Annotated in this window: 57 protein-coding genes, 1 tRNA gene and 2 pseudogenes (2 of these 60 cut by a window edge); 33 read left to right on the top strand and 27 right to left on the bottom strand. The window is 69.6% G+C overall.

Translation table 11 applies throughout. The annotated features are described in order from the left end of the window. The 5 genes from ACZ6CL_RS25785 to ACZ6CL_RS25765 all read right to left on the bottom strand — a co-directional run. Positions 1-585, bottom strand: partial view of a beta-ketoacyl synthase N-terminal-like domain-containing protein gene (locus tag ACZ6CL_RS25785; protein ID WP_468939275.1) — the 5' portion only. The gene continues 480 nt to the left of window position 1, outside the view; 585 of the gene's 1,065 nt are visible here — the first part of the coding sequence; it begins with the start codon at positions 583-585; its stop codon lies off the left edge, out of view. Beyond that, positions 582-1,742, bottom strand: coding sequence for a beta-ketoacyl synthase N-terminal-like domain-containing protein (locus ACZ6CL_RS25780; RefSeq protein ID WP_468939272.1), 1,161 nt, complete (start codon positions 1,740-1,742; stop codon positions 582-584). The genes ACZ6CL_RS25785 and ACZ6CL_RS25780 overlap by 4 nt, the downstream gene beginning before the upstream one ends. 4 nt (positions 1,743-1,746) lie before the next feature. Further along, a complete protein-coding gene (locus ACZ6CL_RS25775) occupies positions 1,747-2,982 on the bottom strand; it encodes a beta-ketoacyl-[acyl-carrier-protein] synthase family protein (protein ID WP_468939270.1) in 1,236 nt (411 codons plus the stop codon). A gap of 37 nt (positions 2,983-3,019) precedes the next feature. Then, positions 3,020-3,271 carry an acyl carrier protein gene (locus ACZ6CL_RS25770; protein WP_009717613.1) on the bottom strand — a complete coding sequence of 84 codons (252 nt, stop codon included), beginning with the start codon at positions 3,269-3,271 and terminating at the stop codon, positions 3,020-3,022. 271 nt (positions 3,272-3,542) lie between these two features. After that, complete coding sequence (locus ACZ6CL_RS25765) at positions 3,543-4,304, bottom strand: helix-turn-helix transcriptional regulator (RefSeq protein ID WP_468939267.1); 762 nt, start codon at positions 4,302-4,304, stop codon at positions 3,543-3,545. 361 nt (positions 4,305-4,665) lie between these two features. Between ACZ6CL_RS25765 and ACZ6CL_RS25760 the strand changes: the two genes are divergently transcribed. From ACZ6CL_RS25760 to ACZ6CL_RS25745, 4 genes are all read left to right on the top strand, one after another. Next, a complete protein-coding gene (locus ACZ6CL_RS25760; protein ID WP_468939265.1) occupies positions 4,666-6,228 on the top strand; it encodes an MFS transporter in 1,563 nt (520 codons plus the stop codon). A gap of 86 nt (positions 6,229-6,314) precedes the next feature. Further along, positions 6,315-7,334, top strand: coding sequence for a zinc-dependent alcohol dehydrogenase (locus ACZ6CL_RS25755; protein ID WP_468939262.1), 1,020 nt, complete (start codon positions 6,315-6,317; stop codon positions 7,332-7,334). Between the two features lie 639 nt (positions 7,335-7,973). Continuing rightward, positions 7,974-8,750 (top strand): LLM class F420-dependent oxidoreductase, encoded by a 777-nt coding sequence (locus ACZ6CL_RS25750; protein WP_468939259.1) that lies wholly within the window; start codon positions 7,974-7,976, stop codon positions 8,748-8,750. Continuing rightward, positions 8,747-10,012 (top strand): MFS transporter, encoded by a 1,266-nt coding sequence (locus ACZ6CL_RS25745; protein WP_468939257.1) that lies wholly within the window; start codon positions 8,747-8,749, stop codon positions 10,010-10,012. Before ACZ6CL_RS25750 ends, ACZ6CL_RS25745 begins: the two co-directional genes overlap by 4 nt. Here ACZ6CL_RS25745 and ACZ6CL_RS25740 read toward each other — a convergent pair. The 6 genes from ACZ6CL_RS25740 to ACZ6CL_RS25715 form a co-directional block, all read right to left on the bottom strand. Next, positions 10,009-11,061 (bottom strand): ABC transporter substrate-binding protein, encoded by a 1,053-nt coding sequence (locus tag ACZ6CL_RS25740; RefSeq protein WP_468939255.1) that lies wholly within the window; start codon positions 11,059-11,061, stop codon positions 10,009-10,011. The two genes, ACZ6CL_RS25745 and ACZ6CL_RS25740, sit on opposite strands and share 4 nt — an antisense overlap. Positions 11,062-11,104: 43 nt before the next feature. Continuing rightward, complete coding sequence (locus ACZ6CL_RS25735; protein WP_468939330.1) at positions 11,105-11,668, bottom strand: ABC transporter permease; 564 nt, start codon at positions 11,666-11,668, stop codon at positions 11,105-11,107. Positions 11,669-12,130: 462 nt separating this feature from the next. Next, positions 12,131-13,006, bottom strand: a complete 876-nt coding sequence (locus ACZ6CL_RS25730; RefSeq protein WP_468939252.1) for a helix-turn-helix transcriptional regulator — start codon at positions 13,004-13,006, stop codon at positions 12,131-12,133. A 106-nt stretch (positions 13,007-13,112) separates the two neighbouring features. Then, on the bottom strand, positions 13,113-13,919 hold the full coding sequence (locus ACZ6CL_RS25725) for a helix-turn-helix transcriptional regulator (protein ID WP_468939251.1): 807 nt from the start codon (positions 13,917-13,919) through the stop codon (positions 13,113-13,115). Between the two features lie 373 nt (positions 13,920-14,292). Next, complete coding sequence (locus tag ACZ6CL_RS25720; RefSeq protein WP_468939248.1) at positions 14,293-14,706, bottom strand: hypothetical protein; 414 nt, start codon at positions 14,704-14,706, stop codon at positions 14,293-14,295. Between the two features lie 59 nt (positions 14,707-14,765). Continuing rightward, positions 14,766-15,167: an ATP-binding protein gene (locus ACZ6CL_RS25715; protein ID WP_468939245.1), complete on the bottom strand. Its 402-nt coding sequence runs from the start codon at positions 15,165-15,167 to the stop codon at positions 14,766-14,768. Between the two features lie 156 nt (positions 15,168-15,323). Here ACZ6CL_RS25715 and ACZ6CL_RS25710 point away from each other — a divergent pair, with 156 nt between their 5' ends. Both ACZ6CL_RS25710 and ACZ6CL_RS25705 read left to right on the top strand, forming a co-directional pair. Beyond that, positions 15,324-16,208 carry a helix-turn-helix domain-containing protein gene (locus ACZ6CL_RS25710; RefSeq protein WP_468939244.1) on the top strand — a complete coding sequence of 295 codons (885 nt, stop codon included), beginning with the start codon at positions 15,324-15,326 and terminating at the stop codon, positions 16,206-16,208. Positions 16,209-16,225: 17 nt separating this feature from the next. Then, positions 16,226-16,450, top strand: a complete 225-nt coding sequence (locus tag ACZ6CL_RS25705; RefSeq protein ID WP_468939242.1) for a DUF397 domain-containing protein — start codon at positions 16,226-16,228, stop codon at positions 16,448-16,450. A gap of 76 nt (positions 16,451-16,526) precedes the next feature. Here ACZ6CL_RS25705 and ACZ6CL_RS25700 read toward each other — a convergent pair whose 3' ends face one another. Further along, on the bottom strand, positions 16,527-17,114 hold the full coding sequence (locus tag ACZ6CL_RS25700; RefSeq protein ID WP_468939239.1) for a lytic polysaccharide monooxygenase auxiliary activity family 9 protein: 588 nt from the start codon (positions 17,112-17,114) through the stop codon (positions 16,527-16,529). A gap of 164 nt (positions 17,115-17,278) precedes the next feature. On the opposite strand from ACZ6CL_RS25700, the gene ACZ6CL_RS25695 reads away from it, so the two are divergent. Together ACZ6CL_RS25695 and ACZ6CL_RS25690 are read left to right on the top strand one after the other, a co-directional pair. Beyond that, positions 17,279-17,352 (top strand) — tRNA-Lys (locus ACZ6CL_RS25695). 84 nt (positions 17,353-17,436) lie between these two features. Further along, the gene (locus tag ACZ6CL_RS25690; protein ID WP_468939236.1) at positions 17,437-17,697 is read left to right on the top strand and encodes a DUF6191 domain-containing protein; all 261 of its coding nucleotides are present in this window, start codon (positions 17,437-17,439) and stop codon (positions 17,695-17,697) included. Positions 17,698-17,766: 69 nt separating this feature from the next. Here ACZ6CL_RS25690 and ACZ6CL_RS25685 read toward each other — a convergent pair whose 3' ends face one another. Next, the gene (locus ACZ6CL_RS25685) at positions 17,767-18,360 is read right to left on the bottom strand and encodes a choice-of-anchor C family protein (RefSeq protein WP_468939234.1); all 594 of its coding nucleotides are present in this window, start codon (positions 18,358-18,360) and stop codon (positions 17,767-17,769) included. A gap of 344 nt (positions 18,361-18,704) precedes the next feature. Between ACZ6CL_RS25685 and ACZ6CL_RS25680 the strand changes: the two genes are divergently transcribed. The 7 genes from ACZ6CL_RS25680 (at position 18,705) to ACZ6CL_RS25650 (ending at position 25,435) form a co-directional block, all read left to right on the top strand. Further along, positions 18,705-19,349, top strand: coding sequence for a hypothetical protein (locus ACZ6CL_RS25680; RefSeq protein WP_468939233.1), 645 nt, complete (start codon positions 18,705-18,707; stop codon positions 19,347-19,349). 61 nt (positions 19,350-19,410) lie between these two features. Then, positions 19,411-20,139 carry a hypothetical protein gene (locus ACZ6CL_RS25675; protein ID WP_468939231.1) on the top strand — a complete coding sequence of 243 codons (729 nt, stop codon included), beginning with the start codon at positions 19,411-19,413 and terminating at the stop codon, positions 20,137-20,139. 142 nt (positions 20,140-20,281) lie between these two features. Continuing rightward, positions 20,282-20,878, top strand: a complete 597-nt coding sequence (locus ACZ6CL_RS25670) for a DUF1326 domain-containing protein (protein WP_468939228.1) — start codon at positions 20,282-20,284, stop codon at positions 20,876-20,878. Next, positions 20,875-21,732 (top strand): DUF2182 domain-containing protein, encoded by an 858-nt coding sequence (locus ACZ6CL_RS25665; protein WP_468939225.1) that lies wholly within the window; start codon positions 20,875-20,877, stop codon positions 21,730-21,732. The genes ACZ6CL_RS25670 and ACZ6CL_RS25665 overlap by 4 nt, the downstream gene beginning before the upstream one ends. Before the next feature lie 162 nt (positions 21,733-21,894). Further along, entirely contained in the window at positions 21,895-23,361 is a 1,467-nt protein-coding gene (gene yczR, locus ACZ6CL_RS25660; RefSeq protein WP_468939223.1) for a MocR-like transcription factor YczR, read from the top strand. A gap of 25 nt (positions 23,362-23,386) precedes the next feature. Then, the gene (locus ACZ6CL_RS25655; RefSeq protein WP_468939327.1) at positions 23,387-24,667 is read left to right on the top strand and encodes an aminotransferase class V-fold PLP-dependent enzyme; all 1,281 of its coding nucleotides are present in this window, start codon (positions 23,387-23,389) and stop codon (positions 24,665-24,667) included. A 204-nt stretch (positions 24,668-24,871) separates the two neighbouring features. After that, positions 24,872-25,435, top strand: coding sequence for a nitroreductase family protein (locus ACZ6CL_RS25650; RefSeq protein WP_468939221.1), 564 nt, complete (start codon positions 24,872-24,874; stop codon positions 25,433-25,435). Positions 25,436-25,513: 78 nt separating this feature from the next. Here the strand turns inward: ACZ6CL_RS25650 and ACZ6CL_RS25645 are convergent, their stop codons facing one another. The 5 genes from ACZ6CL_RS25645 to ACZ6CL_RS25625 form a co-directional block, all read right to left on the bottom strand. Continuing rightward, a complete protein-coding gene (locus ACZ6CL_RS25645) occupies positions 25,514-26,809 on the bottom strand; it encodes an amidohydrolase (RefSeq protein ID WP_468939219.1) in 1,296 nt (431 codons plus the stop codon). Between the two features lie 63 nt (positions 26,810-26,872). Then, positions 26,873-28,168: an aminotransferase class I/II-fold pyridoxal phosphate-dependent enzyme gene (locus ACZ6CL_RS25640; RefSeq protein WP_468939216.1), complete on the bottom strand. Its 1,296-nt coding sequence runs from the start codon at positions 28,166-28,168 to the stop codon at positions 26,873-26,875. Beyond that, on the bottom strand, positions 28,165-29,076 hold the full coding sequence (locus tag ACZ6CL_RS25635) for a DMT family transporter (RefSeq protein WP_468939213.1): 912 nt from the start codon (positions 29,074-29,076) through the stop codon (positions 28,165-28,167). The genes ACZ6CL_RS25640 and ACZ6CL_RS25635 overlap by 4 nt, the downstream gene beginning before the upstream one ends. A gap of 194 nt (positions 29,077-29,270) precedes the next feature. Then, complete coding sequence (locus ACZ6CL_RS25630; RefSeq protein ID WP_468939211.1) at positions 29,271-30,593, bottom strand: pyridoxal phosphate-dependent aminotransferase; 1,323 nt, start codon at positions 30,591-30,593, stop codon at positions 29,271-29,273. Positions 30,594-30,687: 94 nt separating this feature from the next. After that, positions 30,688-32,109: an FAD-dependent oxidoreductase gene (locus ACZ6CL_RS25625; RefSeq protein ID WP_468939209.1), complete on the bottom strand. Its 1,422-nt coding sequence runs from the start codon at positions 32,107-32,109 to the stop codon at positions 30,688-30,690. 429 nt (positions 32,110-32,538) lie between these two features. Between ACZ6CL_RS25625 and ACZ6CL_RS25620 the strand changes: the two genes are divergently transcribed. Next, positions 32,539-33,666: a helix-turn-helix domain-containing protein gene (locus tag ACZ6CL_RS25620; RefSeq protein WP_468939206.1), complete on the top strand. Its 1,128-nt coding sequence runs from the start codon at positions 32,539-32,541 to the stop codon at positions 33,664-33,666. A gap of 43 nt (positions 33,667-33,709) precedes the next feature. On the opposite strand, the gene ACZ6CL_RS25615 is transcribed toward ACZ6CL_RS25620, so the two are convergent. Next, a complete protein-coding gene (locus tag ACZ6CL_RS25615) occupies positions 33,710-34,198 on the bottom strand; it encodes a universal stress protein (RefSeq protein WP_468939203.1) in 489 nt (162 codons plus the stop codon). Between the two features lie 219 nt (positions 34,199-34,417). After that, positions 34,418-35,836, bottom strand: coding sequence for an amino acid permease (locus ACZ6CL_RS25610; RefSeq protein WP_468939200.1), 1,419 nt, complete (start codon positions 35,834-35,836; stop codon positions 34,418-34,420). 218 nt (positions 35,837-36,054) lie between these two features. Between ACZ6CL_RS25610 and ACZ6CL_RS25605 the strand changes: the two genes are divergently transcribed. From ACZ6CL_RS25605 to ACZ6CL_RS25585, 5 genes and pseudogenes are all read left to right on the top strand, one after another. Then, positions 36,055-36,834, top strand: a complete 780-nt coding sequence (locus ACZ6CL_RS25605; RefSeq protein WP_468939198.1) for a DUF4145 domain-containing protein — start codon at positions 36,055-36,057, stop codon at positions 36,832-36,834. Positions 36,835-36,902: 68 nt separating this feature from the next. Then, entirely contained in the window at positions 36,903-37,172 is a 270-nt protein-coding gene (locus ACZ6CL_RS25600) for a hypothetical protein (RefSeq protein ID WP_468939195.1), read from the top strand. Positions 37,173-37,394: 222 nt separating this feature from the next. Further along, complete coding sequence (locus tag ACZ6CL_RS25595; protein ID WP_468939193.1) at positions 37,395-37,529, top strand: hypothetical protein; 135 nt, start codon at positions 37,395-37,397, stop codon at positions 37,527-37,529. A 62-nt stretch (positions 37,530-37,591) separates the two neighbouring features. Continuing rightward, a complete protein-coding gene (locus ACZ6CL_RS25590; RefSeq protein ID WP_468939191.1) occupies positions 37,592-37,975 on the top strand; it encodes an effector-associated constant component EACC1 in 384 nt (127 codons plus the stop codon). A gap of 115 nt (positions 37,976-38,090) precedes the next feature. Further along, positions 38,091-38,582 (top strand): annotated as a pseudogene (locus ACZ6CL_RS25585) (caspase, EACC1-associated type); the annotation flags it as partial. Between the two features lie 397 nt (positions 38,583-38,979). On the opposite strand, the gene ACZ6CL_RS25580 reads toward ACZ6CL_RS25585, so the two are convergent. Beyond that, the gene (locus ACZ6CL_RS25580; protein WP_468939188.1) at positions 38,980-39,195 is read right to left on the bottom strand and encodes a tautomerase family protein; all 216 of its coding nucleotides are present in this window, start codon (positions 39,193-39,195) and stop codon (positions 38,980-38,982) included. Between the two features lie 127 nt (positions 39,196-39,322). Here ACZ6CL_RS25580 and ACZ6CL_RS25575 point away from each other — a divergent pair, with 127 nt between their 5' ends. Further along, on the top strand, positions 39,323-40,186 hold the full coding sequence (locus ACZ6CL_RS25575; protein ID WP_468939186.1) for an MmyB family transcriptional regulator: 864 nt from the start codon (positions 39,323-39,325) through the stop codon (positions 40,184-40,186). A gap of 32 nt (positions 40,187-40,218) precedes the next feature. On the opposite strand, the gene ACZ6CL_RS25570 is transcribed toward ACZ6CL_RS25575, so the two are convergent. Further along, positions 40,219-40,968 carry an SDR family NAD(P)-dependent oxidoreductase gene (locus ACZ6CL_RS25570; RefSeq protein WP_468939184.1) on the bottom strand — a complete coding sequence of 250 codons (750 nt, stop codon included), beginning with the start codon at positions 40,966-40,968 and terminating at the stop codon, positions 40,219-40,221. A gap of 94 nt (positions 40,969-41,062) precedes the next feature. On the opposite strand from ACZ6CL_RS25570, the gene ACZ6CL_RS25565 reads away from it, so the two are divergent. Beyond that, positions 41,063-41,680, top strand: a complete 618-nt coding sequence (locus ACZ6CL_RS25565; protein ID WP_468939181.1) for a TetR/AcrR family transcriptional regulator — start codon at positions 41,063-41,065, stop codon at positions 41,678-41,680. Positions 41,681-41,704: 24 nt separating this feature from the next. On the opposite strand, the gene ACZ6CL_RS25560 is transcribed toward ACZ6CL_RS25565, so the two are convergent. After that, a complete protein-coding gene (locus tag ACZ6CL_RS25560; protein ID WP_468939178.1) occupies positions 41,705-43,192 on the bottom strand; it encodes an alpha/beta hydrolase in 1,488 nt (495 codons plus the stop codon). Positions 43,193-43,523: 331 nt separating this feature from the next. Next, positions 43,524-44,723, bottom strand: a complete 1,200-nt coding sequence (locus ACZ6CL_RS25555; protein WP_468939175.1) for a serine hydrolase domain-containing protein — start codon at positions 44,721-44,723, stop codon at positions 43,524-43,526. Positions 44,724-45,142: 419 nt separating this feature from the next. On the opposite strand from ACZ6CL_RS25555, the pseudogene ACZ6CL_RS25550 reads away from it, so the two are divergent. From ACZ6CL_RS25550 to ACZ6CL_RS25520, 7 genes and pseudogenes are all read left to right on the top strand, one after another. Continuing rightward, positions 45,143-45,852, top strand: a pseudogene (locus tag ACZ6CL_RS25550) (IS5 family transposase). A 233-nt stretch (positions 45,853-46,085) separates the two neighbouring features. After that, positions 46,086-46,829: an ATP-binding cassette domain-containing protein gene (locus ACZ6CL_RS25545; RefSeq protein WP_468939172.1), complete on the top strand. Its 744-nt coding sequence runs from the start codon at positions 46,086-46,088 to the stop codon at positions 46,827-46,829. A 2-nt stretch (positions 46,830-46,831) separates the two neighbouring features. Next, positions 46,832-48,100, top strand: a complete 1,269-nt coding sequence (locus ACZ6CL_RS25540) for a DUF7224 domain-containing protein (protein WP_468939169.1) — start codon at positions 46,832-46,834, stop codon at positions 48,098-48,100. Next, entirely contained in the window at positions 48,097-48,687 is a 591-nt protein-coding gene (locus tag ACZ6CL_RS25535) for a hypothetical protein (RefSeq protein WP_468939166.1), read from the top strand. The genes ACZ6CL_RS25540 and ACZ6CL_RS25535 overlap by 4 nt, the downstream gene beginning before the upstream one ends. Before the next feature lie 24 nt (positions 48,688-48,711). After that, entirely contained in the window at positions 48,712-49,416 is a 705-nt protein-coding gene (locus tag ACZ6CL_RS25530; protein ID WP_468939163.1) for a DNA alkylation repair protein, read from the top strand. A 593-nt stretch (positions 49,417-50,009) separates the two neighbouring features. After that, positions 50,010-50,447, top strand: coding sequence for a zinc metalloprotease (locus ACZ6CL_RS25525; protein ID WP_468939160.1), 438 nt, complete (start codon positions 50,010-50,012; stop codon positions 50,445-50,447). Further along, a complete protein-coding gene (locus ACZ6CL_RS25520) occupies positions 50,444-51,121 on the top strand; it encodes a hypothetical protein (RefSeq protein WP_468939158.1) in 678 nt (225 codons plus the stop codon). The genes ACZ6CL_RS25525 and ACZ6CL_RS25520 overlap by 4 nt, the downstream gene beginning before the upstream one ends. A 61-nt stretch (positions 51,122-51,182) precedes the next feature. On the opposite strand, the gene ACZ6CL_RS25515 is transcribed toward ACZ6CL_RS25520, so the two are convergent. The 3 genes from ACZ6CL_RS25515 to ACZ6CL_RS25505 are packed head-to-tail and all read right to left on the bottom strand — an operon-like array spanning position 51,183 to position 52,850. Continuing rightward, positions 51,183-51,875 carry a hypothetical protein gene (locus ACZ6CL_RS25515; RefSeq protein WP_468939155.1) on the bottom strand — a complete coding sequence of 231 codons (693 nt, stop codon included), beginning with the start codon at positions 51,873-51,875 and terminating at the stop codon, positions 51,183-51,185. Next, positions 51,875-52,387, bottom strand: coding sequence for an RNA polymerase sigma factor (locus tag ACZ6CL_RS25510; RefSeq protein ID WP_468939153.1), 513 nt, complete (start codon positions 52,385-52,387; stop codon positions 51,875-51,877). Before ACZ6CL_RS25510 ends, ACZ6CL_RS25515 begins: the two co-directional genes overlap by 1 nt. A 31-nt stretch (positions 52,388-52,418) precedes the next feature. Further along, positions 52,419-52,850 (bottom strand): ATP-binding protein, encoded by a 432-nt coding sequence (locus ACZ6CL_RS25505; protein WP_468939151.1) that lies wholly within the window; start codon positions 52,848-52,850, stop codon positions 52,419-52,421. Positions 52,851-52,965: 115 nt separating this feature from the next. Between ACZ6CL_RS25505 and ACZ6CL_RS25500 the strand changes: the two genes are divergently transcribed. The 3 genes from ACZ6CL_RS25500 to ACZ6CL_RS25490 form a co-directional block, all read left to right on the top strand. Then, positions 52,966-53,796, top strand: coding sequence for a helix-turn-helix domain-containing protein (locus tag ACZ6CL_RS25500; RefSeq protein WP_468939149.1), 831 nt, complete (start codon positions 52,966-52,968; stop codon positions 53,794-53,796). Next, positions 53,793-53,972: a DUF397 domain-containing protein gene (locus ACZ6CL_RS25495; RefSeq protein ID WP_468939146.1), complete on the top strand. Its 180-nt coding sequence runs from the start codon at positions 53,793-53,795 to the stop codon at positions 53,970-53,972. The genes ACZ6CL_RS25500 and ACZ6CL_RS25495 overlap by 4 nt, the downstream gene beginning before the upstream one ends. Before the next feature lie 76 nt (positions 53,973-54,048). Then, positions 54,049-54,485, top strand: the 5' portion of a protein-coding gene (locus ACZ6CL_RS25490; protein WP_468939143.1) for a FadR/GntR family transcriptional regulator. It continues 244 nt past the right edge of the window; the window shows 437 of its 681 coding nt (coding positions 1-437); the start codon lies at positions 54,049-54,051; its stop codon lies off the right edge, out of view.

Here is a 54,485-nt window from a genome sequence, read left to right as displayed (position 1 = left end):
GAGCAGGTCCGCCACGACGGCGTTATGGGTCTCGACGCCGACCACCAGGGCGCGGCGGACGCGGCCCGCGGCGACGAGCGTCGCGGCCCAGTGGACGGCGTCGAGCCCGGACGTCGGCCCGTTGCACAGCATCAGGTTGGGGCCGCGCAGCCCGTGCCTGATCGCGACCCAGGAGGCGATCACATTGCTGGAGGCGTTGGGCAGACTCATGGGGCTCAGGGAGCGGGCCGAGTCCTCGGCGATCGCGGCGGCGGTGAGGCACGCGGTGTCGAGGTTGCCCAGGTTGGAGCTGGCCACCACGCCGACGGTGTCGCCCGGCACGGTCAGCCCCTCCCCATCGGCGCCGCCGGTGCCCTCGGCGGGGACGAGAGCGGCGTCGCGTAACGCGTCGAGCGCGGCGCACAGCGCGAGTTGGGTCGCCCGGTCCTTGTAGCGGTGGCCGCGGCGGCCGATGCGGGCGCCGGTGTCGAACGGTTCGGGGGCGCCCCCGGGGGCGCGCGTGCCACGCAGCAGCGCGCCCGGGGAGTCCGCGCCGGACAGGGCCAGACCGACTCCGGAAACGACGGCGGTGCCGGGGGCCCTCACGGCTCGGCCCTCTCCACTATGGCGACGGCGTTGACCCCGCCGAAGCCGAACGCGTCGATCTGGGCGAACCGCAGTGCCTCGTCGTACGTGTCCGCGCCGGACGGCTCCCGGACGAAGCGGAAGGCCGCCGCCTCCGGCAGCGGGTCGGTGAGGCCGAGGGTCGGCGGTATCCGGCCCGAGGTCAGCGACTTCAGCGCGACGATCAGGCTGACCAGGCCCGAGCTGCCCGAGGTGTGGCCGGTCATGGACTTGATCGCGGTCATCAGCGGCGTCGTCACCTCGGCGCCGAAGACCTCGGCGATGGCGGTCGCCTCCGCGCTGTCGTTGAGCTGCGTCCCGGTGCCGTGCAGCAGCACCAGATCGATGTCGCCGGGGGTGACGCCCGCCCGCTGCTGAGCCTCGTGCACCGCCCGTACGATGCCCTGCGCGTCGGGCGCGGTGACATGGCGCGCGTCGCAGTTCATGCTGACGGCGCGGAGTCTGCCGAGCGCGCCGGAGCGCGCGCCGGACTCCTCCCGGCGCAGCACCACCGCGGCGGCGCCGTCGCCCATCAGCACCCCTCGGCGCTCCCGGTCGAACGGCCGGACCCGGTCGGGCGGTTCGGCGTTCACCCGGTCCAGCAGCCCGTACATGGACTCGGTGAGGCTGTCGACACCGGCCACGATGACCGTGTCCTCTTCGCCGGTGGCCAGCAGGTCGCTGCCGAGGGCGAGGGCGTACAGCGAGGCCGAGCACGCCCCCGCGAAGGTGTGGGTGCGCACCGCGCCGAAACGTTCGCGCAGAGCGGTGCCGAAGTGCAGCCGCGCCGCGGTGTCGAACGCGGTGCCGTCGCGCCAGGCCAGTTCCGCCGAGCGCAGCTCGCGCAGCCCGGTGCCGACGAGGACGGGCACCTGGCTCAGGTCGTCGCCGAGCCCGGCCTGCGCCGCCGCCTCCCCGACGGCGCGCAGCAGCCAGTCGGTGGCCCGGCCGGGCACATCGGCGCCGGGGCCGCCGGGCCGGTCGTCGATCTCGTACGCGTGCCGCGCCCGGTAGCGGCCGGTGTCGAAACCGCGCAGTTCGCCGATTCCGCTGGTGCCCGCGCACAGGGCCGCGAAGACCTCGTCGACGCCTTCGCCCACGCTCACCACGGCGCCCGCGCCGGTCACCAGCTGACTCATGTCCTTATTTCCAGTCCGTGCCGCGCTTGCCGAAGATCACGACGGCGTTGTTGCCGCCGAAGGCGAGCCCGTTGTTCTGTACGACCCTCAGCTCGGCGTCCACGGCGTGGTTCGGTACGACGTCGAGTCCGCACTCCGGGTCGGTCGTGACGTGGTTGATGGTCGGCGGGATGAACCCCTCGGTGAGGGCGAGCGCGCAGGCGATGGAGGCGAGCGCCCCGGCGGCGCCCATGGAGTGGCCGATCATCGACTTGATGGACACGGTGCGCGGCGGGGCGGCGTCGCCGAAGACCTGGCGGATGGCGCGGGCCTCGGTGATGTCGTTGGCCCGGGTGCCGGTGCCGTGCGCGGAGATGAAGTCGACCTCCTCCGGCTTGATCCGGGCGTCGTCGAGGGCGAGCCGCATGCAGCGGGCCACGCTGTCCTGGTTGGGGGCGACGGGGTGGTCCGCGTCGCAGTTGAGGCCGTAGCCGAGGACTTCGGCGTAGATCCGGGCGCCGCGGGCCAGCGCCGACTCCAGGCTCTCCAGGACGAGGACGCCCGCGCCCTCGCCGGTGAGGATGCCCTTGCGGTCCTTGTCGAAGGGCTGGCAGCGCTCGGGCGCTATGGTGCCCAGCCGGTAGAAGCCGGTGAAGGTCTTGCGGCACAGCGCGTCGGCGCCGCCGCACAGGGCGATCTCCACGTCGCCGCCGCGGATGGCGTCGTAGCCGTAGCCGATGGCGTAGTTTCCGGCCGCGCACGCCGTGGGGAGGGTGACCGCCTCCGTACGGCTCAGCGCGAACTCCTCGGCGATGACGGCCGAGAGCCGCCCGGCGGGCACCCGGCGGGCGACGGTGGGGTCCATCCGCTCGGGCCCGAGGTCGACCTCCGTCTCGACGAGCTGGTCCAGGTCTCCCGACTCGCCGTCGGTGGTGCCGATGGAGATCAGCGACGGGACGGCGCGCAGCGCGTCCTCCGCGATCCCGGCGTCGGCCACCGCCATGCGGGCAGCCGCGACCGAGAACTGGCTCGCCCGGCCGAGGTTGCTCACGTCCAGATTGCGGATCCACCGCCCGGGGTCGAAGTCCGGGACCTCGCATGCCATCGCATGCTCGAAACCCTCCGTGTCGAACGCGGTGACCGGCCGTGCCGCGCTCTTCCCCGCGCGCAGTCCGGCGAGGAATTCCGCGGTGCCGACGCCGATACCGGACACCGCCCCGAGGCCGGTGACGACGACCCTGCGACCCGACTCACCACGCATATCGCCCTGCCTTCCGAGGAGTTGGCCGAGGGGCCTGTCACCAGCCGGCCGCGTCGGAAACAACCTCGTAGACGCCCTTGAGGTTCACCATCCGGCCCAGCTCGGACTGGTCGATGACGACGTTGAACGTTTTTTCGAGCGCCGCGAGTATTTCAATGGCGCGCAGTGAATCCGCATCATGCTCTTCTTTGAAGAGGCTGGTCTCGGTGACCTCGTCCGGGTCGATCTCAAGGATATCCGTGACGATTTCCTTGATGGTTTCCCGACGCTCTTCGACGATGGCGGCCATTACCGCGCACCTCCATTTTCGGCATGGGCAAAGCGACGACTGCCGTTGACGCTATGCGCCGCTCGGGGGGCCGACAAGCCCCGAGTCCACTACCTGTCACACCGCCCGTGAACCCAACCGGACGACAACCACGGCTGTCATAAAGCTGCACCACGCAGCCGGTTACCGGAACGTCAGGATGCCCAATCTGCAGCAAGCTGCCACGGCGATCCCCACAGACCGCTCAAATCAGCCGGAACCCGACTACCCGACTACCCGTCACAGGAGTCGACTAGTCGCGCTCCGCCTCCATGAGCCCCGCGCGCACGGCCCGCACCCCGGCCTGGAAGCGCGACTCCACCTTCAGGTCCCGCATGATGTCGGCCACGTAGCGCCGGTACGTACGCACCGAGAGCCCCAGCTTCCGGGCGGCCGCGTCGTCCTTGTAGCCCTCGGCCATCAGCGTCAGCACCTCGCGCAGCACCCGGCCGCGCGCGCCGCCCTCGAACGACAGCGGCCGCATCGGGCGCTGCGCGGTGTCCCACATCCCGCACAGCAGCCGGTGCAGCATCGCGGCCACCGTCGAGTTCTGGATCATCGACGCGCGGGAGCCGCCCGGGTCACCCGGGGAGCGCTCGGGCGCGATCACCGCCGCGCCGTCCACCGCCACCAGCTCCTGCCCCACGGAGCCGCACACCCGCACCTCCAGCCGCGGCACCGTGCCGACCGTGCGCTGCCACACCGTCGTGCGGAGCACCCGCGGCGGGCACAGCATCCGGACGCGCACGCCCTTGCCCGACAGCTGTGCGAGCGTCTGCGCCACCAGCCGCGCGTGATCTTCGCAGGTCACCTCCGGCAGGCTCCAGATCACGTCACGCTCGGCGCGCAGCACCAGCCGTGCCACCCATCCGGCCACGACCTCGCCGTCCACCGGCAACTCCGCCGCCGCCGAGGCGAGCGCGCCGCGGCGGTGGTGGTGCACGGCGGACTCGATCAGCCGTAACGCCTGGCCGAGGGCTTCTTCCAGGTTGTCCGACCTGGCTTCCGGCTCCATACGAACCGCTCTCCTTGTGCCCGTCTCGCCGTCAATACCGTCGATACCCTCAATAGGCGTACGGTCATTTGGTTGAATTCCAAAATGGCTCAAAGGACACCCCCCGTTCCCCAGTCGAGGCACAGTAACGAGCCATCTGCCGAAACGGCAAGGAACATCATGACTCAACGGGTCGTCAGCCGGGTAAATACCTTCGCTCTCCCGTGTGGGAAGAGCCGTGGGCGGGGTGAAGGGGCTGCGCCCCGGCTCAGCAGATTGGTAACTTCCTCTTGAGCCAGCAAGCCTTGAGCCAGCAAGCCGTCCCTTGCCGTACGAGCGCGGACCCCCCACCCTCACGTGGTCCCCGAAAGGCGCCGCCCCCATGGCCGCACAGAACACCGCGATCACCGACCCGGCACCGGCAGGCGCTTCGCAGTCGCCCACCGGCCGCCAATGGCTCGCTCTCGCGGTGCTGGTCTTCTCCCAACTCGCGGTGTGGCTCGACAACACCGTCCTCAACGTCGCGCTCAAGACACTGGCCGACCCGGACGAGGGGCTCGGCGCCAGCCCCAACCAGCTCCAGTGGAGCATCAGCTCCTACACGCTGGTCTTCGCGGTGCTGCTGTTCACCGGCGGAGTGCTCGCCGACCGCTACGGCCACCGCAACCTGCTGCTCACCGGCATGCTCGTGTTCGGTGGCGCCTCGGCGTGGGCCGGGTACGCGGGCTCGGCGACCGAACTCATCGTCGCCCGCGGGGTGATGGGCGTCGGCAGCGCCCTGATCATGCCCGCGACGCTCGCGCTGATCGCCCAGGTCTTCGACGAACGGCACCGCGCGACGGCCATCGCCATCTGGTCCGGCTCCAGCGGCATCGCGATCGCCACCGGGCCGATGCTCAGCGGGGCGCTGCTCGACCACTTCTGGTGGGGGTCGGTCTTCCTCGTCAACGTGCCGATCGTGGTGCTGTGCGTGGCCGGTTCGCTGCTGTTCCTGCCCGGGGCGGCCGCCAAGGTGCGGCAGAAGTTCGACCCGCTGGGCGTGGTGCTCTCCACCGTCGGCCTCTTCGCCATCGTCTGGGCCGTCATCGAGGGCGGCCACCGCAACGACTGGAACGATCCGGCCATTCTGGGCGCGTTCGCCGTCGGCGCGGTCCTCGTCCTGGTGTTCGTCCTCGTCGAACTGCGCGTCGAAAACCCCAGCTTCGACGTCCGGCTCTTCCGCAACAGCCGGTTCACCGGCGCCAGCGTGGCCGTGATGCTGACCTTCTTCGGCCTCAACGGCTCGATGTACTACACCAGCTTCTATCTCCAGGGCGTCCACGGGCAGACCCCGCTGGAGTGCGGGCTGTCCATCGCCCCCGTCGCCCTCGGCGTGCTGCTGGGCGCGCCGCTCTCGGCGAAGCTGGTGCGGGCGTACGGGGTGCGGCGCGTCGTCACCGTCGCCATGCTCATCGCCACGACCGGCTTCTTCGCGTACGTCTTCCTCGACGAGCACAGCGGGCTGGGGCTGTTCTGGGTCTTCCTGATCCTCCAGGGGCTCGGCATGGGCGCCGCCGTGGCCCCCACCACCGAGGCCATCATGGCCGTCCTGCCCGCCGACCGCACCGGCGCCGGGTCCGCCGTCAACAACGCGATGCGGCAGATCGGCGGCGTCCTCGGGGTCGCGGTCCTCGGCTCCATCCTGGCCGGTGTCTACCGCGGCGAGATCTCCCCCAAGCTGGGCGATCTGCCGCCGGGCGCCGCCGGTGCCGCCGAGGAGTCCCCCGAGGCCACCCGCCTGATCGCCGACCGGCTGCGGATGCCGCGGCTGTCCGACTTCGCCGACCAGGGCTTCGTCCACGCCATGCACGTCGCCGCCGTGGTCGGCGCGATCGCCGCGGTGGCGGGAGCGGCCATCATCTGGTGGACCTTCCGCCGGGCGTCGCACGCCGAGGGCGCCAGCTGATCACCCCGCGTGATCCTTTCCTTGCCTCCCCCGGGGCACGGGCATAGCCTCCCGGCACAACGTCCGTATTCCGGAAGGCTGTTCCCATGCGTACAGCGGTCATCACCGCGGCAGGCGAGGTCGAGTTACGACGGATACCCGTGCCCGACGTCGAGGACTCGGAGGTCCTGGTGCGCATCGCGGCATGCGGCATCTGCACCATGGAGGCCAACCTGTACGCCGGGCGCATGGCCGTCTACCCGGCCGCCGCCGGACACGAGATCTCCGGGTGGGTCGAACGCGTCGGCGCCACCGCCGCCGACCTGGAGGACATGCCCGCCGTCGGCTCCCTCGTCACCCTCGACGGCCTCCCCCGCTGCGGCGCCTGCCGCGCCTGCCGCCGGGGCCAGTCCGCCATCTGCGTCGCCCTCCAGGGCCGGGTCCGCGAGGCGGACGGCGCGATCGCCATGGGCGCCGGACTCGCCGACCACATCGTGCTCCCCGCCTCCCGCGTCTGGTCGGTCGGCGACACCGACCCGGCGGTCGCCGCCATGGGCGAACCCCTCGCCTGCGTCGTCCACTCCCTGCGCCGCGGCGGCTTCCGCGCCGGTGACCGGGTGACGGTCATCGGCGCCGGGTACATGGGCCATCTGCACCTGGCCGTCGCACGCGAGCTGGGCGCGCGCGGGGTCGCGGTGGTGGAACGCGACGAGGAGCGCCGCGCGGCGGTGGCGGCGGCGGGCGCCGACACGGCCGTACGCCCGGAGGACGTCGCCCAACTACCCTCCGCTGACGTCGTGTTCGTCACCATCGCCAGCGCCGAGTGCGTCGCCGCCGCGCTGGCCGCCGTGGCGGACGGCGGCACGATCGTCCTCTTCGGCGGCGCCCCGGACGGCCCCCCGGCCGCCCTCCCGGGCTACGAGGTCCACCGCCGCCAACTGACCGTGACGGGCTCCTTCAGCCACGAGCCGGACGACTGGCGCACGGCGGCCGAACTCCTCCGGGGCGGCTCCCTGGCCCCCCGCCTGGCAGACCTGGTGACGGCGCGGTACGGCCTGGACGAGGTGGAGAAGGCCCTGAAGCAGGCGGCCGAGACCCCGGTCTACCGCGTAGTCGTCACCCCGTAGCCCCGCGGCCTGGCCCGGGGCCCCGGCAGCCCGTACGAGACGGACGCGCCCCGCAGCCCCCGGCAGCCCCGCACCACCGGACCCAGCCCGCCACCCGCCGCCGGGAACGCGGCGCCGCCTCGGAGGACCCACCCGCCCCGGCGAACGAGGCGCACACCCCGGCCCCCACCAACAGCAAGCAGCCCAGGGACCAGGGACAGGCCCCACCCCACCACCCGACAACGAGCCCGCGACACCGCCCCGGAAGGGCGCGCCCCGCCCCCAGCAAACCAGCAGCCCGCAGCCCGAGCCCCAGAACCAGCACCCCACCAGGCGGCTCCCGGGCCCACAACCCCGCCGCCCTACAACGAGTACGCACCCCCACCCCGCAACACCAGGACCGGGAACCCACCTCCGCAGCACCGAGCACGCGGCCCGCGTCACGGCAGCGGGGGCGCGCGGCCCCGCCCCCGAGAAGCGGTCGGCCGGGCCCGTCCGGCGAACCGGGGCACGCCCCGCCCGCCGCGCGGGCCCGGGGCAGCGCCCCGCCCGCCGCTCACCGGGCGTGCGGGCGTGGCCCGCGGGGGTGGGGTCCAGGGGCGCAGCACCTGGTTCGGGAAGGGGCGGGGTGGGGAAAAACCAGCGATCGAAAGGACCACCGTGCGCATCGGCGTACAGCTCCACCCCCAGCACACCGGCATCCAGGAACTCCGCACCGCCTGGCGCCAGGCCGACGCCCTCGGCGTCGACTCGCTCTGGACCTGGGACCACTTCCTCCCGCACACCGGCGACCCGGACGGCACCCACTACGAGTGCTGGTCGCTGCTGTCCGCGATGGCGGTCGAGACCCGGCACGCCACCATCGGCCCCCTCGTCACCTGCACCGCCTTCCGCAATCCGCATCTGCTCGCCGACATGGCCCGCACCGTGGACCAGCTCAGCGGCGGGCGGCTGGTGCTGGGTCTTGGCGCGGGGTGGTTCGAGGCGGAGCACACCGCGTACGGCATACCGTTCCCCGGCCCGGCCGGGCGCATGGACGCGTTCGCCGCCTCCATCACGGCCGTCAAGGCGCGGCTGGCCCAGCTCAACCCCGGCCCCGCGGGCCCGCTTCCGCTGCTCATCGGGGGCGCCGGGCGGCTGCGCACCCTGGAGCTGGTGGCCCGCGAAGCGGACTGGTGGAACTGGTACGGCTGGGCCGCGACCGACCCGGTCGCCGAGTTCCGGGAGCTGAACCGGGCCCTGGACGAGTGGTGCGAGCGGGTCGGCCGCGACCCCGGGCAGGTGGCCCGCACCGTCATGGTCAACCCGGACCAGCTGCCGCTGACGGAGGGGTTCGCGGAGGCCGGGGCGGTGCACCTGATCGTGTCGCTGCCCGCCCCGTACGACTTGGGGGCGGTCGAGAAGCTGCTCTCCCTGCGCGCCGCGCTCACCCCATGAAACGGGAACCGAAACGGGATCCCCTGGGGCACCGCTTCGCCCTGCTCATGGGTGCCCTGCTGGTCTCCACCCTCGGCAACGGCCTGTGCTTCCCGTTCACCGCGATCTACGTCAGCGAGCTGCTCGGCCTCGGCGCCCGCGCCGCGGGCGGGTACTTCATCGCCATGGCCGCGGCCAGCTTCGCCGCGGCCCTCGTCGGCGGCCCGCTGGCCGACCGGCGCGGGCCGCACCGGGTGGGGGTGCTGGGCGGGGCGGCGCTGGCCGCCGGGTACGGGATGCTGGCCCCGGCCGACACCACCCCCCTGGTGCTCGCCTCGGGGGCGTGCGTGGGCGTGGGATTCGGACTGTTCTACGCGTCGATCGTGGGCGTCGTGGACGCGGCCGTACCGGAGAGCGGCCGCCGGACCGCGTTCTCCGTCCGGCACATCGTCAACAACGTGGGCATCGGGGTGGGTTCGGTGGCCGCCGGGCTCGCGCTGCGGGGCGCGCACACCCCCACCGGCACCCTCCGCTGGCTGTACCTGGCCAATGCCCTGGCCGCACTGCCCCTCGTCGCGGCGATCTGGTCCGTACGTCCGCGCACCGGGCAGCCCGCGCGACCAGCCGACGCGACGACGGACGCACCGGCCGACAACGCCACCTACCGCGACCTGCTGCGCGCCCGCCCCATGGCGCTGCTCATCCTCGCCCAGGCCCTCTTCGCCATTGTCGGCTTCACCCAGATCGAGGCCACGGTCCCGCTGCTCCTGCATGACGACATGGCCGTCACCCTGGGCTGGGTGAGCACCGTCGTGGCGGCCAACTCCTTCGCCCTGGTCGCGCTCCAGCCGCTGCTGAGCCGCTGGCTGGAGCGGCTGCCGGAGACCGTGAGCCTGGCCGCGGGGCCGGTGCTGTGGGTGGCGGCGTTCGGCTGCGGGCTCGGGGCGGCGCTGGCCGGGGACGGGGCGGCGCCCGCCCTCCGTTACGGGCTGCTGCTGGCCTTCGCGGTGGTCTTCGCGGCGGGCGAGCTGACGTACTCCTCGGCCTTCTACCCGCTGCTGCTGCGCTGGTCCGGCGAGGCGGCCGTGGGGCGGGCGAGCGCGCTCGCCTCGCTGGCCTGGAACCTGGGCACGGCGAGCGGGCCGCCGCTCGGGCTGTTCGTGGTCGCCCACCTGTCGGCGACGGGCAGCTGGACCGCGCTCGCGGCCGGTGCCGGGGGCGCGTTCGTGGTGGCCGCCGCGCTGCACCGGCGCGCGGCGGCCACCACGAGCGCCAGGTACTAGGACTTCGGCAGATAGCCGTTGTCGTACGCGTCCTCAGGGGTGACCGTCTTCTCCAGCAGCCCCTGGTCGTACATGAAATCGGCCATCCGGGCCCAGGTCTGCGGGTCGTTGACGCCGACCTCGCCCTGGTCGGTCTTCATCATCGGCACCGTGGCCTTGAGGACCGCCATCGCGTTCTTCTTCTGCTTTTCGCCGCGCAGTCCGGGCACGTATTTCTCGCTGAGCTTGATGGTGTCGTCCGGGTTGTCCATCGCGTAGCGCAGCCCGCGCAGCGACGCGGCGACGAACTTCTTCATGTCGTCGCCGCGCTTGTCCAGCACGTCTTTCTTGACGCCCAGACCGACCCCGACCAGCGGATCGCCCTTGTCCCCGGAGTCGAGCGTAATCGCCCGGACCTCCTTACCGGCCTCCTCGAAGGAGATGGCGTCATTGTTCAGATAGCCCATGACACCCTCGACCTTGTTTCCGGTCAGGGCCGCCTGCTGGGTGAATCCAATGTTCTGGATCTTGGCCTGCTTCGGGGAAAGTCCGCCCTCCTTGAGAAGGGCGAGCAGACCGAAATAGGTCTCGCCGAAGGGGCCGGGAGTGCCGATCTTACGGCCCTTGAGATCGGCCGGTTTCCTGATGGCCGAGTCCTTGGGCACGATCAGGCCCACGGGGTATTTCTGGTAGAACGTCGCGATGTCCACGACCGGCAGATCGCTGGAGGCGCGCGCCTGGAGCATCTCGTCGCCGCCCGCGTAGACGACCTCTTCCTTGCCGGACTTCAGGGCCCCGAAGAGGTCTTCGCCGGCGCCATGATGACGCAGCGTCACCTTGAGCCCAGCGTCCTTGTAGTAGCCCTTCTCGGCGGCCACATAGAAGGGCGAGAACTGGATGTTCGGGGTGTAGGTCAGCCCCACGGTGATGCTCTTGCCGCCCTTGCCCTCCGCGTCCTTCGGCTCCTCGGCGCATGAGGTCAGCGTGGCCGCGGCCACCACCGACACGAGAGCCGCCCCCAGAACCCGCTGTCTGAGGGCGGCCCTCATGGACGTCTGCACAGAACGCACGTACTTCTCCTCGCGAATCGACTCGTGAATCGAACAGTGCTGGTCAGTCACGCTGGGCGAGCCGCTCGACCAACCGGACCACGCCGTACAGTCCGGCGGCGAGCAGGGTGAGCATGACGAGTGTCGAGAACAGGCCGATGGTGTCGGCCGCCTGGCGCTGCACCGACAGCAGCTGCCCCAGCCCCTCGCCGCCCATGGCGAACTCCCCGACCACCGCGCCGGTGATGGAGAGCGTGAGCCCGTTGCGCACCCCGGCGAGGATGCTGGGCAGGGCGAGCGGAAGCTCGATGTACCAGAGCATCCCCCACCACCCCACGCCGTCCACCCGCGCGGCGCCCAGCACCTCGGGGTCCAGGGCGCGCAGCCCCAGCACGGTGTTGACGAGGATGGGGAAGAAGACGAGCAGCGCGCACAGCACCGCGATCGGCAGCAGCCCGTAGCCGAGCCACAGCGCGAGCAGCGGGGCCAGCGCCACCGCGGGCACGGCCTGCGACGCGGCGATATACGGCTGGAGCGCGGCGGCCGCCAGGTCGCTGCGGGCGATGAGATAGCCGAGTGGCAGCGCCACTCCGATTCCCATACCGCTTCCGGCCATCGCTTCCCGCACGGTTTCCCACGTGTAGTCGACGAGTGAATCGTGCAGTAACGCGTCGACGAAATGCCGGGCCAAGTCGACCGGCCCCGGAAGATAGAACTCCGCCACCGCTCCGGTACGGGTCACGATGTCCCAGACGAGAAGCAGCGTCAGCCCGAATACGAGGGGCGGAAGCACTCCCCGGAACAGGGTTCCCGTGCGGTGTCCGCCACCCCCGCCGCTGTTCTCGCGGGTCTTTCGTACCCGCCCCGGCCGGGGGAAATCCGGCTCTCGCCGCAGCGTCACCGCATCCGGCTCACCGCGCGCGACCGCCGTGCCGTTCCCGTACCCCTCACCCATCCCCAAATCCCCTTGTATTACCGGCGGTTGCCAGATCGCGGCACGCCCAGCGTGCAACCTATCCCCAGCGCACACCGGTTCACAATGTCGGTGGGAAGACGAAACAATTCCGATGCCGGACTTCCCACCCCCTCCTCAGCGTTCCCCGAGAATGCCCAGCTCGGAGGCGCGCGCCCCGGCCTGGAAGCGTGAGTTGGCGTCCAGCAGCTCCAGGATCCCGGTGACATAGCGACGGTACGTACGCACGGAAATCGCCAGATCGCGGGCGGCCGCCTCGTCCGTGACCCCGTCCCGCAGCCGGGCCAGCACCCGCCGCACCATCTCCGTACGGGCGCGGTTGCCGAAGTCGAGCGGGCGCGGGGCGGGGGTGGCACCCGCCCAGATGGAGCGGAACATGCCGTACAGCGAGCCGACGACCACCTGGTCCTCGATGACCGAGGTGTGCCGCCCGTTCGCCGACTCCGTGCACACCAGCGCGGTCCGGCCGTCGGCGATCACGGCCGTGGGCAGGGGCACCGGGGCGATCCGGACCTGCGCGGGGCGAGGGGCGGGCGCGGGCCGCTGGTCCGCCGCCCCTCCCTCCCCCCGCTCCTCGGGGCCGGGCGCGGGCCCCGGGATGGGCGCGGGTACGGGCGCGGGCCCCGCCGGAGCACCGCCGCCCGAGCCGGAACCCGCGCCGCCGCCCGGGCCTCCGCCGGATCCGGCCCGGCCGCGCAGCACCCGCACCCCCACCGCGTCGTCGTCCAGGTTCAGCAGCAGGGCGGTGAGCGCCGCGTGCGCCGCCGCCATCCGGCCGGGCGCTTCCGGAAACACGGCGTCCACCCGCCCCCGGGCGTTGGTGATCACCTGTTCGGCGGCGGCCAGGAATGCCCCGTCCGCCATTCCGACCTGGGTGAACTGCCCCTTCCTCGTTCTGCGGGCCCGGTGTTCGACGACGGTGGCCTCGATGAGGGCCCGCACCTCCCGCAACGTCCGGTCCAGAACATCCCCCGGATCACCGGGCTCCTTCATGTCGTTATCCCTGCCTCGCGACGTGGTCAAGGTCGGAGTGCCATGGCTCATGGATCGTGGGTGGTGGGTCGTGGGTGGTGGGTCGTGGGTGGTGGGCGACGGCGGGTCAGTGGTCCGGCAGCAGCCCCAGCTCCACCGCCCGCACCCCCGCCTGGAAGCGGGACCCGGCCCCCAGCTCCCGCATGATCTCCGCGACATACCGGCGGTAGGTCCGCAGGGACACCTGCATGTCGCGCGCCGCCACCTCATCGGTGTGGCCCGTGCGCAGGCATTCCAGAATGCGCCGCGCGTCGGCGGGGCACAGCCGCCCGCCGAGCCGCGGGTACTCCTCGAGCGCCACGGCGTTCCCCCAGGTCCCCGCGAACATCAGCTCCAGCGCCTGCACCGCGGCGGGATCCTCGACGAGCGACGCCTGCCGCCCGCCGCCCCGCGCCGGGTCCGGCGGTTCGTTCCGTACGTAGACGATCTGGCCGTCGACGAACAGCGCCTCCGGTAACTCCCCCTCGCAGACGCGGACCTCGCAGCGCGGATCGGTGCGCGCCAGCGCCCGCACCCGGGCCGCCTCCAGCGCCCGCGGCAGACACAGCAGCCGCACCGCGCGGTGCCCCCGACCGCCCCGGGCCGGCCGGGCCAGCGCGGCGCAGACCACCTCCGACTGCTCCTCGCCGCCCGACAGGACGACGCTCACGGTCCGTTCGGCCCCGTCCACGAGCGTGTCGACGACCTCGGCGAGCGGCACCTGCCCGAGAGCCTTCCCCGCCCAGGAGTCCTGGGCCAGCTCCCGCTGGTGCCGGGTGACGGTGGATTCGATCAGATCGCGGGCGGCCAGCAGGGCACGCTCGACGTAGTCGCCGGTCATGGCGGGCGGTGAGGGGTCCGCGTCATGCTCAGGAGAAGGCTCGGACCTCGTCACAAGACCAACCATGACTTCCCCTGCAGGGCGACAGTTACCTAGTTTTGCAAATACCGGCCTGGTTCTTGGAATTTCCGTGCCTCGACGTGCTCATTACGCGGAGGCAGCATGGTGCGAAATCACTGATGACAGTAATTCGCGCACAGCGACGACGTCAACGCGGGGCGTGAGGTAAAGAATCGACCAAGTCCGGCGCGTCAGAGCACGAGACGGCGCTCGACTGGCCGCCAGGCGGGGCGCGTTGTCAGCAAATTACGAACCATCAGCACAGGAGATCGCCATCCGGACACGATCAGTCGCTATGCGACAACGCTCCGCCACGAATCGCAAGGGGAGCTGTCCGGTTGCTGCCACGCCCCGAACAGGACATGGGTCACCGCGGGCCCTGGCTTATCCCCCCGTGGAAGTCGCGCCCCTGGATGACCATGCCCCCGGAGACGGTCCCGGAGAAGGAGTTGTACACCGCGCCCCGCTCCTCCGGAGCGGGCTCGCCGAACTCCCGTAGCCAGGCGGCCAGGTCGCGCCCGAACTCCGGGTCCTGCCGGGACCGCTCGACCAGCAGATCGGCCAGCCCGCGCAGCCGCTCCTCGTCGTCGTACGGAATGGCGACCGGCTCAGCCTCACCCGCCGGACCGGCGCCGCCCGCCGGATCGACACCGCCGCGCCGCCGCACCCGGCGGGCCAGCGCGCCGAGCGACTCCAGGGCCCGCCGCCCCGCCTCACCGCCCGCGCCCGACACCGCCGCGTTGACCGCCGCGACCAGCGCGCCCGTCGTCACCGGATCCATGAGCCCCTCCCCTGCCGTTCCGTCAACTCCCCGTGACACAACGTTAGTGGCGCGGAGGGTCAGGGATCCACCGATTCGGCACGCAGCGTGAACCAGACCGTCTTGCCGTCGTCGTGGAGATCCGTACCCCACTCATGGGCCGTCTTGCTGAGCAGGAACATCCCGCGCCCGCACTCCGAGAGGAAGTCCGGCTCCTTGACCACCGGCAGCGAGGTCTCGGAGTCGAAGACGGCGGCACATATCCCGTACGGGCGGTTTTCGAGCGTCAGTACGCACTCGGGCGAGGCCGCGTGCTTGTGGACGTTGGACAGCAGCTCGGTGACGCACATCGCCGCGGGCGTGATCAGTTCCTCGCGTCCCCACAGGCGCAGCCGCGCGCTGACGGCGCGGCGCACATCGGCGAGTTTCTGCGGGTGGACGCGGAGGCGGAACTCGTACCGCTGCGGGATGTTCTCTGCCATATGGTCCGGGGCCCCTCCCATGCGCAGCGCACTACCGCCGTGTCACAGGGCGATCCTGGCTCATCGGGAGTGTCACTCGCAATGTTTCGACCCTTTAGCTCACAACTGGCATATGCCGCCTGGTGACCCCGATCGGCGATAGGACAGACTGACGCCATGTCCTACCAGCCAGTGCCCACCGTACGGCGCAGGCGTCTGGGTTCGACTCTGCGGAGGCTGCGCACCGAAGCGGGGATGACCCTGGACGCGGCCGCCGAAGCGCTCAACGCGACCGCGAACGGCTCCCCTGGCGCCCGCCACTGGACCGCCCCCAAGCTCTCACGCATCGAGAACGCCAACGCGACCATCCGCACCACCGAGGTCGAGATCCTGCTGCGGGCCTACGAGGTCACCGACCGGGACATCCGGATCGCGCTGGAGGGGCTCGCCAAGGACGCGGGCAAGCGCGGCTGGTGGCAGACGTACCGCGGGGTCGTCGCGCCCGCCTACGCCGACTACATATCGCTGGAGTCGGACGCCGACTCCGTCCGCGACTACGCCCCGCTGGTCATCCCCGGACTGCTCCAGACCTCCGAGTACGCGCGCGAGACGATCGCCGCGAACGCCAGGGCCCGCAGCGCGTCCGAGGTCAGCGCCCTCGCCGAGGTGCGGCTCGCCCGCCAGGCCGTCCTGACCCGCGCGGACACCCCGCTGAGGCTGTGGGCCGTCATCCACGAGACGGCGCTGCGCCGCCGGTTCACCGACCGCCCGGCCATCATGGCCGAGCAGTTGCGCCGCCTGCTGGACGTGGCGGAGTGGCCGACGGTGACGCTCCAGGTGATGCCGATCGACTCGGCGCCCAACCCGGGGGACGCGGGCGCGTTCACACTTGTGGGCTTTCCGGGTCCGATGCCGGATGTGGTCTCCCAGGAGAACCTGCGCGGCCCCACGTACGTCGAAGGGGTCGACGACGTCAACGTTTTCGTCGACGCCTTCGGCCGCATCGCCGACAGCGCGCTGTCTCCGGATGCGACGAAGGGCCTCATCGCAGATCTCGTATGAGAAAGAGGGCCCCACACATGAACACCTCATGTACCTCTGCACCGTTCGCCGGGAACCAGCACCGTCCGCGCTGGCGCAAGTCCTCGTACTCCGTGGGCGAGGGCCAGTGCGTGGAGATCGCCGCCAGCGGCGGGCGCCTCCTGATCCGGGAGAGCGACGACCCGGGCGTGGTCCTGACCACGACCCCGGCGACGCTCGCCGCCTTCCTGCGGGGCGCGAAGGCGGGCACGTTCGACGCGTGATGTGAGCCGACGAGGGCCGCCCGGTCTCCCGGACCGGGCGGCCCTTCTGGTCTCAGAAATGCTCTCAGAACTGCTCTCAGAACTGGACGTCCGAGCACGCGTAGAACGCGTTCCCGGTGTCCGCGATGGTCCAGACGGCGAGGATCACATGCCGTCCGGTCATCCCGCTGGGGATCGTCCCCGAGTGGGAGAGCGTGGACGGCGGTCGCTGGCCGTTGTACGGCACCGTCAGGAAGGACTGGAGGCTCGCGCGGGTGACCTTGGTGCTCGGGTTCCAGCCGTTCTTGGTGATGTAGTACTTGAAGTCGGTGGTCGCGTGGGAGGCCGTGAACCGCCAGTTGAAGGTGTAGCTCTTCCCGGCGGTCAGCTTGGTCGCGGGCCACTTCCCGCCGCGCGGATCGTCGAGCGGGGCGAACCGGCTGTTGCCGCCCGCGCAGATCGTCCCGTCCGCGGGGCCGCCCGACGGGAAGCCCTTGGGCCCTTCGACGCTCTGCGGCTCGTACTGGATCTCGCCACAGTTGGTGACGGTCCCGTTGGCGCACAGCTTCTGCCTGCTGATCGGTGAGTCGGTGTAGCCGTGACCGGTGGCACTGCCGCCGGTCGCGAGGACGGTGACCGCCGCGAGCCCGATGCCGACCACGGCGGCGCGGATCTTCTTGCGCATGCTTCGCTCCTGAAGGCGTGGGGGTGCTTCTGCGAGCCGTGCGATGCGGTCTAGACCAAGTGGAGCGTAGCCAGGGCTGATGGTCATGTCCATACCAATCGCAACCGGCCGTCCAGCCGGTTCGGACCACGCTCCGAGGTCCGGTAAGATTCCGTTGTCAGCAGGCGCCGCTAGCTCAGTTGGTTAGAGCAGCTGACTCTTAATCAGCGGGTCCGGGGTTCGAGTCCCTGGCGGCGCACCCTGGCTTTACGCCACAGACCTGGGGTTTTTCGGCACGTCCGAAAAACCCCAGTCGTGTTTCTGGAGGCGCGAGAAGATGCTGATGACGGTGGGCATCGCCGCCGGTGCCCTGTGGATCGTGCTGTTCTCCTGGGTGATCTGGCACCGGCGCAGGTTCGGTGGAGGCGGTGCCGCGAGCACCGAGGCGCTGGCCGAGGTGTTCCATCCCTCGCGGCGCCATGTCCAGGAGCAGAAGGACCGACAGCTCGCCCTGCGCGACGACGCGGACTCCGGCGCCCCGCCGGGCAGCACCGTGGACCTGGACGCGGGCACGGCGGTCGTGCGCCCACGGCCGAAGGCCTGACGAAGAAATCCTTCCGGCATGACGAAAGCCCCGGCACGCACGGCGTGCCGGGGCTTTCGCGTCTCGCTGTCAGTCGCAGGAGGGGCACGGTTCGCAGTGGCGGACCGTGACGTCGTCGATGACCGGGCCATAGGCGCCGGACACGGTGCTGGCGAATGCCAGGGTCGTGGTGGCGCCGGTCGCCACGAAGGACACCTCGCGGGTCACATAGCCCATGTTCGCCATCGTCTTGCCGGTGATGTCGAAGCTGAAGTTCTGGAAGTTCTGGCCGTCGATCAGGACTTCTCCGGTCTTCAGGGCCGGGCCCCCGGCGGGGTTACCGGCGAGGGAGTACGTCACCGTGTACCGCTTCCCCGGCACCGTGGTGAAGGTCTGCGACACCGTGCCCGCGTTGCCGCCGTTGAGGTCGACGGACTGGTCACCCTCGGCGGCCTGCCAGAACCCGGCCCCGATGTGGTCGACGTTCCCCCCGGTGACCGTCCATGGGCCGACGGTCTGTCCCGTCCCCAGGTTCACGAACGTATTGGCGGCGACCCGGGGCGTCTCGAAGCTGCCGTCGTCGAAGTGGCTGACCGCGGGCGCGGCCAGCGCGGCGCCCGTACCGGCTCCCGCGAGGACACCAGCGACGATGACCGCGGCGGCGAAGGTGCGAATGGGCGACATGTTCCCCTCCTGGATGAAAGATGCGCGAGCGTCTGAATTGACCGCCCGGATGAATCTCCCGCATCGCCCGGCGGAGACCAAGGCCGAGTCACCGGCGCACGGAGGTGCGCGGGGTGACGAACTCCCGTGACGCGCCGCCGAGTTGGTCAACCCGCCCCCAGTAGCCAGGGCTCCCTGGTCAACGCATTGTGCCGGGTGCTCGCATCAGGACATGTCCCGTTCAGGGCATTACTTTTCTCAGCCGCGAGGGCTTCTGCTGCTACATACTCATGCTCGTCGAACAAAAGGGCTGTCTATCCGCCCTGACCCGAATAGGTGGCTCTGACAGATTCGATTGGGGAGAAATGGACGACCTCTACAGGTTCTCGCTGGTTGAGAACATCGGGGATCTCGCAGAGGCCCATGCCTTGCGCCTCGTCCGGTACGAGCCTCGTTTCCCGGAGAGCGATTTCTGGTGGCTCGACAAGGACCGCGATGTGCACGGCAAGGTATTCACGCTGCACAAAGGGGACCGCATTGGCGCCTCACTGCGGATAGTCCCGGTCACGGCCTGCGTCACGGAGATCGAGGAGCTGGGTCTCCTCCCGGAGGACCTCAAGGGCGATCCCTCGGTGTGGGAACTGGGCCGACTGGTCTCGGTTCCGAGCCGGGGCCGGGACCTGCCGTACTCCCGCCTGCTCTTCGGGTGGGCGACCCAGTGGGCGAAGGTCAATCTGCCCATCCGGAAGGTCGTCTCGTACTGCCGGGGAGGAAAGGTCTCCGGATTCGAGGCATCGGGCGCGAAGGTCGTCGCCGGTCCGTACTCGGTGCCCGAGCGGGGCGACGACTACTACACCATCGTGGCCGATCTGCAAGACGTGGTGGACCGCCTCTCCGGCTACGGCTTCGGAACGCTGCTGGAGGCGGCAGCGGCCGGAAAGACGGAATTCTCGACGGAAGAAATCCTCGGCAGCCCCCGCGTCCCGGCGTCCTCCGGGACGAACTCGTAACTCGTCACTCGTCACACGCAAGAAGCAATCCACACATAGTCCGCGAAGGAGTTCGACTGCCATGTCCGACACCGAGATCATTCGTCCGGAGCTCCGCAAGCAGGTCGACGAGAGGCTCAACAGCTACATCAAGAAGTTCTACAACGAGGTCCCGTACGCGACCCACTTCCTGAAGGCCTCGGACGTCGACATGGCGTACTACAAGCGGCACACCATCGAGACCATCCTGCGCATCCGCCGCAAGCGCACCATCGACGCCCACGCCATCCACTACTTCACGCTGCACAACCCGGCCGCGGCGAAGGAATGGGCCGAGTACACCGACGACGAGATGCTGCACGACAAGCTGTTCCTCGCCGACCTGGAGCGGCTCGGCGTCAAGCCGGACGAGGTGTACTCCACCGACCCGTTCCTGGCGACGAAGCTGCTGAACGGCTACTTCCTCTACTGCCAGGAGTTCGAGGGCACCCCCCTCGCCGCCATCGCCAGCAGCTACTTCCTGGAGTACACCACCCGGAAGACCCAGCCGGACTGGCTGGACAACCTGGAGAGCACCCTGGGCAAGGACGAGGTCCGGGGCGCGCGGACGCACGTCAACTACGACATCGACGAGGACCACACCGGCGACGTGTGGAACACCCTGATGTCGCTGGTGGAGTCGGACGCGGACGTCGAGCGCCTGCTGGGGCACTTCGACCACCTCTACAAGCTGTTCACCATGTACTTCACCGAGGCCTACGAGGCCACGCGCGCCAGTGAGGCCGCGCTCGCGGGTTCGCCCGCCGCCTGACGGCACCGCGCCGAGGCGCCTGACACAGCGGAAACGTCAACGCACAGCCCGCTGGGTGCCGTGGGCCATTCCCACGGCACCCAGCCCCTCGTGGCACGCCCCAGGCGGACTGGGCGATATGGAAGGGCAGTGGACACACGTTATGGAATGGTCGATTGAAGGGCGGCTGGCCGGGGCCTGCAACTGCGGTACGCCCTGTCCTTGCTGGTTCGCCGAGGCGCCGACGCACGGCTCGTGCGATGCCATCGGCGTCGGCATCGTCGACAAGGGTTTCTACGGCGACGTCGACCTCACCGGCTGCAAGCTGGGCGTCGCGTACCGCACCGTCAAACACGTCTGGGACGGCGGTCTGAAGGTCGCCGTGTACATCGGCGACGACACGCCCGAGGCCCAGTCGGCGGCCATGGAACAGATCCTCACGGGCAAGGCGGGCGGGCTGCTGGCCCTGCTCTTCACCCTCGTCGAGGACTTCAAGGGCATCCGCCGGGTCCCGATCGAGCTGGACGACTCCGGTGAGAAGCCGTACTTCCAGCTGGGCCGGGCCAGCACGATCCCGGTCAAGCCGCTTCTCGGCAGGGACGGCGAAACACCGATCGCGGTGCACAACGCGCTGATGTCCTTCGGCGGAGAACGGCTGCTGGCGAAGACCGAGAGCCGCTTCTCCGATCCCGACCTGGGATGGGACTGGCCGCTGGTGCACGCCGACTTCGGGCCCATGAAAATGGGGTCCGAGGAGTGACGGCGAGCCCGGCGCGGGTGATCCGGCGCCTGACCCTCACCACCGGTGTGTGGATGGTCGCCGTGTCGGGGCTCGCCTGGTGGTGGATGTACTCCGCGGGCGGCATGCCGTCCATGCCGGGGACGGGCGCGGGGACAGCGCCGGGGATGGCGCCGCCGATGGCCGGGCACGCCGGACACCACGCGATGGAGCACGGCACCTCCACGCCGGTCATGTCGCTGGCCGAGGCGCTGATGTTCCTGGCCATGTGGGCCGGGATGGTGGTCGCCATGATGGTGCCGGTGGCGGTCCCCCTCGTCGCGGCGCACCGGTTCGTCACCCGGACCAAGGGGCGCCAGGGCGCGGTGGACACCGCCGTCTTCATCACCGGCTATCTGGTGGTGTGGGTGGTCTCCGGTCTGGTGCCGCTGCTCCTGGTGGCGCTGAAGCGGTGGCTCCTGCCGGTCAGCGAGGGCAGCACCTGGGCGGTGGCCGGGGCCGGGGCTGTGATCACCATGGCGGGCTTCTTCCAGTTCACCGGCCTCAAGACCCGGTGTCTGACGGTGTGCCGCAGCCCGCTGTCCTTCGTCCTGACCCACGACTTCGCGGCGGGACGGATCGGGACCCTGAAGGCCGGGGCGCTCAACGGCCTGTACTGCCTGGGGTGTTGCTGGGCCCTGATGCTGGTCCAGGTGGCGGTGGGGCTGCACAACGTGATCTGGATGGGGGCGCTGACGCTGCTGTTCCTCGCCGAACGCGTGCTCCGGGCCGGACAGCGCGTCGCGATGGTCACCGGAGCGGCGATGCTGGCGCTGGGCGTGGCCCTGATTCTGGACCCCTTGCTCCCCACTCCGCTGGCCGCCATGGTCACCTGATCCCTTATAACGGTTCGTCTTAAATGGGCTCCTTTCTGCTCGGGACACCGGTTCCCGAGCGGGAAGGAGCCGACCTTATTGGCCATTCGTCGCTCCGGGGTGAACGGCCAGCCGAGTGGTTAGGCTGTGCCCGTGACTCGAGCCCAACTGAGGGAAGATGGCATGCCTGACACTTCCATGGCCGACTCCGCGGGCAGGTCCGTCACCCCCCGTCAATTAGCAGCGCTCTTACCCGATCTGTCCAAGAGCCGACCTGCCTATCGGCATCTCGCTCAGGCCATCCGGTCGCTGATCCTCGAAGGCCGTCTGGCCCTTCATGTGCGGCTTCCCGCCGAGCGCGAACTGGCGGGGGTCCTCACCCTCAGCCGCCCGACCATCACGGCGGCCTACGATCTGCTGCGCGGCAGCGGATACGCCCGCAGCCGCCGGGGTTCCGGGACCTGGACCATGCTGCCGGACGGTCTGCGGCCGGCCGGCGCCCGGCAGCCGCTGTCCCCCGAGGACGAGAACATCGACCTGGCGGCAGCCGCCCTCGGCCTCCCCGAGACCATGCTGACCGAAGCGCTCGCACAGTGCGGGCCCCTGCTCACGCAGCATGTGCACACTCCCGGCTACCACCCCTTCGGGCTGCTCGGGCTGCGGTCCGCCATCGCCGACCGGTACACCCAGCGCGGCGTCCCGACCCTGCCCGACCAGATCCTGGTGACCTCGGGCGCCCAGCAAGGGCTGGTGCTGACCCTGAGCCTGCTGGCCTCCCGTGGGGACCGGGTGCTGGTGGAGAACCCGACGTACCCGAACGCGCTGGACGCCATACGCCGCGCCCGGCTGCGCACCACCCCCGTGCCCGTGGCCGAGTCCGGCTGGGACGAGGAGATACTGCAGGCCACGCTGCGCCAGACACTGCCGCGGCTGGCGTATCTGATTCCCGACTTCCACAACCCCGTCGGCTGTCTCATGCCCGACGAGCAGCGCGGCGAAGTGCTGCGGGCCACCAGCCGTACGGGGACCTGGCTCATCATCGACGAGACGCTCGCCGACATCGCCCTGGACGTGCCCGCGCCGCCGCCGTTCGTCGCCCACGCCGGACCCGGCAAGGCCGAGCACGTGATCACCGTGGGGTCGATGAGCAAGAGCCACTGGGGTGGCCTGCGCATCGGCTGGCTGCGGGCGACCCCGCGGCTGATCACCAAGCTGGCGCAGCTGCGCGTCAGCATGGACATGGCCGGTTCGGTGATGGACCAACTGCTGGCCACCTCGCTGATCGTGCGGACGGACGAGATCCTGCTGCCCCGGCTCGCGCAGATCCGGCTTCAGCGCGCCGCGCTGCTGACCGCCATGGCCCACCATCTTCCGCAGTGGCGTGCGCAGGTACCGCCCGGAGGCCTGTCCCTCTGGGTGGATCTGGGCGAGCCGATCGCCTCGTCGCTGGCGGACCGGGTGCTGGCCAAGGGCGTCCGCATCGAGGGCGGAGCCCGGTTCGGCGCCGACCCGGGGACGCACGACAACCGTCTGCGCATCCCCTACACGCTTCCCCCCGAGACACTGGAGGAGGCGGTGCGGCGCCTGGCGTCCGTCCTGGCCGACGGGCCGCTGTGCAGCACGGCGGCCAGCCCCCACTGGGTCGCCTGACACCACGACCGACAAGGAGAGTCAGATCAACGCGCATTCGGCCCCAACGGCCCGCTTAGACGCACAGAGCATCAAGAAGGATTTCCCGATCCTCGACCGACGGGTGAGGGACGACAAGCCCCTCGTCTACCTCGATTCGGCCGCCACCTCGCAGAAGCCCCTGCAAGTGCTGGACGCGGAACGGGACTTCTACCTGCGGCACAACGCCGCCGCGCACCGTGGCGCTCATCAATTGGCCGAAGAGGCCACCGAGGCGTACGAGTCCGCCCGGCAGTCCGTCGCCGCGTTCCTCGGCGCTCAGGAATCGGACGTCGTCTTCACCCGCAATGCCACCGAGGCGATCAACCTGGTGGCCTACGCGCTGAGCAACGCGTCGGCGACGCGGCCGAGCGGCGCCCCGCTGACGCTCGGCCCCGGCGACGAGATCCTCGTGACCGAGATGGAGCACCACGCCAATCTGGTGCCGTGGCAGCAACTGGCCGAGCGGACCGGGGCGACGCTGCGCTGGGCGTCGATCACCGGCGAAGGACGCCTGGACGAGGCGAGCTTCGACCAGGCGCTCGGCGAGCGGACCAAGCTGGTGGCGGTGACCCACCAGTCGAACGTCCTCGGCACGATCAACCCGATCGCCTCGCTGGCGAGCCGGGCGCACGCCGTCGGAGCACTGGTACTGGTGGACGCGGCGCAGTCGGTGGCCCACCAGGCGCTGGACGTGACCGCGCTGGGCGCCGACTTCCTCGTCTTCTCCGCCCACAAGATGCTCGGCCCCAACGGGATCGGCGCGCTGTGGGGCCGCCAGGAGCTGCTGGCGGAGATGCCTCCGTTCATCACCGGTGGTTCGATGATCGAAACGGTGCGGATGGACCGGACCACCTTCCTGCCGCCGCCCCAGCGCTTCGAAGCGGGCGTTCCGCTGGCCCCTCAGGCGGTCGGCCTGGCCGCCGCGATCACGTACCTGAGCACCCTCGGGATGACGGCGGTGGAGGCGCACGAGGCGGAGCTGACGCGGCTGACCCTGGAGGGTCTGGCCGGGCTGAAGGGCGTCTCGGTGGTGGGCCCCGTCACCACTCAGGACCGCGGTGCCACCGTGTCCTTCACCGTCGCCGGGATTCACCCGCACGACGTGGGACAGGTCCTGGACGACTACGGTGTCGCCGTGCGCACGGGCCATCATTGCGCCCGGCCCATCTGTGACCGCTACGGCATTCCCGCCAGCACCCGCGCCAGCTTCTATGTGTATAACACCGCCGAGGATGTCACCGCCTTGATAGCGGGTATTGAAGCAGCGCAACGATTCTTCGCGTAAGGGGAATGTCAGCCCGCTGTGTCGCGATTCCGTTTTCGCCGCCTCGCCGTCCGGCGGCGGAACCGGTCATGGCCGCTATGAGACAGGCGCCCTGCCTCCTCAGCGGAAGGGTTTACGCCGAGTATGGAAGCGTTCAACCGTCTCTCCCGGGGCGGTTGCTTTCGTGTAGGCGGTGAAACCGCCGGTGAGAATACGAGGTGGACGATGAATGTCGCGCAAGCCGTGATCACCCGGCGCAGCGGCGCCCGATTGCTGGGACCGGCGCCGACGGACGCGGAACTGGCCGAGCTGGTGTCGCTGGCCGGGACGGCGCCGGACCACGGACGGCTTTCACCCTGGCGGCTCATCAATCTTCGCGGCGAGGCCCGGCGCGCGCTCGGCGAGGCGATGGCCGACTCCGCGGAGGGCGGGACGCCGCGCGAGCGTATGGTCGACAAGGCGTTGCGGGCTCCGCTCCTCGTCACGATCGTCTTCCGGCCGGAGGACCGCCCGAGGATTCCGCGCTGGGAGCAGCTGGCTGCCACCGCCTGTGCGATCCAGACGCTGGTGTTGCTGCTGCACGACCGGGGCTGGAGCAGCAGTTGGCGGACCGGCCCGGCCACCGAGTACGCCGAGGTGCGCAAGGTGCTGGACATCGGCGCGGACGAGCAGTGCCTCGGCTGGCTCTATGTCGGCACGGAGGAGGAGACCGGTTCTTCCTTCGTGCGGCGGCCGATCGACGGCCACTCGAAATTCTCCTCCATAGGGGCCCTGGTGCCGCAGGGGTAACGGCCCTCCCTTACCGCTACGACGTCGTCCCGCGCACTCACCGGTGCGCGGGACGACGTCGTGTGCGGGGCGCGGGCCCTACGCCGGGGAGCTGAGCCGGGCGGCGGGGGCCTCGTCCTCGGCGGCCTGGGCCGCGAGGTAGGCCAGGGCGGCGCCGGTCATGGCCCGGACCCCAGCGGCGATGGTCGGGCCGGGGACCGGGGCGAAGGCGGAGGAGTGGTTCTGCGGGATGTCCTCCGCGAGCCGGTCATTGAGCAGCGCGGTGTGGAACTCCTCCGGGTCGTTGCCGCCGAAGAACCAGAAGACCGAGGGCACCCCGGCGGCGGTGCCGAACACCCCGAAGTCCTCACTGGCGGTGTTGGGCCCCATGGCGATCACCGCGTCGGCGCCGAAGACGGCCTCGTGTGCCGCCGCGACGCGCTCCGTCGCGGCCGGTTCGTTGACGGTGGCGGGCAGTTGGTAGCGCGAGGTGATCTCCGGTTCCCGGGGAGCACCGGCCGCCAGCGCCTCGGCCTTCGCGAAACGGCTGATGGTGTCGACGACCTGCTGGCGCACGCCCGGGGAGAACGTGCGGATGTTGACGCCGAGTCGCGCCTCGTCCGGGATGACGGAGGCGGTGAGACCGGCCCGTAGATACCCCACGGTGACCACCACGGACTCCTGGGCGGGCACGGTGCGGGACACGATGGTCTGGAGTCGGCCGACCAGGGAGGCCGCCATCACCACCGGGTCCACGGCGGATTCCGGTTTGGAGCCGTGCCCGCCACGGCCGAAGAGCCGGATGGTGAGGCTGTCGGCGGCTCCCATCACGGTGCCGGGGATCTTGGCCACCATCCCGGCCGGGCCGGGCCCGACATGCTGGCCGAGGATGATGTCCGGCGTGGGGAAGCGGTCGAAGAGGCCGTCGTCCACCATCGCGTGCGCTCCGAGCCCGCTCTCCTCGGCGGGCTGGAAGACGGCGAGTACGGTCCCCCGCCACGCGTCGCGGTGCGCGGCGAACAGCTCGCAGGCGCCGAGCAGGCAGGTCACATGGATGTCATGCCCGCAGGCGTGCATGACGGGCACGTGGGTGCCGTCCTCGCCCGGCGCGGTGACCGTGGACGCGTACGGCAACCCGGTCTGTTCACGTACCGGCAGCCCGTCCATGTCGGCGCGCAGCATGACCACCGGCCCCGGTCCGTTGTGCAGGACCGCGACCACCCCCGTCCGGCCGATACCCGTGGTGACGTCCCATCCGGACCGCGTGAGCCGGTCGGCCACCACGGAAGCCGTGCGCTTTTCCTGGAAGGCGAGTTCGGGATGGGCGTGGAGGTCCTGGTACAGCTCCTCCAGGCGCGGCAGCGCGGCATCGATATGGGCGTATATGCCATTCATGAATTCTCCGGAATAGCCGAGGGGCGGTGGGATGGTGTGCTGGGTGGTGCCTTTCTTCTGGTGTTACTGCCGGTACTCTTCGAGAAATCGGCTCGTGCGGATGATGGCGTCGGTGAGCGTGTCGGCATCGGCCAGCGTCACGAAACGCAGACGGTTCGGGGTGGGCCAGCCGAAGTCACTCCCGGGCGCCACGAGGATGTTTTCCTGGTGCAAGAGGTCGAGCATCAGACGGCGGTCGTCCGTGATGCGGGACATCGCCTTGCGGTGGCTGGCGAACACGTACAGGGCGCCGCGCGGTTTGACGCAGCGCATCCCCACGTCGTTGAGCACACGCCAGGCCAATTCGCGCTGCTCCGCCAGGCGGCCGCCCGGCAGGGTCATCGCGGTGGCGTCGCGCCCGCCGAGCGCGGGGGCGATGGCGTGCTGCGCCGGTACGTTGGGACAGCCCCGCAGGGTGGCGAGGGCGCCCAGGGCCTCGGCGAACGGTTTCGTACGGCGCGGCGGACCAGTGACCAGGAGCCAGCCCGCCCGGTAGCCGCCGACCCGATAGGCCTTGGAGAGGCTGTTGAACGTGAGGCACACGAGGCCGTCGGCGATCGTTGCGAGCGGGGTGTGCACGGCGTCGTCGAACAGGATCTTGTCGTGGACCTCGTCCGTGAACAGGACCAGGCCGTGCCGTCGGGCCACCTCGGCCAGGTCGCGCAGCGTCGCCCGGCCGTAGACGGCGCCGGTCGGGTTGTTCGGGTTGATGACCAGCAGGCCCTTGGTGCGGGCCGTGATCTGGCGCTCCAGGTCGTCCAGGTCCGGCTGCCATCCGGCCTGCTCGTCGCACCGGTAGGGCACGGGCGTGGCCCCGGCCATGGTGACGGCTCCGGTCCACAGCGGGTGGCCGGGCAGCGGGACCAGGACCTCGTCGCCGTCCTCCAGGACGGCCTGGGTGGCCATGAGGATGAGTTCCGAGGCGCCGTTTCCGACGTGGACGTCGTCGATGTCGACGCGGGGCACCCCCGCGTTCAGATAGTGCTGGGCAATGGCCCGGCGGGCGGTGGCCAGGCCCTGGGGGTGCCCGTATCCCGGGGAGTCCGCCAGCGCGCGGTGCACGTCCAGGACCAGGCTGCCCGGGGGCTGGAACCCGAAGGCCACCGGGTCCGCCTTGTGCAGCCGCAGGACGCGCTGACCGCTGCGTTCGAGCCGGTCGGCGGCGGTCAGGGCGCCCGTGGCGTGTCTGAGCGGGTGTGTGCGGCCGGCCGGGGGGCGCGGCTCCGCGCGCTCCCCTGGCCGTACCGCCACCGGTGCCGCCACCGGCACCGGCACCGGCACCGGCACCGGGAGTGCACGGACGTCTCCGAAGGAGGTCATGACGTTTCTACGGTGACCGGTTTCTCCACCACGACCGGCTTGGCGGATGGGGGCGTCATGGACAGCCGTGCCCACTGGGCCAGACCGACGCACGCGAGGACGAGGACCGCGGCGGCCAGCGTCCAGGCGCTGATCGACTCGTCCAGCAGGAGCGCGGCCCACCCGACGGTCAGCAGGGGCTGGAGCAGCTGGATCTGGCTGCCTCGGGTGACGCCGACCCGGGCCAGACCGGGGTACCAGGCGCAGAACCCGAGGAACATCGAGAAGAGCGAGACATAGGCGAGGCCGATGAGGGGCTGGACCGCGATGTCATGGGGCGGGGACACCGCGAGCGACACCGCCGTGATCGGCACGGTGAGGGGCAGGGAGAGGACCAGGCCCCAGGAGATGACCTGCCAGCCCGGCATCATCTTGGAGAGTCGGCCGCCCTCGGCGTAGCCCAGGCCGCCGGTGATGAGGGAGCCCAGGAGCAGCAGGTCGGCGAGGGCGAGTCCGTCGATCCCGTGCTGCAGGCTGTAGGCCACGATCACGGCGGCACCGGCGGCGGCGGCCCACCAGAAGAGCGCGCTCGGGCGCTCCCCGCGCAGACGGCCGAACACGGCGGTGGCCAGGGGCAGCAACCCGGTGACGACGGCGGCGTGCCCGGAGCTGACGTGCTCCAGGGCGAGCGCGGTGAAGATGGGATACCCGGCGACGATGCCCACGCCGACGAGCAGGAGGGGGATCATGTGTTCCCGGCTCGGCCGGGGGACCCGCTTGACCATCAGCCAGATGGCCGCCGGGATGGCGGCGATGACGGCACGGCCGATGCCGATCGTCCAGGCGTTGAAGGACGGAAGCGCCTTTTGCGTGGCAGGAAAGGTGAGGGAGAAGGTCACCACGCCCAGCACGGCCAGTAAGACCCCCATGCCGTTCATGGTTGGCGACGTCGTCTTCGGGGATTTCATGCTCTTTCTGCCTCTTCTGGGGTAAGGGGGATGGGCCGGGCCTATCGGGGCCCGGCCCATCACGTTAGAGCGTTGCCGTGTCCTGATCCCTAGCCAATCTTCAGGTCGTGGCTTGGTGCCGGTCCGCGTGCTGCTCAGGACTTCCGGTAGACCGCTCAGGACTTCCGGTAGTCGGCGAGGAACGAGCCGATACGGGTGATGGCGTCCGCCAGCTGTTCGGTGTCGGGGAGGGTGACGAGCCGGAAGTGGTCGGGGGTGGGCAAATTGAATCCCCTGCCATGGACCAGGAGAATTTTCTCCTGGCGCAGCAGATCCAGGACGAGCTGTTCGTCGTCGTCCACCGGATAGACCGACGGGTCCAATTTGGGAAAGGCGTAGAGGGCGCCCTTGGGCTTGGTGCAGCTCACACCGGGGATGTCGTTGAGCATCTTCCAGGCCGTCTCACGCTGGGCGTGCAGTCGGCCGCCGGGGAGCACGAGGTCGGTGATGGACTGGCGGCCGCCCAGGGCGGTGGCGACCGCGTGCTGGGAGGGGACGTTGGGGCACAGGCGCATGTTGGCCAGGATGTTCAGCCCTTCCAGATATTCCCTGGCGTGCGCCTTGGGACCGCTGACCGCCAGCCATCCCGAGCGGTAGCCGCATACCCGATAGGACTTGGACAATCCATTGAACGTCAGGCAGAGGAGGTCCGGGGCTATCGAGGCCAGCGGAATGTGCTCGACGTCATCGTAGAGAATCTTGTCGTATATCTCGTCGGCGCACAGGAGAAGCTGGTGACGTCCCGCGATCTCGGCGATGCCGCGCAGCAGGGCCTCGTCGTAGACCGCGCCCGTGGGGTTGTTCGGGTTGATCAGGACGATGGCCTTGGTCCGGTCGGTTATCTTCGCCTCGATGTCGTTGAGGTCCGGGTACCAGTCCGCTTTCTCATCGCAGATGTAATGGACCGGCTTGCCGCCCGCGAGGCTCACGGACGCGGTCCACAGGGGATAGTCGGGCGACGGGATGAGGACTTCGTCCCCGTCGTCCAGGAGTGCCTGCATGGCCATCTGGATGAGTTCGGAGGCGCCGTTGCCGAGGAAGACATCGTCGATATCGATGCCCTCGACGCCCCGGGTCTCGTAGTACTGGACGACGGCTCTGCGCGCGGCGACCAGCCCTTGCGAGTCGCCGTAACCGTGTGATTCGGCGAGGGCGCGCTGCATGTCCAGCACGATGTCGGCAGGGGCCTCGAAACCGAAGGCAGCGGGGTTTCCGGTGTTCAGCTTGAGAATCCGGTGACCCTCGCGTTCAAGGCGCTTTGCCTCCGTCGCGAGAGGTCCGCGGATGTCATAGCAGACATCGGCTAATTTGGCCGACTGACCGAGCGTCGCCAACGGCCGGGACACCGCGTCGGCTTCCCTTCCGTCATGCCGACGACCGCCGGGCGGAATGGAAATGACGCGCCCCATCTTCTCGCGTCCCATCTTCTCGCTCCCCATCGTGACACCCTTCGCGTGCGACCCCGGAGGAGAGTTCTCCTCCGGTACGCCCTGAGGGTAGCGAAGCGTGCCCCGTGCCGCCCCGTGATAGTGGTTACTCGGCCGCCGACCCGGCCGAGGCAAGCAACGCCTCGACCTTACTGCGGCAAATGCCGCACCCCGTGGTCGCCTTGGTGCTGCGGGCGATCGCCGCGATGCTGACCGACCCCTGGGACCAGGCCTCCAGAATCCTTTTCTGCGGGACGTTGTTGCAGTAACAGACGGCGATATCGGCCGCCTTCCGGGCTGCCTCCTCCACCCCCATGTCCTCCAGCCGCAACAAACGCATGACCATGGCCTGCGTCAGCTGGGTACCGGCGTGATAGTGCTCGATGAACGGCGCGGCATCCGATTCCTCGCCGCCGAGCACCAGGGCGCCGCTGATGCGTCCTTCGCGCAGGACGATCCGCCGGTACGCGCCGCGATCGGCCTCTTCGACGGCGTGCACATTCGGGCCCTCGGGAGCGTTGGACTCCCCCATCACGGTCAGTTCGATGCCCGGCGCCTTCAGACGGGTGACGGCCGGGGGAATCGTGGCGGGGGCGGACTCCTCACGCACTCCGGTGATGGCCTCCGCCGCGATTCGGGCGTGCTGCCAGGCCTCGCCGACCAGTCCGCTGACGACGCCCCGTAATTCCGCGCAGTCGCCGATGGCGTAAACGGCAGGATCAGCGGTGCGCATGCTCTCGTTCACGAGTACGCCTCTGCCGACGGGGAGTTCCGCCGCCGCGGCCAGCGCCGTATTGGCCTCGAAACCGCAGGAGAGGACGAGGAGGTCGCAGGGAACCCAGGTGCCGTCCTCCAACCGCACGCGCCGCACCCGCCGGTCGCCCGCGACGCGGGTGATCGTGGAGCCGAGATGGACGGTCACGCCGAGGGAGGTGAGTTTCGTTACGACGATGTCCGAGGCCGTCTGGTCGAGCTGACGATTCATCACCGTCTTGTCGGCGTGCAGCACCTCCACATCGGCCCCTCGGCTGACGAGGGCGCGGGCCGTTTCCAGGCCCAGCACGCCACCGCCCACGACCACGGCGCGGGAGCCCGGTTCGGCGGCACGCAGGATGCGCCGGCAGTCGTCGAGGGTGTGAAAGCAAGCGGCGCCTTCCACCAATTCCCCGGATTCCCCGAAAAGACCCGCGATCCCCGCCGGTACGCGCGGCGATCCCCCGGTGGCCAGGACGAGCGCGTCGTAAGGGTGCTCACCTCCTGTGCTGTCCGTGACCGTTCGGCTTTTCCGGTTGATCGCCACGGCCCGGACGCCCGTTTTCACGGTAGCCGTTCCCTGGTCCTCCGAGAGAGGTATCTCGCCCTCGTCCACCACCCCCGACAGCACTTCGGTCAGCAGGGTGCGGTTGTAGGCGGCATGCTCTTCCGCGGCAAGGACGGTGATGCGCGATTCCGGGTCCCGGTGGACCAGTTCTGCCACCGTCCGCGTACCGGCCATGCCATTCCCGATAATGACAATACGCTTCTTCATGTCCGTCCCTGTTGACCGCTGAATGGATCGCGCATCGATCGCGAACTCGGATATGTGAGCGTCGTGATCTCATCAGCATGGCGCACGACCGCGGCTCAGGGTCCGTGGCCCATCGGCCTGATCAGGGCATGCCCGGAAGCGGAACTCGCCGGATGGCGCCCCGGACGTTGGCCTGAAGGACCTTAACGACCACGGTCGACGCCGGACGCAAGCGGGAAACGATCCCCCAAACGACACGTGACGGACATGGCCCTCTAGGGATGTTTGTCCCGCTATGGTCACGTTGCCTTGTGACATGCACATATCTAGCTTGGGTGCGTCGGGAAACGAACGGGGTCGGTGCGTCACTCGATTCCGGTGGTGTGGGACGGACATCGACAGAATCCGTCTGCTGGATTACTGCTTCTCGGACGAAGGGTGGGGCTTGACATGCGCGAGGATTACGCTGCGTCAACACTCGGAAGTACCGCACAGGGAACGCATAGAGAACAGGCCCAGGCCCTCTACGAACTGGCGCTCGAAGACGTCGGCTGGACGCCACATGGCGCGATGCGGCGTCTCGGCTGGCCGGAAGCAGCGCTTGAGGACAGCGTCCGGTTGCTCAGCCGCCTAGGCCTCTTCGCCGAAAGCGGTAGCACGCCAAGCGGCTGGATAGCGCTGCCGCCCCAGAACGCGCTGGGGGATTTGCTGGGCGAGGCGAAAACGCGGGTGGCCGACTTTTGCGCCGACATGACCGCCGCCTGGGACAGCGCCTTTGACACGCTCACCGTGTTCAAGACCTCGTACATGAGCCACATGGACCGCAGCCGCGTCACGGTGGTCGAGGACCCGGCCGACATCGCGGCCACTCTCGAAAGAGAGATCCATGGCGCCGCGAGCGAGGTGACGCTGCTGGGATCCGGAAAGTTACTCGCCAGCTCGCTGAAACCGGTGTGCGCGTCCACGCTGGACCGCGGCATCATGCTGCGCTGCGTCGTCAGGTCATCCACCGCGGGCGTTCCGCAGCCGGTGAATATCGTTCGCGAGCTGCTGGGCAAGGGGGCGGAGTTCCGCACCTACCCCACCCTTCCCCTGAGCTTCGCCCTCATCGACCGTTCCACCGCGCTGTTCGGCGCTCCCCCGCATCCGCTCGCCGATGGCGCCCACCAGCGGCGCATGATCGTGATGCAGAGCCCGCTGGTCAATGAGGTCCTGCGGTCCGTATTCGACCACTACTGGTTCCAGTCGTCTCCGTTCATCACGGAGATATCCAAAGGCGCCGCGGATCAGGAACGAAAACCCGTCGCCGTGCAGGCCCCCACCAGCATTCGCCAAGCCTCGCAGCCCGACAACATCCAGCAGGCCACCCTCCTGCGCATGCTCGCCGGTGGCATGACCGACCAGGCCATATCGCGGCGGCTCGGTGTGCACGAGCGGACCGTGCGCCGAAAGGTCGCCGAGATCACCGCGAACCTCCAGGCCAGCAGCCGCTTCCAGGCCGGGGTGAACGCGGCCAAGGCCGGATGGCTCGACGACGAGGTATTCGATCTGCCGCCCGAGGGCAGCCGGACGGCCTAGCGCGCGAGGGTGGTCGGGGAAGCCGCACGATCGGGAAGCACCGTCATATCCGGATGAAGTCCTCGGCCGCCACCCGGCGCAGTTCCCGTACAGCCCGCTTCGGAGGCGTCAGGCCGGGCACCGTCAGCACCGGGCACTGGACGTGCCCCCGTACGTAGCGGCGTACCGGTGCCCATCGCGCCTCCGCGCGCGCCCCCACCACCAGCACATGTCCCTCTTTGTTGGCCACGGCGCTCAGCACCCTGCCGGGTTTGCCGCGCACCGCCAGCTTGCGCACCGGTACATCGGCCGGGGTGCCGCCCAGCGCTTCGTCGAAGGCCTGGTCCAGGCGCCCCCGGGCTTCCTCCCGCCAGCGCCCGATCCACTCCTGGTTGCAGTTGCGAGCGGAGAGCGCGCGCCCTTCCGGGGTTTCCCAGGCGATCACGGCGGTGAGTTCGCGTCCGCTGCGGCGTGCCTCGGTCACAGCCGTACGCAGGGCCGCCAAGCTCGCCAGGGAGCCACTGACCCCCACCACTACGCGCTGTCCGGTCATCTGGGCTGCTGCTCCTCGCCGTCGGCCCGCTCGGGGCTTCGAAGGTGGCATGAACAGCGGCCAGGTTGGACTGCCTCTGTCCAGGCACTGCTGGCAGTGCGGTCACCAATCTTCTGACAGGCGCGGCGCGGGTGGCATAGCCAATCGCAAAGTAGTGGTATGGAATCGGGGCCGAGTGGCCGCGCGAGCGGTCAGCCGATCGCTCGCGCGGCGCGGGAGCTAGGCGGAGTCCTTCACGGACACCGAGGACCCGGCGTCCTCGGCGCCCTCTGCACCCTCTGCCTCATCCTCGACGGCCTCCGTACGCCCGCCTCCCCAGCGGGAGCGCACCACGGGGTATCCCACCGCCAGAAGGACGAACCACACCGCGATGACGTAGAGCGCCACGCGGGTGTCGGAGTTCCAGGCGATCAGCACGACGATGAAGGCGAAGAACGCCAGGACGAGCCAGTTCGTATACGGCGCCCCGGGCATCCGGTAGGACGACCGCGGGCTCGTCTCGCTCCGTACCGCCCGGCGGTAGAACATGTGCGTCACCAGGATGACGCTCCACACCATGATGGCCCCGCCGGTGGACACCGCCGTGATGTAGACGAAGGCGTGCTCCGGGTCGACGGCGTTGACCCACACCCCGATCGCCATGACCACGGCGGAGGCGAGCACGGCCGCGACCGGCACGCCCCGCTTGCTGAGCCGCGCGAGCGCCTGCGGGCCGTGCCGGTTCAGGCTCGCGGTGCGCAGCATGCGGGCCGTCGCGTACAAGCCTCCGGCGTTGCAGGAGGACAGCGCGGAGGTGAGGACGACGAAGTTGACGATGCTGGCGGCCCCGGGAATCCCGATCTTGGCGAACGCGGCGACGAAGGGGCTCGTCCCGGGGTGGAACTCCTGCCAGCTGACGACGGAGAGGATCACCAGCAGCGAGCCGAGGTAGAACAGGCCGAAGCGGAGCGGCAGGCTGTTGATGGCCCGCGGGATGTTCTTGTCCGGATCCTTGGTCTCGGCGGCCGTGACGCCGACCAGCTCCACGCCGAGGTAGGCGAAGAGCACGATCTGCAGCGTCAGCAGCGAGTCCCCGATCCCGCGCGGCACGATGCCGCCGTCCGCCCACAGGTGGGTGACCGAGGCCGTGGGACCGGCGTCGCTGAAGCCGATGATGAGCACGCCGAGGCCGATCATGATCATGGCGACGATGGCGGCGACCTTGATGATGGCGAACCAGAACTCAAGCTCCGCGAAGATCTTGACGGAGATCAGATTCACGCAGGCCAGCACCGCCAGCGAGATCAGGGCGGTCTTCCACTGCGCGAACTCGGGGTACCAGTACGTCACGTACTGCCCGGCCGCGGTGATCTCCGCCATCCCGGTGGTGACCCACATGATCCAGTACGTCCAGGCGGTGGCGTACCCCCAGAACGGCCCCAGGAACTCCCGCGCGTGGTCGGCGAAACCGCCCGGACTCGACCGCGCCGTCAGCAGCTCCCCCAGAGCCCGCATGACGAGATAGAGCAGGACTCCGGCCACCGCGTACCAGATGATCAGGCTGGGCCCGGCCTGGGAAATCGCGGTACCGGCACCGAGGAAGAGCCCCGTACCGATCGTGCCCCCGATAGCCATCATCTGCAGCTGTCGTGAGCCCACGGCCCGTCTGTATTCGGTGGGGCCTTCGCTTAACTTGTCCAACGTCCCGCGCCCTTCTTTTGGTGTGACTATCCGGCGCGGAGTATGGCACTCCGCTCTTTCCGGGGCACCTGGGTTCCGCTGGTCGCCGACGCGGGCGGGCACGCTGAACGTCTCACCTCCGTCACGGAGTCGGGGCACGGGGCATACGCCCGTCCCGGTGCGGCGATCATGCACACGTGGAGATCGCTGAACTCGTCCTGAAGTACGTAGAGGCGCTGGTCTGGCCCGCCGTGACCGTGGGCCTGGTCTGGGGCCTGCGCAGCCACATCCGCGACGCGTTCGCGCGGATGTCCCGCCTGGAGACTCCGGCGGGCGCGATCGAGTTCGAGACCCAGGCCCGGGACGTACTGAACCAGGCCGAAGCGGCGGCCATGGCCACCCCGCCGCCGGCGGCGCCCGTCCCGCCTCCCTCTCCCTGGCCACCATCCCCCGCCCCCGGCCCCGCCGTGGCGGCACCGCCCGCGTACGACGGTGTGCAAGAGGGCATCGGCCCTTCGCCCCGCGAGACCCCCACACCCCCGGCCTCGCAGCCACAGCCACAGGGCCCGCAGATTCCGACGCAGCAAGCACCTCCACCGCCCAGCCACCCGTGGGCTCCTCCCCCGTACGCGCAGGCGGACGCGGCCGAGACACCGGCCTGGCGCGAACAGCTCGCAGAAGCCCGCACCATGGTCGACGCGTCGCCCATCGGGGCCGTCGTCACGTCATGGAACGCGTTGCTCAGCGTGCTGACGGACGTACTGCACCTCCCGGAGCGCGCCACCGGCCAGCAGATCTCGCGCGCCATGACACACGCCGAACTGCCGCCCGACACGGTCGAGGTCTTCAACCGCCTGCGCACCCTCCGCAACCGCGCCGTGCACGGAGCCGACACCGTCACCCCCGCCGCCGCCCGGGACTACATCGAAAGCTGCCTCCACGTCGCCCAGCTGGTCAGAAATGCCAGGCGCCCATAGCTCCCGCACACCTGCGCGGATACCCTGAGTGACGACCACGCCCGTGGCCACATCGAGCGGAGGCAGACATGACTCGTGCCTGGGAAGCCGACCCGTCCGCGTTATTCGAGCGACGGCTCGGAAAGTCCGCCGAGGAGCTGGGCAATTCCGATGGCCGTGACGACTGCCCGGACATCTGGCAACTCGACAACGGCGACATCGCGGTGATCGGACGGGACCTCACGGCCGCCTACGGTCCTCGCCTGCCGGACGGCGTGGGCATCGGCCCCGACGAGCGGCTGGTCGTCATCCCCGGGAACATGCTCAGCGCGGCGAAGGCGGACATCCCCGATGCTTGATCTCCAGGCCCCCACAAGCCCTGACCGCACACCGCGCCCTGGACAGCCGCCGTGGCGAGGGCAACATCCTGCGCCTTCTGAGTGACGTCCGGCGTGAACAGGGCAACGTCGATGAGGCTTTGGAGTGCGCCCACGCCGCCGTCGACATCGCCGTCGAACTCCGCAACCTCCGCTTGGAGGGCTATTGGCTGCTCACCCTGGGCGACGCGCGGCAGACAGGCGATGGCCTGGCACGGTGCGGGCGAGGCGTACCGGCGGCTGAGCCGTCACGCCGAGGCGGCCGACTTCCGCCGTCAGGCGGTGGCCGTGCGCGGCGGTGTGGAGCGGCGGTTGGAGGACGTGGACCAGGCGAGCTGATCACATCGGCTCTACATGGGGTGTGCACAGGGAGTTGTGGCGGGCAAGGGGGAGCCAGGCCGGTGGAGATCCATCTGACGTGTGACGACGGGGTGCGGGACGGCGGCGACGTGATGTCGCTGTACCGGTGGCTGAGCGCCGATCCGGAGTTGCGGGGGCTCGCGCGGGTGTCCACCGCGGCCGCGCCGCCCGGTCAAGGGCATATGGGCGGGGCGACGGAGATCCTCAATGTGGTCCTCGGCAACACCATCGCCCTGACGAACCTGCTGGTGGCCGTGGCCGCCTGGCGGGATTCGCGGCCCCGCGCGCCGCAGGTGCGGCTGGAGCGGGACGGGGAGTCCATCACCGTGTCCGAGGCCTCGCCCGAGGCGGTCGAACGGATCCTCAGCAGTTGGGAAAGAGGCCGCGGCGGCGACATGGACGCGGAGCGCGAGGGGTCGGAGTAGCCGGTGGCCACACTTCCTGACCCGACCCGTTCCGAAGCGGTGCTGGTGGGCGCGTACGACTACAGCGCTGCCCGGCCTGCCCGCCGTCGCCCGCAATCTGGAGGGTCTGCGCGGGGTGTTGACCGACCCGGCGGTGTGGGGGCTGCGCGGGGAGCGGTGCACCGTGCTCGCCCAGCCGGGCAGCGCCCAGCAGGTGCTGGACACCGTGAAGGAGGCCGCCGCGCGGGCCACGGACACGCTGTTCGTCTACTACGGCGGCCACGGTCTGATCGACCCGCACACCGACGAGCTGTATCTCGCGCTGCCCGACTCGGTCCACGACCGCGAGTACACCGCGCTGCGCTACGAGTACCTGCGGCGCGCTGTGCTCGATCCGGCGTCCGGTGCGCGGCGTACCGTGGTGGTCCTGGACTGCTGCTACAGCGGGCGGGCGCTGATCGGCCGGATGAGCGCGAGCGATGAGATCGCGGACCGGGCGGCGGTGGAGGGGACCTGTCTGCTCACCGCCTCCGCCGAGACCCGCGCGGCGCTCTCCCCGCCGGGGGAGACGTACACCGCGTTCACGGGCGAGTTGATCACCGCGCTGGGCGAGGGCGTTCCGGGGGCGCCCGACCTCATCGACATGAACACCCTCTACCGGCATCTGCACCGCACCCTGGCGGCCAAGTCGCGGCCCCTGCCGCAGCAGCGCAACCGCAACACGGGTGGGCTGATCGCTCTCGCCCGCGACCGCGCGGTCGCGGCGGTCGCGGCGGCCCCGGTCCCGATGCCTCCGCGCCCGCCATCACCGCCATCGCTGCCACCGCTTCCCGCCCAGCCGCCGGAGCGGGACCGGAAGCCGTCGCGCGGGCAGGTGATCGGCGCCGCGACGGCCGCGCTGGTGGTCATCGGCGGGACGTTCTTCGCCGTCACCCAGCGTCTCGAATCCCTCCATAGCGAAACCCTGGACGACGGGGGCGGCAAGGTCGTCGCGGGCGATGGAGGCCACGATGGCCCGCCGGTGATCAGCCCTCGGGGGTCTGCTGGAGCTGGGCCAGGGTCAGCACGTTGCCGCCGATGCCCCAGCCGCCGTCGGCGACCTCCTCGACGAGGACCAGGGTGTTGGCCCGGGCCCGTTCGCCGTAGATCTCGGCGTACAGCTCGGTCGTGCGCGTGATGATCTTCTCCTTCTGCTGCTCGTCGAGGGTTCCTGCGGGGACCTTGAAGTTCGCGAAAGGCACGGCGTTTCTCTTTCCGGTGTGGAACGGCGAGGACGGCCCCAGCCTGGCCCGGAGCCCCCGCGCCAGCCAGGGCTGTCCCCACCCTCGGGTTGCCGTCCCCTGGTTCAGCTCTCCGGAGCGCGCGACGATGAGCGGCGTGAACCACTCGCAGCTCGCCGCGTTCCTGAAGTCCCGCCGCGACCGGATCCGCCCGGCCGACGTCGGGCTGACCGCCGGTCCGCGGCGCCGGGTGCCCGGTCTGCGGCGCGAGGAGGTCGCCCAGCTGGCCGGGCTCTCCGCGGACTACTACACGGAGCTGGAACGCGGCCGCGGCGCCCAGCCCTCGACCCAGGTGCTGGCCGCCCTCGCCCGGGCGCTGCGGTTGAACGGCGACGCGCGCGACCACTTGTTCCACCTCGCCGACCGCCGCGTTCCCCCTACGGCCCACGGACCGGCCGCGCACGTCCAGCCCGCCCTGCTCGGCCTGCTGGACCGGCTCACCGCCACGCCCGCGCGGGTGATCACCGACCTGCACGAAACCCTCGTCCAGAACGCGCTGGCCCTGGCTCTCCTCGGTCCGCCCCCGGCCGTACGCGGCCCCGCGGCGAGCTTCGTCCACCGCTGGTTCACCGACCCCGGCGCCCGCGCCATCTACCCGGCCGAGGACCACCCCCACCACTCCCGGGCCTTCGTCGCCGACCTCCAGGCCGTCGCCGCCCGGCGCGGCGGTGACACCACCGTGGCCAAGCTGGTGGCAGAACTACAGCGCCGCAGCGAGGAGTTCGCCGCCCTCTGGGCCACCCACGACGTCGCCCTCCGGCGGACCGACCACAAGCGCATCGTCCACCCCGCCCTGGGGATCATCGAACTGGACTGCCACACCCTGTTCAGCGAGGACGGCTGCCAACGCCTGCTCTGGTTCACCGCCCCGCCCGGCACCGAAGGCGCCTCCCAGCTGGAGCTGCTCTCCGTCATCGGCACCCAGGACATGGAGCGCGAGCGAGCGCGCTGACCGCTCAGAGCTGACCCCTCAGATCTGACCGCTCAGAGCTGTATCTCGCCGCCGTCGACGTACAGGTTGGCTCCGAGAATGAAGCTGCTCTGCTCGGAAGCGAGGAAGGCGACCACGTTCGCGACCTCGTCCGAGCGCCCGATCCGGCCGAGCGGGACAGCTGCGACGAACTGCGCCTTGATGGCGGACGCGTCCCCCGTAGCGGCCACGCCGTCGAGTCCGGGCGTGTCGATGGTGCCCGGGGAGACCGCGTTGACCCGGATACCGCGGCCCTTCAGCTCGTTGGCCCAGGTCCGGGCGAAGGACCGGATCGCCGCCTTGGAGGCCGCGTACGCGCCGAACGCCGCGACACCGTCATCGGCGCGCACCGAGGAGTTGAGGATCACCGACGCGCCGTCGTTGAGCAGCGGCAGCGCCTTCTGCACCGTGAACAACGTGCCCCGGACGTTGACGCCGAAGGTCTCGTCCACGTGCTCCTCGGTGACCTGCTCCAGCGTGGCGAACGACGTGGCGGCGGCGTTGGCGAACAGCACGTCCAGGCCCCGGCCCCGGGCGCGGACCGCGTCGTAGAGCCGGTCCAGGTCGGCCAGGTTGGAGATGTCACCCGTCACCGCGGTGGCCCTCGCCGAGCCGATGGTCTCCACGGCCGCGTCCAGCACGGTCTTGCGCCGTCCGGTGATGAACACGTGCGCGCCCTCGGCCGCCAGCCGAATGGCGGTGGCCAGGCCGATCCCGGTGCCGCCGCCGGTGATGACGGCGGTCTTGCCTTCGAGCTGTCCCATGCGTATGACCTCCACGAATTTCAGTACCGATCGATACGGAATGGGACCGTAGCACATCTGCACCGACCGGTACGGAAGAGGTATGATCGATCGCATGGAGACGCAGGGGACGCAGGGGAGGGCACCGATCGGCCGACCGAGGGGTTTCGACGCCGACGAGGCCCTCGAACGGGCCATGCGGGTCTTCTGGGAACAGGGCTACGAAGGCGCCAGCCTCACCGACCTGACCAGCGCCATGGGCATCACCCGCACCAGCATGTACGCGGCCTTCGGCAACAAGGAGGACCTGTTCCGCAAGGCCCTGGAGCGCTACAGCGAAGGCCCCGCCTCGTACGGGGTCCGGGCCGTGCGGGAGCCGACCGCCCGGCAGGTGGCCACCGCGTTCCTGGACGGCTCCGTCCGGACCACGACCCGCCCCGGCTGTCCCACCGGGTGCCTCGGCGTCCAGGGCTCCCTCGCCGCCGGCGCGTCGGGGAGCAACGCCCGCGACGCGCTCGTCGTCTGGCGCAACGAGGGCATCGCCCTCCTCCGCGGCCGGTTCCAGCAAGCCGTCGAGGAGGGCGACCTGCCCCCCGGCACCGATCCCGAACTGCTCGCCCGCTACCTCATGACCGTCGCCAACGGCATCGCCGTCCAAGCCGCCAGCGGCACTCCCCGTGACGACCTGCAGCAGGTGGCCGACATGGCGCTGCTCAACTGGCCGCCCGCTTGAGCGATCGAGGCCGGACGAGTCGGGCTAGTCGCAGACGACATCCCGCGGCGGCCGCTGGCCCGTCGCCAGGAAGTGGGAGACCGTCCGGTCGCCGCAGGCGTTTCCTTGGGCGAGATAGGCCCCGTGGCCGGTGGAGTTCACGGTCACCATGACGGCGCGCCCGCCGAGGGCTTCACGGAGTTCGCGGGCGCCGCTGAGGGGAGTGGCCACGTCGCGCCGGTTCTGGACCATGAGGACGGTGGAGGGGCCACGGTCGGTGATCCGTACCGCGGGCTCCTTCGGCGCGTACGGCCACGCGGCGCATGCCGTCGCGCCCCTCGGCATCCCCGCGGTCAGCGGGAACGTGGCGCGGCTCTCCGCGACCCCCTTCTCGTACTCGGCAGCCGACCGGGGCCAGGCGGCGTCGTTGCAGTAGGTGGCGACACTGACCGCGATGGCGTTCTGCAGGACCTCGGCGGGCGGCGCCTCGGGCGCGGGCGGCACGGCGCCCTTCCGGACAAGCCGGATCAGCTTGGCCAGGGCGGGATAGTCGTCGGGGGCGTAGAAGCTGTCCAGCATCATCTGACGGAACACGTTGCCGTCGAGCTGGTCCGGGCTGGCGCCGGGCCACGGAAGCGGCTCACGGTCCAGGCGCGCGGCGAGCCGCAGGAAGAGGCGGCGCACCTCGGCCGGGGTCCCGGCCACCCGCTCGGGGTTGCCCGGCCGGGACGCCCACTCGGCGAACGCGGGGAAGTTGTCCTCGGCGCCCGCCTCGAACCCGGCGAACCAGGCCCGCGCCACGCGCACGTGGTCGGGGGTGAGGTTGCTGTCCAGAACGAGGCGGTCGGTGCGGTGCGGGAACAGCTCGTTGTAGACGGCGCCGACGTACGTCCCGTACGAGTCGCCCCAGGCGGAGATCTTCCGCTCGCCGAGCGCCGCCCGGATGCGGTCGAGGTCGCGGGCCTCGTTGGCGGTGCTGATGTGCCGTATCAGCGGGCCGCCGTTGCGTGCGCAGGCTCCCGACATCCGCCGCGCGGTGGCCATGCTCTCCGTGACGGAGCCGTCGGGAGCGGGCCAGGCAAAGAGTCTCATCCGGGTGAGGTCCCCCCGTTCCACGTCGCAACTGACCGGGGTGGAGCGGCCGTTCCCCCGGGGATCGAACCCGATCAGGTCGTACCTGTCCCGTACTTCCTGCGGCAGCGCCTGCCCCTTGTCCGACGGCTGGTCGAGGCTGCCGCCGCCGGGACCGCCGGGGATCATGAACAGAGCGCCACGGCGCGCCTTCGGGTTCTCGGCGGGGATGCGGGAGAACGCGACGGTGATCTTCTTGCCGTGCGGGTCGGCGTAGTCCATCGGCACCTCGATGGCCGCGCACCGCTGCCGTGGATCGAGGTCTGTGCCCTCGCACGTCGTCCACTCGACGTGTGGTGTTCTGGCGGCAGCGGACGCCGTGGTGGCGGGCACGGTGAGGCTGCTGAGGACGGCGGCGGAGGCGGCGGCGAACAGGGCTGCGTTGCGTTTGATCCTCGTCATACGGATGAGCTTCGCGCGCCCCGCCCATCGCCGACATCGTGCCAACGGGTCGGTGTGCCCGGGGGTTTACCCCACAGGGCCCCGTAGGGTGTGTTTCGAAAGTGCTGGTCACAGCCATTCGTTGATGGCCGCGACCAGCACGGTCGCCTCATAGCGGACGGCGAGCTTGTCGTACCTCGTCGCCACCGCGAAGAATGGCCGCATCACGGCCTGCCGATCCCCAGGGCCTCAGCAGGCCGAGTGACCTACGACGTTAAAGGCCAAGCTCAGGAAGAAGGGAGCTCAGACCTCGCAGTGCAGCTACCTGGAAGTCACGCAGCTGGCTCCGGGGCTACTGGTGCCGTGGGAGAGCCTGTGCCTTCTGCGCCGAAAGAGTCTTGTAGACGGTACCGGCGAGGTCGGGCAGCGTGTCCCCTTCGCCAACGGCGCTGTTGACAGCAATGGCGATGATCATGCCAGTCTTCGGGAAGTACATGTGCAGCACCCGGTTTCCAAAAGTGGCCCCCTCATAGGCCCAGACCGTCCCGGCCACAGGATGGACGAATTTCACGACACCGAGCCCGAAACCGATGGGATCGTCGGCCGTGACGCTCTTGATGGGCTTACTCGTCTTCGCCGAGACCAGGGACTCCAGCTCGCGCTGCTGCACTGAGGGCAGCAGTCGACCGCTGTACAGCGCCCTGTCCCAAGCCGACATGTCTCTCAGTGAACTCACCAGGCCACCCGCCCCCTGCGCCCAGGACAGGCGGAGCCGAGGAAGTGACTTGTTGAGATGCTTCGGCAGGACGGAATGGGTGGAGTACGGCGTCGGCATGCGCGAGGCCGTGTCCGGAGGGCAGTCCGGGGGGAGGCAGGTGTCGTTCATTCCGAGAGGTTCGATGATGCGCTCGGCGAGCCGCTCATGGTAAGTATCGTGCGACGCTCGTTCGACAATCATCTGCGCGAGGAGGTAGTTCGTATTCGAGTACTCGTACTTCGCGGGACCCAGTGGCAGGCCCTCCACATAGGACATCAGGCGCTCCAGCGTGAAGCGCGTGGAGGGATTGGCGTCGAAATCCTTCAGGAACGCATTCTGCTCGGTGTAGCTGGGGATGCCGCTGGTCATCGACAGCAGTTGCTTGATGGTGACATCGCGCCACGCCGGATACTGGGGAAGCCATTTTCCCAGCTTGTCTCGTATGGAGAGCTTCCCTTCGGCCTCCAGTTGAAGCAGCAGCACGGACGTGAACGCCTTGGTGTTGCTGCCTATCTGCCACAGCGCCTTGCTGTTCACCGGTCGACCACCGCCGTAGCGGGACGTCCCCGCATCGACCGAGATATCAGGTCGCTGATCGGCATAGGTCACCCGAAGGGAGACCGCTGAGAAATGATCCTTAGCGCCCTGAGTGTCCAGATATTTCTCGAGGTCACTTCGCAGTGACGCGGTGGCACTGCGAACGGATGGCTCCACCACTGCGTGCGCGACGGCCGGCCCACTTCCCGACACCATCATCCCCGAAACAATCGCCGCGGTGACCGTCGCCAGGGCCACGAGGCGCTTCCCTTGCTGACCACCCCGCCGACGAAGCCTGTACCTCATTGTCGCCATTCCTCCATCGAATCGAACAGAACTGGGAACGACGATCACGCTACGCAGTGGAGGCATGGCAGGTAATGGGGGTAACCCCCGCTTGGTAGGGGTGCTGACCCCCTGAGTGAGGCCAAGTACAGCTTCGAAGGCAACAATCTGTCCGTCGGAAGAGGAGAGACCACGACGGTCATTGACTCATCACTGAGGTGCGACAACTGACTCCTCAGAAGACATAGAGCCCTTTAGCTCTGGTGGATCTCGTGTTTCAGGAACCTCCCTATGCGATTGTCAAGCCGCGGACGCGGCTGGTCGCGGCTTAGAGGTCCTAACAGAAGTTGTTGATCAAGTGACCGTCGACTTGTGTGGTCGTTGGGCTGTTCGTGGGTAAGCGTCAGTCGCGGCCATGGATTGTGTCGGACGAACTGTGGTCGCTCATCGAGCCGTTGTTGCCGGAGCCGGGGGGCTTCGGATCCGGCATGACGTGCTGGCGGCGCCTGGCCGCCTGGAACGAGGCCGGCGTGTGGGACGAACTGCACCTGGTGCTGCTGCAGAAGCTGCGGTCGGCGAGGAAGCTGGACTGGTCGCGGGCGGTGATCGACTCCTCTCATGTGCGGGCCGCTCGGCGCGGCCCAAAAGCGGGCCCAGCCCGGTCGACCGTGCGCGGCCGGGCAGCAAGCACCACGTGCTCACCGACGGCCAGGGCATCCCGCTCGCGGCGTCGCTGACCGGCGGAAACCGCAACGACGTCACCCAGCTGCTGCCGCTGCTGGACAAGGTCCCGGCCGTGGCCGGCGTCGTGGGCCGGCCCAGACGCCGGCCGGACGCACTCCTCGCCGACCGCGGCTACGACCACGACAAGTACCGCCGCCTGCTGCGACAGCGCGGGATCCGGCCGGTCATCGCCGAACGAGGCGTCGAACATGGCTCCGGCCTGGGCGTCTTCCGCTACGTGGTCGAGCGCACGATCGCCTGGCTGCACGGCTTCCGCCGGCTGCGGATCCGCTGGGAACGACGCGACGACATCCATGAAGCCTTCCTCGGTCTTGCCGCCTGCCTGATCACTCACCGCCACGTCCAACGTCTTTGTTAGGACCTCTTAGGGCGTTTTCAGAAGTGGATCTTGACGTGTCAAGATCCACTTCATGGGGAGGCACGATCTGACGAATGCGCAGTGGGCGAAGCTGGAGCCCCTGCTCCCTGCTGGGAAGAAGTCCGGACGACCGCCGGTACACACCAAGCGGCAGCTGATAGACGGCATCAGCCCGTCTCGATTCCTCTCTACATCAGCCGCCTGAGATGCCTCGGTGGCGGAATGTGCGACTCATGGCATTGGAATTCCACGGCGTCACCTTCCGGTACAACCGGAACACGACCGTGCTCAACGCGTTAGATCTCCGCATCGGCAGCGCGGCCACCGTGCTTCTGGGCCCGAATGGGGCGGGCAAGTCCACCCTGATGGCGTTGGCCGCCTCCCAGCTCAAGCCCCGGCACGGAACGGTCACCTGGAAGGAGTGCAGCCCGGCGAGCCGCAGGGACCTGACGGCTTACCGCAAGGCGGTTGCCTGGCTGCCGCAGCAGATCACGCCTGTCCCAGGGCTGACCGTTCGCGAGCAGGTCGCCTACGCCGGATGGCTCAAGGGCATGAACCGTACCGACGCCTGGAACGCCTCCGCCGCAACCCTCACCCGCGTGGGCCTGAATGACCTTGCAGACCGCCGCAGCCACCAGGTCTCCGGAGGCCAACTGCGCCGCATGGGCATCGCCGGTGCCCTCACCCACCGCAGCGAACTCATCCTCATGGACGAGCCCACCGCGGGCCTCGACCCCACTCAGCGCAAAGTCTTCCGCTCCCTGCTGGCGCAACTCGCCGACGACGTGCACATCATCGTCTCCACCCACCAGACCGAAGACCTCGCCGACCTGTACCAGCACGTCATCGTCCTGGACCACGGCGCCGTCCGCTTCCACGGCACCACCGCCGAATTCCACGCCACCACCGACAACGATCAGGGCCCCCGCGAACGCGCGGAAGCGGCCTACGCCCAACTCGTCGGCGAGGAGATCTGACCGTGCAGCTGCGCACCCTCCTCCGCCTCTCCTCAAGCACCCGCCTCCTGCCCTTCCTGGTCGGCTTCATCGTCCTCGCCCTCGGCGACAGCCTCTCCGACTGGGTCACGCCCCACTACTGGCTCTCCGTCACCGGCAACGCAAGCCTCGCCCTGACCTTCGTCGGCCCTGCGTGTGCTGCCTCCGGCGCCTGGGAGGGAAGCCGGATCCGACGCGCACGCCTAACCGACCAGAGCACGGTTCGCTCGCCACTGGCCGTGGCAGTGCCCATCCTGCTGCCCGTGTGGGGCATGGGGTTGCTCGCCATGGCCGCGGCCCTCCTGGTCTCCGCGACGGCCGCGGACGTCGGCATCGGTATGCCGAACCCCGGCATTCTGGCCGTGGAGGCCGTGCTGCTCGCGGCCAACACACTGGTCGGCTACCTCCTCGGACGCCTGTGGGCCCCTGTCATCGCCGTCCCGGCCACACTGATCACCAGCTTCGTCGCCAACGCCTACCCGGCCTCCTGGAGCATCCTGTGGATCCGCCACCTTGTCGGCGGAGGACTCAGTGACTGCTGCGCGATCGATCAGGGCCTGGATTCATCGGCGCTGCTGAGCGCGGGCACGTTCGGTGCGGCTGTCTGCCTGGCCGCCGCAGTGCTCATTCATTACGGCAAGTCGCTCCCGGCCCTTCTCTCGGCATCCGTACTCACCGCCGCAGGGCTCGCCGCCGGTTCGGCCTCTGCCCACGGCATGGGGGCCGATCCCGTAGTCTCCCGGCCGACCAGCGAGCTCGCTTGCGACCACGGGCGGCCCAGAATCTGCCTGTGGCCCGAGATGGACGGCCAGGCCGCCATGATCCGCGCGCAAGGGCACAAGGCCACCGACAAGCTCCGCCAGGCCGGAGTCGCCGTACCCGCCACGCTGACCATGGCCGACCGGCCCGGCCGCAACGAGGCGAAGCTCGCCATCAGCCCTGTCACCAGTGCCGCTGATGTACCCACCGGCGTGGCGGCAGGGCTGCTTCCGCCCGATCCCGCCTGCTCGGACAGCGCCGCCCCCTACCCGGCCGCCGACGCCCATGGCCCCGTCGGAGCGTGGCTCTCCCTGACCGCCGGAGCTTCAGCCCACACCCTCACGAACCAGGTGACACCACGGGAACTGGCTCTCGCCCGGCACGTTCTCACCCAGCCCCGGCAGGTCCAGGTGGCCTGGTACGAGCGCAACACCCGCGCCATGCGTACCTGCGACGTACGCCCCCACCTGGCCATCGACGGGAGCGACACATGATCTGGTGGATCAAGGCACGCGCTGTTTTCGCGCTGGCCGTGTGCGTCGTCACGACCAACGCGGTGGGACTGCTCATGGGCAACGCCGAGCTGCCTGTGCCGGTGCTGACCGGCCAGTCCGGGCACTTTCTCGTCGGCCACCTCATCACGTTGCTGCCCGCTGTCGTGCTGCTCCATGGCATCGGACATGGAGACCAGCGCACCGAAAGCATCGCCTGCCGCGCCCTGCGGAGATGGGACGCCACGCTCGGCTCCACGGCCGCCGCCACCGGGGCGGGAACGGCGATCCTGTGTTATGCCCTGGGAGCCGATGGCATCGCCCTGGTGCTCGGGCGCAACATCGTCGGCTACATCGGCCTGGCACTGCTGCTGTTCCCGTTCCTCGGCTACCGTCTGGCGGCCGTCATCATCGCTGTCGTGCCACTGCTGTGTGCCGCGACCGGCTGGCGGGGCGGCCGCCCGGAGCCGTGGGCGTGGATGCTGTATCCCGCCGACTCCCTCCCCGCGGTACTCATCACGGCATGCATCATCGTGACGGGCGTCGTCGTGTGCCTCACAGGACCACGTTCGCCGCGGTTCGCCGCATAGCGTTGTGCGCTAGCGTCCGCGGGCATGGCGATCGTTTCACTTGAGGAGCTACGGGCCGAGCTGCGCGATCTGGCGGAGCCGGCCGTCCGGGTCCAGCAGGTCCGGGTGCTCACCCCCGCCGAGGATGACCAACTCCTGGGCGTACGTGTGCCGACGCTGCGGAAACTCGCCCATGCCCACCGGGCGTTGACGTTGGACGATGTAGACGTGCTGCTGCACAGCCGGGTTCATGAGGAGCGGTTTGCCGGGCTCCTGGTACTGGCCGAACAGGCGCGCTCGGCGCACGGCGCGGATCGCGAGGCGCTGGTTGACTTCTACCTGGCACGCACCACGTGTGTGGACAACTGGGATCTGGTGGACGGTTCCGCGCATGTCGTTCTGGGGCCCTGGCTTCTGGACGATCCCCCGCGCGCAGGGGAGGTACTGGACGAGCTGGCCGCTTCCTCCTGGCTGTGGGACCGCAGGATCGCGGTGGTCTCCACGCTGGCCCTGATCCGCGAGGGCCGGTTCCAGCCGACGTTTCGCCTGGCGCTGGCCCTGTGCCGGGATCCGGAGCCGATGATCCACAAGGCGCTCGGCTGGATGCTGCGGGAGATCGGCCGCCGGGACGCGCCTCTGATCACGCAGTTCCTCGACCGGCATCTCGCCGAGCTGCCGCGGATCACGGTTCGCCACGCGACGGAGCGGCTGACGCCGGGTGATCGGGCACGGTTCGTGAAGAAGAGGTGATGTGCGCCGAGCCCGGACGAGGTCCTGCCGCTGAGCCGTCTGCTGGCCTGGGTGCGGCCGCCGACGTCTTGGTGAGCCGGGCAATTCCGCTGCCCCGGGGGATACGACAAGTGGGGCCGCATCTCCCACAGCCTCAAGGAGGAATCTCTTCCCGCATTACTCCTACTTGAGGCGGATGCCCGGGTCCGCGTCACCTGTGATGCTGAGGCCTCGAACATCGGCACGGCATCGCGGTGCGTGTTCGTCAAACGGCTGATCGCCTCAACACTTGAGGACGGAGCAGCCGGTCAACGGGGGAGCCAAAGGGGGAAACAGAACAGCTCAGGGTGCGTCGACTGTCCTTCCGCATCCCTATTCCTTTTCGGATCCTTTCCTGCGACCTGACATCCAGGACATGGATTTATCACGCTGCACCAACCGTGGAGAAATGCGATTACGCATTCGGCCATGCCGCCTGCTCAATTCACGGAGGAACAGTTTTGAACCGAAGATCTACTCGTGCGTTAGTCACCCTCACTTCATGTGGCGCGCTGGCCATCGCGGGCACGCTGGCCGGGGCAACACCCGCCTCCGCCACGTACTACAGCGGGGGCATGCCCAAGCGGTCGTTCAGCGTCAAGACCGTCGGCGTCAATAGCCAATGGGTCAAGTACTTCGACACCGGTCGCAAGAACTGGAACACCGCCGGCGTCAGCGCCAACATCAAGCGCAAGTCCAGCGCCAAGCCCAGCTTCACGGCCAACCGCTACAGCGGAAGCTGGTACGGCCTGTACGAACCGTCCGGGTCACGGCCGAACCGGTCCTTCAAGATCAAGGTCAACGCCCGGACCATCGACCGGGACACCGGCTCCATATCCCAGTACGACAAATGGGTGCGGAGCACCGTCACACATGAACTCGGACACGGGCTCAGCCTCGACGACAACCCGAACACGAGTAAAGCGTCGCTGATGAAGCACAGTCGCAACCGCTCGAATGTGCAGAAGCCACAGCCCTATGACAAGTCCGAGGTGAAGAGGATCTACAGGTGACCGCGAGTCGGAACATTCTCATCACCGGGACGGCGATACTCGCCGCGTTCGCCGCCGTCGGCTGCTCCGCTGAGGGCACCTCCACCAACGGGTCCAAGTCCGCGGGGACTTCGGACACCGTGGCGTACCACGCGGACTATCCCGAGTATTCGTCACTTGACGAGGTCATCAAGAAGTCCGACATCGTCGTCAAGGGGACCGTGGTCAGCAGCCGGGTGGAGAAGATGCTCCCCGACGCCCCCGCGGGCGGCGACCCGGCCACCAATCCGCAGGCGGGCCTGTCGCCCGCCGAAGCCAAGGAGGCGAAGAAGGCGGCCGAGGCAGACCCGGTCATCGTCACCGTCTCCAAGGTGAGGGTCACCCGGGCGCTCGCCGGGGACGTGGCCGCCGGAGACACCATCGAGGTCAGCCAGCTCGGCGGCACCTACAAGGGCGTCACGTACGAGGAGAGGGACACCACCGTGCTCGCCAAGGGCGGGCCGCAGTACGTGCTGATGCTCGCCGACCATGGCGGCACGCGCCCGTACGACCTGGTCAACCCGGAGCAGGCGCTCTACGCCGTCACATCAGGCGGCGCGGTCAAGGCCGTGTCGGGCGGAGGCTTCGGCAAGGTCGGCAAGGTCGATCAGCTGGCCGACAGGACGGCCAGGATCGCCGCGAACCGCACACCGTAAGCGCGGCCGAAAGCACACAAGCCGGTGCGCCACGTAGTGTCCGTGGCGCACCGGCGCCGCGTCACCCGCCCTGCGGGCCGAGCCGGAGCGCCTTGCGCACCGCCGGGCTCAGGGCCACGTCGTTGTCCTGCCCGGCGACCGCCGCGCCGTCCTCGACCGCGTACCAGCCCTGGGTGGTGTTCACCAGGACGTAGCGTCCACCATCGCCCTCTTCGAGCAGCAGGACGTATTCCTTCCCGGCGGTGAGTCCGGCGGTCTCGGGCCCGGATCCGGGCGTCGTGTAGGCCACCTGAATCGCGTCCCCCGACGTCCGGCCCTTGGCGGTCGCCACCACCTTCGCCGTGGCCACCGTCGTGCGGACATCGTCGTCGGTCTCCTCGCGCCCGGCGCCGAGCCGCGCCCGTACGATCACGTCCGCCGCCCCTTCCAGCCTGGCCGTGCTGCCGAAGTAGGGCTCATCGGCCATCGCGCCGCCGCCCGGGCCCTCGCCCGGCGCAGCCGACTCGCTCCCCCGCCCGGCCGGGTCGTCCTGGAGAGCGGAGAGGGTGACGCCGCCGATGGCGATGACGACCCCGCAGGCGACGGCGGCCACCAGGAAACCCCGTCGCGACGAACGAGGAGCGGCTGCCGCGGAAGGTGCGGCGCTCGCGGGTCCGACCAGCGCGGCGAGTTCGTCGCCGGCACGTGCCGACAGGCCCTCGTTCGCGCTGCCCGGGACCGGGTTGGCCTTCTTGATCAGAGACTTCACGCGCATCACACTCGCTCCTGAGGCAGATCGTAGACGTCACGAAACGCTTTGCGTGCTCGGTGCAGCCGGACCCATACCGCGGACGCCCTGCACCCGAGGACTTCACCGGTTTCCGCGGCGCTGAGCCCGTCCCAGTAGCTCAGCAGCAGCACCTCGCGGTGCGCCGACGACAGCTGATCGAGCGCGTCGAGCACGGCGTTGTCCTGGCCCGACGCCGGAGCACGGCCCAACGCGTCGGCGACGGCGCGGTGCGTCTCCGTCAGGCGTGCCGTTGAGCGGTAGTGGTTGCTCAGCAGGTTGCGCGCGGTGACGAAAAGCCACCCGGTCCCCACGTCAGCACCGGCGGCCATGCGCTCCCACGCGGTACGGAAGACCTCGGCGGTCAGGTCTTCCGCCTCGGCCTGGTCGCCCGACCGCCGGAGCACATAGGCGCGCACCCGCGGGTGGTCACGGACGTACAAGGCCGTGAACCGCGCCGCGGCGCGGTCACGGTCGCTGCGGGTCTTCAAGGTCTCCACACCCCTTATATGTCGCGAACGCGGCGCATCCTTACCTATCGGCTCCAGAAGTCTTCACGTGCGCCCAGACGGTCTTGCCCGGCCCACGGCGCTCCTTGACGCCCCAGCGGTCGGCCAGCGCCTCGACCAGGAGCAGGCCACGGCCCTGTTCGTCGACGGAGGTGGGGGTCTTGGGGGTGGGCTGGCGGTCGTGGGTGTCCGACACCTCGATTTCCAAGCGGCCGGTCTCGTGGTCGTACCGCAGGAGGAGGGCGAAGTCCCGGCCCGGGACGCGGCCGTGGAGGACGGCGTTCGCGGCCAGTTCGGCGACGACGAGCACGGCGTCGTCGCTGGGGCCGAGACCCCAGGAGGTGAGCTGGTTGGCGGTCAGCAGACGGGCGAGCCGGGCCCCGCGCCGGGTGGCGGAGAATCGCTGTGCGAACGTACGTACGGTGACGGGGACTTGGCCCTGTGGTGCGGTCATGGGCGGAAGCGTTGCGGTGCGGGGGCGGCGCTAGCCAGGTATGACACCCACCCAGTTTCTTCTGTACCAGTTGACTCGCTGGACTGGGGTGGTCACCGGGCGTGACCATGTACGTATGGGAGCAGACAGCAGCGAACCCGAAGTCTCGGACAGCCTCAAGACGTTTGGCGCGGTGTTGAAGGCGCTGCGGGACGAAGGGGGGTTGACGCAGGAGCAGTTCGCGCCGCGCGTGCGGTACTCGGTGACGTATGTCGCCAAGATGGAGCAGGGTCGGCGCTTCCCGCCGAAGGAACTCGTCCCGCGAGTGGAGGAGGTGTTGGGTGCGCTGGCCGCGCGAGTTCTGGGCGCGGCGTACCGCAGCCTGACACGGAAGGTGGGCCTCGCATCATGGGTCCAGCACTGGGCGGGAATCGAGGAGGAGGCAGTGACCCTTCTCGCTTACGACTGCGCGGTCGTGCCAGGTTTGCTTCAACCCGAGCCCTACATGCGCGCGATCTTCGACCGATACATCCCGCACACTCCTGCGGAGGAGTATGAGCACCAGGTGATCGCACGCCTGGCAAGGCAACAGCTATTCGCGGACTTGCCAAACACCTCGTTCTGCTTCGTCATCGAACAAGCCCTGCTGGACAGGTGCTTCGGCGGCCCGGAGGTCACCAAGGCGCTTCTCGATCACCTGCTTCAGCAGCAGCGTCGCCAGAACGTGGAGATCCAGATCATGCCGCTGCGGCAGCAGGACCACTCCGGCGCCGAAGGGTCGATGCGTCTCGCCGAAACGGTCGATCACCAGTGGATGGGCTACATCGAAGCGCACGGCACCAGCGTCCTGATCACCGAGCCAAAAGCCGTCAGTGCAATGCATCAGCGCTATGGCAAACTGCGCTCACAGGCTCTGAGCCCTCAGGCCACCACGAGCCTGCTGGAGCAGATGCGAGGAGCGCTATGAGCAGCACCACCGAACTCAACTGGTTCAAGAGCAGCTACAGCGGCGGCGGGGGCGGCGAGTGCGTCGAGGTCGCCATGAGCACCGACGCCGTGCACGTTCGCGACTCCAAGGACACCCAACTCGACCACCTCACCGTCTCGCGCGAAGCCTGGACCGCATTCACCGCGCAGCTCTGAGGAACACCCCGCGCCGCTGCCGCTAAGCTGACCGGAATCGGAGGTGGCGGTGGCGGCGGCGCACGCGCGGGGTGGGATGGCTGGCGACATCCAGGAGCGCATCAAACGGCTCATCATCGACCGGCGGCTCCCCTCCGGCGCTCCGTTGCCCACCGAGACGGAGCTGATGGAGCTGCTCGGGGTCAGCCGCAACTCCGTGCGCGAAGCACTGAAGGCACTCCAAGCCATGGGGATCGTCGAGATCCGGCACGGCTTCGGGACCTACGTGGGGCCCATGTCGATGGCGCCCATGATCGAGGGGCTGATCTTCCGGACCGTCGCCGGTCACTATCGGGGCGAGGACAGCCTGCTCCAGCTGCTGGAATTGCGCGAGGCGATCGAGACGGGGCTGATCGCGCGGCTCGCCGGGCGGATACCGGCGAAGGACCTCACGACGCTGGACGACATCGTGCGGCGGATGGAGGCCGAGGCGGCCGAGGGCGCCGTCCGCGCGGAGACCGATCGCGCCTTTCA

The sequence above is a fragment of the Streptomyces sp. NPDC041200 genome, assembly GCF_055591805.1.
The sequence above is the reverse complement of the archived record's forward strand: the minus strand, read 5'-3'. Positions and strand labels throughout refer to the sequence as shown.

Coding starts and splice junctions, on each gene's coding strand:
- ACZ6CL_RS25535 (WP_468939166.1), top strand. CDS start 48,097: ATGATCTGGTGGATCAAGGCACGCGCTGTTTTCGCGCTGGCCGTGTGC.
- ACZ6CL_RS25700 (WP_468939239.1), bottom strand. CDS start 17,114: ATGCGCAAGAAGATCCGCGCCGCCGTGGTCGGCATCGGGCTCGCGGCG.
- ACZ6CL_RS25640 (WP_468939216.1), bottom strand. CDS start 28,168: ATGACCTCCTTCGGAGACGTCCGTGCACTCCCGGTGCCGGTGCCGGTG.
- ACZ6CL_RS25630 (WP_468939211.1), bottom strand. CDS start 30,593: ATGGGGAGCGAGAAGATGGGACGCGAGAAGATGGGGCGCGTCATTTCC.
- ACZ6CL_RS25755 (WP_468939262.1), top strand. CDS start 6,315: ATGCGTACAGCGGTCATCACCGCGGCAGGCGAGGTCGAGTTACGACGG.
- ACZ6CL_RS25650 (WP_468939221.1), top strand. CDS start 24,872: ATGAATGTCGCGCAAGCCGTGATCACCCGGCGCAGCGGCGCCCGATTG.
- ACZ6CL_RS25595 (WP_468939193.1), top strand. CDS start 37,395: ATGGCCTGGCACGGTGCGGGCGAGGCGTACCGGCGGCTGAGCCGTCAC.
- ACZ6CL_RS25635 (WP_468939213.1), bottom strand. CDS start 29,076: ATGGGGGTCTTACTGGCCGTGCTGGGCGTGGTGACCTTCTCCCTCACC.
- ACZ6CL_RS25675 (WP_468939231.1), top strand. CDS start 19,411: ATGTCCGACACCGAGATCATTCGTCCGGAGCTCCGCAAGCAGGTCGAC.
- ACZ6CL_RS25745 (WP_468939257.1), top strand. CDS start 8,747: ATGAAACGGGAACCGAAACGGGATCCCCTGGGGCACCGCTTCGCCCTG.
- ACZ6CL_RS25505 (WP_468939151.1), bottom strand. CDS start 52,850: ATGACCGCACCACAGGGCCAAGTCCCCGTCACCGTACGTACGTTCGCA.
- ACZ6CL_RS25715 (WP_468939245.1), bottom strand. CDS start 15,167: ATGGCAGAGAACATCCCGCAGCGGTACGAGTTCCGCCTCCGCGTCCAC.
- ACZ6CL_RS25710 (WP_468939244.1), top strand. CDS start 15,324: ATGTCCTACCAGCCAGTGCCCACCGTACGGCGCAGGCGTCTGGGTTCG.
- ACZ6CL_RS25565 (WP_468939181.1), top strand. CDS start 41,063: ATGGAGACGCAGGGGACGCAGGGGAGGGCACCGATCGGCCGACCGAGG.
- ACZ6CL_RS25600 (WP_468939195.1), top strand. CDS start 36,903: ATGACTCGTGCCTGGGAAGCCGACCCGTCCGCGTTATTCGAGCGACGG.
- ACZ6CL_RS25685 (WP_468939234.1), bottom strand. CDS start 18,360: ATGTCGCCCATTCGCACCTTCGCCGCCGCGGTCATCGTCGCTGGTGTC.
- ACZ6CL_RS25690 (WP_468939236.1), top strand. CDS start 17,437: ATGACGGTGGGCATCGCCGCCGGTGCCCTGTGGATCGTGCTGTTCTCC.
- ACZ6CL_RS25730 (WP_468939252.1), bottom strand. CDS start 13,006: ATGAAGGAGCCCGGTGATCCGGGGGATGTTCTGGACCGGACGTTGCGG.
- ACZ6CL_RS25765 (WP_468939267.1), bottom strand. CDS start 4,304: ATGGAGCCGGAAGCCAGGTCGGACAACCTGGAAGAAGCCCTCGGCCAG.
- ACZ6CL_RS25560 (WP_468939178.1), bottom strand. CDS start 43,192: ATGACGAGGATCAAACGCAACGCAGCCCTGTTCGCCGCCGCCTCCGCC.
- ACZ6CL_RS25515 (WP_468939155.1), bottom strand. CDS start 51,875: ATGCGCGTGAAGTCTCTGATCAAGAAGGCCAACCCGGTCCCGGGCAGC.
- ACZ6CL_RS25775 (WP_468939270.1), bottom strand. CDS start 2,982: ATGCGTGGTGAGTCGGGTCGCAGGGTCGTCGTCACCGGCCTCGGGGCG.
- ACZ6CL_RS25720 (WP_468939248.1), bottom strand. CDS start 14,706: ATGGATCCGGTGACGACGGGCGCGCTGGTCGCGGCGGTCAACGCGGCG.
- ACZ6CL_RS25760 (WP_468939265.1), top strand. CDS start 4,666: ATGGCCGCACAGAACACCGCGATCACCGACCCGGCACCGGCAGGCGCT.
- ACZ6CL_RS25575 (WP_468939186.1), top strand. CDS start 39,323: ATGAGCGGCGTGAACCACTCGCAGCTCGCCGCGTTCCTGAAGTCCCGC.
- ACZ6CL_RS25615 (WP_468939203.1), bottom strand. CDS start 34,198: ATGACCGGACAGCGCGTAGTGGTGGGGGTCAGTGGCTCCCTGGCGAGC.
- ACZ6CL_RS25570 (WP_468939184.1), bottom strand. CDS start 40,968: ATGGGACAGCTCGAAGGCAAGACCGCCGTCATCACCGGCGGCGGCACC.
- yczR (WP_468939223.1), top strand. CDS start 21,895: ATGCCTGACACTTCCATGGCCGACTCCGCGGGCAGGTCCGTCACCCCC.
- ACZ6CL_RS25705 (WP_468939242.1), top strand. CDS start 16,226: ATGAACACCTCATGTACCTCTGCACCGTTCGCCGGGAACCAGCACCGT.
- ACZ6CL_RS25530 (WP_468939163.1), top strand. CDS start 48,712: ATGGCGATCGTTTCACTTGAGGAGCTACGGGCCGAGCTGCGCGATCTG.
- ACZ6CL_RS25625 (WP_468939209.1), bottom strand. CDS start 32,109: ATGAAGAAGCGTATTGTCATTATCGGGAATGGCATGGCCGGTACGCGG.
- ACZ6CL_RS25620 (WP_468939206.1), top strand. CDS start 32,539: ATGCGCGAGGATTACGCTGCGTCAACACTCGGAAGTACCGCACAGGGA.
- ACZ6CL_RS25670 (WP_468939228.1), top strand. CDS start 20,282: ATGGAATGGTCGATTGAAGGGCGGCTGGCCGGGGCCTGCAACTGCGGT.
- ACZ6CL_RS25680 (WP_468939233.1), top strand. CDS start 18,705: ATGGACGACCTCTACAGGTTCTCGCTGGTTGAGAACATCGGGGATCTC.
- ACZ6CL_RS25545 (WP_468939172.1), top strand. CDS start 46,086: ATGGCATTGGAATTCCACGGCGTCACCTTCCGGTACAACCGGAACACG.
- ACZ6CL_RS25780 (WP_468939272.1), bottom strand. CDS start 1,742: ATGAGTCAGCTGGTGACCGGCGCGGGCGCCGTGGTGAGCGTGGGCGAA.
- ACZ6CL_RS25495 (WP_468939146.1), top strand. CDS start 53,793: ATGAGCAGCACCACCGAACTCAACTGGTTCAAGAGCAGCTACAGCGGC.
- ACZ6CL_RS25525 (WP_468939160.1), top strand. CDS start 50,010: ATGCCCAAGCGGTCGTTCAGCGTCAAGACCGTCGGCGTCAATAGCCAA.
- ACZ6CL_RS25500 (WP_468939149.1), top strand. CDS start 52,966: ATGGGAGCAGACAGCAGCGAACCCGAAGTCTCGGACAGCCTCAAGACG.
- ACZ6CL_RS25645 (WP_468939219.1), bottom strand. CDS start 26,809: ATGAATGGCATATACGCCCATATCGATGCCGCGCTGCCGCGCCTGGAG.
- ACZ6CL_RS25770 (WP_009717613.1), bottom strand. CDS start 3,271: ATGGCCGCCATCGTCGAAGAGCGTCGGGAAACCATCAAGGAAATCGTC.